The sequence below is a fragment of the Streptomyces sp. NPDC088124 genome, from assembly GCF_040685895.1.
In the GTDB taxonomy this organism is placed as follows: Bacteria; Actinomycetota; Actinomycetes; order Streptomycetales; family Streptomycetaceae; genus Streptomyces.
In genome coordinates this window covers 1-42,876 of record NZ_JBFBJB010000073.1, presented here as the reverse complement: position 1 = coordinate 42,876, position 42,876 = coordinate 1, and the positions used below count along the sequence as shown (strand labels likewise).

Here is a 42,876-nt window from a genome sequence, read left to right as displayed (position 1 = left end):
CGCAGTCAGGGCCTGGCTCGACCCCTGGACCACCCTCCAACGCTGCTGGCGAGCCTGGACCAACGCACCCCCGCCACCCGAACTCCAAGCCCTGATCAACGCCGTCGGCGCAGGCCACCCACTTGATCTCTACCGCCCGCAGTCAACAAACCACCGCTGGGACAGGAGGGCGGGCACTCCGGCGCGGGTCAGCCAATGCGCCACTCTGCGGGGGTGTCCTGCGGTGGCGAGAGCCGAGTGGAAGTGCTGCCGTTGTGTGGGAACCGTTGTGCCCTGTCCACCGAGAGCTTCGGCCCGTTGCTTCGTGGCGAAGCAACGGACGCACAACTGCTCGCGGAAGATCCTTTCGCTCGTGCCGCAGCACTGGCATGCGTAGGTGAGATCGACTCCGGCGCAGGGTCCGCAGATGCTGGCCCCTGCTTCGGTGGAACCGATGAGTCGAGAAGCCGACGGCGGACGCGCTCGCCGCTCACCTGCACGGCGGGTTGTCCGGCCGCCCCGCCTGAGGGGCCGGGGCCGGTCGGTCGAGCCGCCGACCGGCCCACCCGGCCACCGGAACGGGTCCAAGGAACCGGCCCCGGTGCGGGTGAATCCTCAGGCGACGGGCAGGTCCGCCGGACGCTGGTGGCGCCACGGCCGTACGAGCCCCACGAACGCGGCCAGCGCACCCGCCGCGCACACCAGTTGGACGACGGCCATCGGAACGGCCGTCTCCTCTCCCGCGATCCCCACCAGCGGCGAGGCGACGGCCCCGATCAGGAAGGACGCCGTACCGATGAGGGCGGACGCGGAGCCCGCCGCGTGCGGGGTGCGCATCAGCGCGGAGGCGTTGGTGTTGGGCATCGCCAGGCCCATCGCGGACATCAGGACGAACAGCCCCGCCGCGACCGGGAAGAGACCCACGTCCCCGAAGACCCCGGCGGTCATCAGCAGCAGCGCCAGCGCGGCGCCCACGATGACGAGCAGGCCGACGCCGAGCACCCGGTCCAGGGAGACCCGGCCGACCAGCACCTTGCCGTTGAGCTGGCCGACGGCGATCAGGCCGATGGAGTTGACGCCGAAGAGCAGGCTGAAGGTCTGCGGCGAAGCGCCGTAGATCTCCTGCACGACGAACGGCGAGGCGGCGACGTACGCGAAGAGCGCGGCGAAGGCGAGCCCGCCCGCGAGCATGTAGCCGGTGAAGATCCGGTCGGCGAGCAGGCCCCGCATGGTGCGCAGCGCGTGGCCGACGCCGCCGCTGTGCCGCTGCTCCGGCGGGAGCGTCTCGTGCAGCCACTTCCAGACGACGAGGGTGAGGAGGACGCCGACCACGGTGAGGACGACGAAGATGCCGCGCCAGTCGGTGAGGCGCATCACCTGGCCGCCGATCACGGGGGCGATGACCGGGGCGACGCCGGAGATCAGCATGAGCGTGGAGAAGAAGCGGGCCATCTCCATGCCGTCGTACAGGTCGCGCACGACGGCGCGGGCGATCACGATGCCCGCCGCGCCCGCCAGTCCCTGGAGCAGCCGGAAGCCGACGAGGAGTTCCACGGTGGGCGCGAAGGCGCAGATCGCGGTGGCGACGACGTAGACGACCATGCCGGTCAGCAGCGGTCCGCGCCGCCCCCACTTGTCGCTCATCGGGCCGACGACGATCTGGCCGAGCGCCATGCCGGCGAGGCAGGCGGTCAGGGTGAGCTGGGCGGTCGCTGCGGTCGTGCCCAGGGAGCGGGTGACCTCCGGCAGGGCCGGGAGGTACATGTCCATGGAGAGCGGCGGCAGCGCGGTGAGTCCGCCGAGGACGAGGGTGACGAGCAGCCCGGCACGGCGCGCGGCGACCACCGCCCCCGGTGCGAGTGCCTCGGTGCGGGTATCGGTGCGGGTATCGGTGCGGGTCCCGCTGGGTGCCGAGCGGCGCTGCTCGGGTCGTATGTGTTCGGTACGTCCTTCAGTGGTGCGGCCGCCGTCCGGCATCCATCTCTCCATGTCGTTGAATTACCTGTCTATGCTCTCAGCTCAGCCGGAGTGGTCGGGAACCATTAAGTGGTCGGGAACCATTGAGTCGGGACCCATGAAGCGAGTCGGGACCCATGAAGCAGGCGGCGAGTGAGGCGACGATGACAGCAGGGAAGATTCCGGACGGCCGTGCGGTGCGCTGGGGTGTGCTGGCGACGGGCGGTATCGCGGCGCGGTTCACCTCCGACGTACAGGAGCTGGCGGACGCGGAGATCGTCGCGGTGGCCTCGCGGCGCGAGGCGTCGGCGAAGGAGTTCGCGGGCCGGTTCGGCATCCCGCGCGCGTACGGCGACTGGGCGGCGCTCGTCGCCGACGAGGACGTGGACGTCGTGTACGTCGCGACACCGCACTCGGCGCACCGGGCCGCGGCCGGGCTCGCGCTGGCGGCGGGCAAGCCGGTGCTGTGCGAGAAGGCGTTCACGCTCAACGCCCGGGAGGCCGGGGAGCTGGTGTCCCTCGCCCGCGAGCGCGGCGTCTTCCTGATGGAGGCGATGTGGACGTACTGCAACCCGGTCGTCCTGCGGCTGGCGGAGCTGGTGCGGGACGGGGCGATCGGTGAGATCCGTACCGTCCAGGCGGACTTCGGTATCCAGGGCCCCTTCCCGGCCGGCCACCGGCTGCGGGACCCGGCGCTCGGCGGGGGCGCCGTGCTCGACCTCGGCGTCTATCCGGTCTCCTTCGCGCACCTCCTGCTGGGCGAGCCCGACCGCGTACAGGCCGATGCCCTGCTCTCGCCCGAGGGCGTCGACCTGAACACCGGCATGCTGCTGGGCTGGGAGTCCGGGGCGACGGCGCTGCTGTCGTGCTCGATCGAGGGGCGGACCCCGGCGACCGCCACGGTGACGGGCACCACGGGCCGGATCGACCTGCCGTCCGGCTTCTTCCACGCGGACCGGTTCGTCCTGCACCGGGACGGCGCGGAGCCCGAGGAGATCACGGCGGGGCCGGCGGCGACGCTGCACGGTCTCCAGTACGAGGCGGCCGAGGTGATGCGCTGCCTGCGCGCGGGCGCGACGGAGTCGCCGCTCGTGCCGCTGGACGGCACGCTCGCGGTGATGCGGACGCTCGACGCGGTACGGGAGCGCGTCGGCGTCCGCTACCCCGTGGACCAGGAGCGGTGACGCCTCCGCGGGAAGGCGCCACGCGCTCGGCCGCTTGACGACAGAGCCTGGACGACAGGGCCTGGACGACAGGGCCTACACGGGGCGCAGGCCCGGACTGCCCGCCTCGGTCACGAAGGACGCCGACGTCGTGACCGGGGCACCGGGCACCGTGACCGCGGCGACGGACCGGAAGTCCGCGCGCGCCTGGCGGGCGCCGAGCGCGACGGTCACGTATCCGCGCCGCCCGTTGTAGAACCTCATGTGCGGGTTGGCCGTCGTCAGCCGCTCCCAGTCGGCGGGCCGGTCCGCGCCGTCCTTGCCGCTGGAGATGGACGTCGCCACGACCTCGGTGCCCAGGGTGCGTGACGCGGGGTCGTCCCAGTCCTTCTTCAGGTCGTAGGCGTAGGCGGTGTGCACATCGCCGGTCAGCACCATGAAGTTGGCGAGCCCGGCCGCCTCGACGCCGTCCAGCAGCCGCTGCCGGGAGGCCGGGTAGCCGTCCCAGGCGTCCATGGAGAGCTTGAAGTCGGCGGTCGTACGGTCGCGGCGCCGCGCGAAGGTCACCTGCTGCGGCACGACGTTCCAGGTGGCGTCCGAGGTGCGCCAGCCGTCGAGCAGCCACCGCTCCTGGGCGGCGCCGGTCATGGTGCGCGCGGGGTCCTCGGACTCCGGTCCCGGTACCCGCCAGCCGTCGCCGTAGGCCTGGTCGGAGCGGTACTGGCGGGTGTCGAGGATGTCGAACTGCGCGAGCCGGCCGAAGTGCAGCCGCCGGTAGAGCCGCATGTCGGGGCCGGTGGGGCGCTGCGGGGCGCGCAGCGGCTGGTTCTCCCAGTAGGCGCGGTACGCGGAGGCGCGGCGCAGCAGGAACTCCTCGGGCGGCACGTCGTTCTCGGGGATGTCGTCCGCGTAGTTGTTCTCGGTCTCGTGGTCGTCCCAGGTGACGACGAAGGGGTGCGCGGCGTGCGCGGCCCGCAGATCGGGGTCGGACTTGTAGAGGCCGTAGCGCAGCCGGTAGTCCTCCAGTGTGACCGTCTCGTGGTTGTAGTGCGCGGGCAGCACGCGGTCGGTGTAGTCGCGGGCGCCGCCCGCGGAGTTGACCGCGTACTCGTAGAGGTAGTCGCCGAGGTGGAAGACGACATCGAGGTCCTCGTCGGCGAGGTGGCGGTAGGCGGTGAAGTAGCCGTCGTGGTACGCCTGGCAGGAGATCGCCGCGAGTTTCAGTTCGCCGGTACGAACGTGGCGGGCGGGCGCGGTGCGGGTGCGGCCGACGGGGCTGAGCCACGTACCGGCGCGGAAGCGGTAGTAGTACACCCGGTCGGGGGCGAGCCCGGGGACGTCGACGCGCACGCTGTGGTCGAACTCGGGGTGGGCGGTGGCCTCTCCGCGCCGGACGGTCCTGCGGAAGGCGGCGTCGTGGGCCAGCTCCCACCGTACGGTCACGCGGGTACGGGGCAGTCCGCTGCCGGGCTCGTACGGGCGGGGCGCGAGCCGGGTCCAGAGCAGCGCGCTGTCCGGGCGGGGATCGCCGGAGGCGACGCCGAGGGTGAAGGGGTCCTCGGTGAGCCGCCGCGCGTCCAGCTCGGCGGCGCCCGCGACGCCCTCGGCGGGAAGCTGGACGGCGAAGGCGAGCGCGGCGGCGGCAGCGGTGCCGGTGAGGAGGCGGCGCCGGCCGATGTGCGCGGCGGCGGCCCGCAGTTCGGGGGTATGTGCGGCAGGTGTCATGTGGCCCTCCCCTGACGGTGGGTGTCCCTGACAGTGCAGTGGGTGACGGAGACCGCCCGTTGTCGGGTGCACAACAAACACATGTCGGGCGGATGAGATCCGCGTGCCGCTGAACGTTGTACCTCACGTACGCTGCGTGGCCATGGACGCCATGCGGAGGACCGACAGCGGGAACGGCGGCAGCGGGAACGGCGGCAGCGGCGGGAGCGGGGGCCGACGGGGCGTGGCCGTCGTGACCGGGGCGGGCTCGGGCATCGGCCGCGCCGTCGCGGTGGCGCTGAGCGGGGCCGGCTGGTCGGTGGTGCTCGCGGGCCGGCGGACGGCGGCGCTGGAGGAGACCGCCGCCGCGGCGCTGGACGCGGGTCCGGAGGGTGGGGCGGCGGGGCCACGGGGCGAGGTGCTGGCCGTACGGACCGACGTGTCCCAACCGGGCGACGTGGACGCGCTGTTCGCGGCGGTGCGCGAGCGGTACGGCCGGCTCGACCTGCTCTTCAACAACGCGGGCACGTTCGGCCCCGGCGGGATCAAGGTGGAGGACCTGCCGCTGTCCGCCTGGCAGAAGGTCGTCGACACCAATCTGACCGGTACGTTCCTCTGCGCGCAGGCGGCGTTCCGGCTGATGAAGGCGCAGGACCCGCAGGGCGGCCGGATCATCAACAACGGCTCGGTCTCGGCGCACGCGCCGCGCCCCGACTCGGTCGCGTACACCGCGACGAAGCACGGCATGACCGGCCTCACCAAGTCGCTGTCGCTGGACGGCCGCCCGTACCGGATCGCCTGCGGGCAGATCGACATCGGCAACGCGGCGACCGACATGACGGAGCGGATGCGGCGGGGCGTGCCGCAGGCCAACGGCGAACTGGCGGTGGAGCCGGTCATGGACGTGACGGATGTGGCGCGGACGGTGCTGCACATGGCGGAGCTGCCGCTGGAGGCGAACGTCCAGTTCGCGACGGTGCTGGCGACGTCGATGCCGTTCGTGGGCCGGGGCTGACGGCTTCCGGGTGAGGCCGTCGGTCCGAGGCGCGGGTCAGGAGGCGCGCCGGGTGCCCGGGCCGTGGGTGACGCGGATCTTGGACTGGCCGTGCGGGAGTTCCTCCCAGTCGGCCATGAAGCGGGCCGACAGGCCGTACTTCTCGGCCAGGGCGATGAGCGTCTCCGTACGGTAGTAGAAGTCCTCCCGCAGCACCTGGTGCTCCGTGCCCTCCGTACGGTCGAAGGTGAAGTCGAACCAGCCGCCGGGGGCGAGCACCCGGCCGACGTTGGCCAGGCACTCCTCGATGACCGGGAGCGGGGAGTGCGAGAAGACGCTGTGCGCGTGCACGACGTCGAACCGGGCGTCGGGCAGGAAGGCCAGCTTCAGGTCGCGGACCGGGGTCAGGGTGGGGAGCCGGTCCTGAAGTCCCCTGTCCACCAGGGTGTTCTGGGCCGCGGCGAGGATGTCGGGCGAGATGTCGATGCCGTAGTAGTGCGCGGGCTCCAGGTGGCTGATGAAGCGCCAGCCCGCCCGCAGATTGCCGCAGCCGATCTCCAGCATCCGGTGCTCGGGGCGGAGCCCGTGGCCGATGAGGTAGTCGAACTGCATCGTCCCCAGGGCCAGCCACCGCTCATGGCTGGCGCTGCCGACCGCCAGGTCCGGGTCGGCGCGGGTGTCGGAGCGCATCACGGCGCGGTAGTACGCGATGTGGTCGGGCCAGCGGTAACGCAGCCAGGTGTCCCTCGCCGCGCGGGCCAGGAAGCGCGGCGCCCGTCCGGGGTGGCGCAGGGCGTAGCCGACACGGTGCCCGAGGGAGGCGCGGTTGACGGTGAGATTCTTGGCAGGCATGTGGATTCCCCTGTGTGCCGGCGCCGCGGCCGGTGCCTCGGCGGGTGCTGGTACCAGCTTCCCCACGGGAACGGGGAGCGGGGTTCGGCGGACCGGCTCCCGTTCGCGGGCGGCGCGGGGGACGTCCGTATCGACCGATCGGTTGATGCGGCGCGGCGGAGCGGACGTGAGGACTGCTGAGGGAGAAGGAGTCGGGCGGGACGATGCGGAGGTCTGCGGTGGTACGACACGGCGAGCCGGAGGGCCGCGCGGGGACCGGTCCCGGTGTACGCGCCGAACGGGACGCGCGGACCGATGACGGCGCACGCGCCGAACGGGACGCGCGGACCGGTGACGGTGTACGAGGCGACCCCGACGGGCGGTGGCTGCCCGTCGTCATGCATGCCGCGTTCTTCCTGCTGCTGGGCTCCTCGCTCGTCCGCCATCTGCTCCTGCACGGCGGCGAGCCGGGGGCCGGCTGGATCGTCGCCCTCTTCGTCGTCTTCGGGGTGCTGTACGCGCTCGGCCGGGTCCTCGCGCCGGCGCCGCGCCCCGGTGCCCGCCCCGCCGTCCGGTACGCGCTCTGGCTGGGGGCGGTGCTGGCGGTCTGGGTCGTCCTCCTCGTCGTCGCGCCGAGCGCCGCGTGGTGCGCCATGCCGCTCTTCTTCACCGGGCTGCACACCCTGCCCACCCGGACGGCGGTGGCGCTGGCGTCCGTACTGACACTGCTGGTGGTGGCCTCCAAACTGCGGTTCGCGGAGGGCGTGTTCGACCCCAACGCGGTGATCGTCCCGCCCGCCGTCGCCGCCGTCGGCACCGCCGTCCTGATCACCCTCCAGCGCCAGGCGGCCCGGCAGCGCGGCCTGATCGAGGACCTGGTCCGCACCCGCCGCGACCTGGCCGCCACCGAGCGGCGCGCGGGGATCCTCGCCGAGCGGCAGCGGCTGTCCACGGAGATCCACGACACCCTCGCGCAGGGCCTGTCCAGTCAGCAGATGATGCTCCAGGCGGCCGACCGGCTCTGGCGGGCCGACCCCGGCGCGGCCCGGGGACATCTGCGGGAGGCGGCCGAGATCGGGGCCCGGGGGCTCACCGAGGCCCGCCGGTTCGTCCAGGACCTGGCCCCCGCCGACCTCGCGGAACGCACCCTCGTCCAGGCGCTGGGCGCGCTCGCCGACCGGGAGAGCGGCCCGGGGTTGCGGGTGGAGCTGCGCGTCGACGGCACCCCGGGGCCGCTGGCCGAGCGGACCGAGGCGGCGCTGCTGCGCATCGCGCAGGGCGCGCTGGCCAATGTGCGCGAGCACGCCGGGGCGACCCGGGCCGCGCTGACCCTGACCTGGCTGGGCGACCAGGTCTCCCTCGACGTCGCCGACGACGGGCGTGGCTTCGACCCGGATGCCGGGCCCGCCCCCGGCGCGGGCTCGGGGCGCGGGCACGGGCTGCCGGCCATGCGGGTCCGGGCCCTCGGCTCGGGTGGCACACTCACCGTCGAGTCCGAACCGGGCGGCGGCACCGTCGTGACCGCCGCCCTGCCTCTCACCATCCCCGACCTCCTCGAAAAGGCCGCCCCATGAGCCCGACCGACGCCGCCCCGCCCGATGCCGCGCCCGCCGACGGCGCCCCGACCGTGCGGCTGCTCCTGTGCGACGACCACGCCGTCGTACGGGCCGGGCTGCGCGCGCTGCTGTCCAGCACCGACGGCATCGAGGTGGTCGGCGAGGCGGGCAGCGGCGAGGAGGCCCTGGCCGTGGCCGCGCGGGTCCGGCCCGATGTCGTCCTGATGGATCTCCAGCTCGGCGACGGCATGGACGGGGTCACGGCCACCCGCCGGCTGGTTTCCGGCGCCGTGCCGGGTGCGGCGGCGCCGCGCGTGCTGGTGCTCACCATGTTCGACACCGACGCCGACATCACCCGCGCCATCGAGGCGGGCGCCACCGGCTATCTGCTCAAGGCGGAGCAGCCGGAGGAGCTGTTCGCCGCGATCCGGGACGCGGCGTCCGGGCGTACGGCGCTGTCGGCGCCGGTCGCCGACCGGGTGCTGGCCCAGATGCGCAGCCCGCGCCCCGCGCTCTCCGGGCGGGAGCGCGACATCCTCCAGCAGTTGGCGCGCGGCCTGGGCAACCGGGACATCGCCCGCGCCCTGTTCATCAGCGAGGCCACGGTGAAGACCCATCTCGGCCGGATCTACGGGAAGTTGGGGGTGGACACCCGGTCGGGCGCGGTGGCGGTCGCCAACGAGCGGCGGCTGCTGTCGTGACGCGGTGACCGGAAGCCGGAGGGTCGGGGAGCCGGAATAGGGTGCCAATCCGTGCGGTTGGGCAGTGGCATGACCACTCACGACGCACCCGCCCCGGAGTCCCCCGCCGTGCTCCGGTACACCGCCTTCTCGACCGACCCCCTGGGCGGAAACCCCGCCGGTGTCGTCCTGGACGCGCGGGGGCTCGACGACGCCGGCATGCTCGCGGTCGCGGCGGAACTGGGGTACAGCGAGACCGCGTTCCTGACCGGTCTTCCGAAGGACGGCGCGGCGGGCGGCGCGGCGGGCGGTGACGGCCGGGTGTTCACCATCCGCTACTTCAGCCCCAAGGCCGAGGTCCCCTTCTGCGGACACGCCACCGTCGCGACCGCCGTCGCCCTCGCCGAGCGGACCGGCCCGGGGGACCTGGTCTTCGAGACCCGCGCCGGTACGGTGCCGGTGACCGTCACCGAGGAGAACGGGACCCTGCGGGCCACGCTCACCAGCGTCGAGCCGGACGTCACCGGCGTGGCGGAGGACGACGTACGGGAGGCCCTGGGCGCCCTCGGCTGGCCGACCGCCGATCTGGACCCGGCCCTGCCGCCCCGTATCGCCTTCGCGGGCGCCCGCCATCTCGTGCTGGCCGCCGCGAGCCGTGCCAGGCTCGCGGATCTCGCGTACGACTTCGACCGGCTCGAAGCGCTGATGCGCCGGCTGGACCTGACCACGGTGCAGCTCGTGTGGCGGGAGTCCGCCGACGTCTTCCACGTCCGCGACCCGTTCCCGGTGGGCGGTGTGGTCGAGGACCCCGCGACCGGCGCCGCCGCGCTGGCGTTCGGGGCGTATCTGCGCGCGCTGGGCGCCGTGGCCGGGAGCGCCGTCCTCACCCTGCACCAGGGCGAGGACATGGGCCGCCCCGGCGTGCTGACCGTGGAGCTGCGGGAGGGTGACCCGCGCGTCCGGGTGAGCGGCGCGGGCGCGCGCATCCCGGACGGCGGCTGACCGGCACCGGCGGCCGACCGGCACCGGCGGCTACCGGGCGAGGAGCGTGGCGATCTCCTTCATCTCGCCCTCGCCGAGCGGCCCGTACCGCAGCGCCCCGGCGTTCTCCTCGGCCTGGGCGACCGAGCGGATGCCCGGGATCGGCACCGTGTGCGGGCTGCGGGCCCAGAGCCAGGCGAGCGCCCCCTGGGCCAGGGTGCGGCCGCCGGACGTGAGGATGTCCCGTACGGCGGCGACCCGCGCCGCCTGCTCCGGTACCGGCAGCCCGCCCTCGCCGAACCAGTGCAGCCACGCGGGCGGTACGGTCCGGATGTCACCGGAGCCGAGCGCCCAGCCGGTGTCCGCGTTCCCCCCTGCACCGGGGTCCCGTGCGAGCAGGCCCATCGCGAGCGGGCTGCGGACCACGCTCGCGATCCCGTGCTCCGCGCACAGCTCCAGCATCTCCGGCGCGTCCTGGAGCACATTGCACCCGTGCTGCACGGCCGCGCAGTGCTCCCCCGGCGCGAACACCGCCGCACGCTCCGGGTCGTCGGTGCTCCAGGCGTACGCGCGGATCAGCCCCTCCCGTACCAACTCCTCGCAGGTTTCGCGGAGTTCGGCGGCGGCGTCGAGCGGCGCGTCGGAGATGTGGAGCTGGTAGAGATCCACGTGATCCGTGCCGAGGCGGCGCAGTGACGCGGTCAGCGCCCGCCGGGCGTGGCCGGGTGTGGCGTCGTGACCGTCGGCGGTGCGGGTCGCCTCGTCGAAGAGGTTGCCCCACTTCGTGGCGATGACGACCTCGTCGCGGTGGCCCCGCAGCGCCCGGCCGAGGATCTTCTCGCTGTGGCCGGTCCCGTACACGTCGGCCGTGTCGAAGAACGTGATCCCGAGGTCGAGCGCCCGGCGGAGCGCGGCGACGGACTCGTCGTCGTCGACGGCGCCCCAGCCGAGCGGGTCCCCGTCGGGCCGCTGCCATTCGCCGCCGATCGCCCAGCACCCGAAGCCGAGTGCGCCGACGGCGATTCCACTGTGTCCCAGGGTCCTGCCCTGCATGGCATCCATGGGCGGCAGATTAGGAGTTGGAGCGCACACGAAGGCAAGGACGACAGCGCGACCGAATCGTCAACCTCGGGTTGACGCTCCCCGATCGTCAACCTAAGGTTGACGACATGGAGAACCCCGAGAACCCCACCCAGAAGCCCGTGCGGATCAACAGCCCCGTCCGCCTCGACGAACTGATCGAAGGCATCAAGAAGGTCCACTCCGACACGCTCGACCAGCTCTCCAGCGCGGTCGTCGCCGCCGATCACCTCGGCGAGGTGGCGGACCACCTCATCGGCCACTTCGTGGACCAGGCCCGGCGCTCCGGCGCCTCCTGGACCGACATCGGCCGCAGCATGGGCGTCACCAAGCAGGCCGCCCAGAAGCGCTTCGTACCGAAGTCCCTCGCCGAGCCGTCGGCCCTCGATCCGAACGAGGGGTTCGGCCGGTTCACCCCGGGCGCGCGGGGCGCCGTGGTCGCGGCGCAGAACGAGGCGCAGGCCGCCGGGAACGACGAGATCCGCACCGCGCACCTCGTGCTCGGGGTGATCAGCCAGCCCGGGACCCTCGGCGCGCGGGCGATCGTCGCCCAGGGCGTGCCGCTCGACACCGTCCGGCAGCACGCGACGGCGGCACTGCCGGCGAAGGCCGCGGCGGTGCCCGCCCTGGTGCCGTTCGACGCGGGGGGCAAGAAGGTGCTGGAGTTGACGTTCCGGGAGGCCCTGCGGCTGGGCCACAACTACATCGGCACCGAGCACATCCTGCTGGCGCTGCTGGAGTTCGAGGACGGTACGGGCGTGCTCCACGACGCGGGCGTCGACAAGGCCGCCTCGGAGGCCGACATCCTCGCGTCGCTCGCGGAGATCACCGCGGGCCTGGGCCGGCAGCCCGGGCAGCCCGGGCAGCCCGAGAAGTAGCCCGCGGGGCGGCGGGACACGCGGGGCGGCGGGAAAGGAAACCGCGGGACCCCGAGGAAACCGCGGATGACCGCGGATGCCCCGGGAACCGCAGGTGAGGAGCGGCCTGCCCGGGGGTCGTCGCACCGCCGGAACTTTCCCCGCCCGAGCCGGCAACCTTTCCCGCACGGGCGGCGACCAGAGAGCACAGGGGCCCCAACCCCCACCCCCTCTGGAGGATTCCGTGCGGTTCAGACCCCCACCCCCGGGCCGTTCCCACCCGCGCGCCCGCGGCCTGCACCTGCTCGGCGTGCTCGCTCCGGCCGGCGCGGTCGTCGCCGCCCTGATGTCCCCCGTGGCGAGCCCCGCGCAGGCCGCCGACGCGCCGCCACAGGCCCAGCTCGCCGCCGCACGCATGGAGCGGCTCGACCGCGGTCCGGTGAGCGTGCACACCGGCAACGACAACCTGGTGAGCTGGCGCTGGCTGGCGACCGACGCCGACAACGTCACGTTCAACCTCTACCGCGGCTCGCTCAAGGTCAACACCGAACCCATCACCACCACGAACTACCTGCACAAGGACGCGCCCAACTCGGCCGACTACACCGTGCGGGCCATCGTGAACGGGACGGAGCAGGCCGCCTCGCCCAGCGCCATCCAGTTCCGGCCGGGCTATCTCGACGTGCCCATCTCGGTGCCGCCGGGCGGCTCCGACTACACGTACGAGGCGAACGACGCCTCCGTCGGCGACCTCGACGGCGACGGCGACCTCGACATCGTCCTGAAGTGGCAGCCCACCAACGCCAAGGACAACTCGCAGTCCGGGGTCACCGGCAACACCATCGTCGACGGCTACACCCTCCAGGGGCAGCGGCTGTGGCGGATCGACCTCGGCCGCAACATCCGCTCCGGCGCGCACTACACGCAGTTCCAGGTCTTCGACTACGACGGCGACGGCAGGGCCGAGGTCGCCATGAAGACCGCCGACGGCACGGTCGACGGCACCGGCAGGGTCATCGGCAGCGCCTCCGCCGACCACCGCAACTCCTCCGGCTACGTCCTGGCCGGACCCGAGTACCTGACCGTGTTCAACGGGCAGACGGGCGCGGTCCGTTCGACCGTCGACTACGTGCCGCCGCGCGGCACCGTCTCCTCGTGGGGCGACTCGTACGGCAACCGCGTGGACCGCTTCCTGGCCGGCACCGCCTATCTGGACGGGGCCACGCCCTCCCTGATCATGGCCCGCGGCTACTACACCCGTACCGTCATCAGCGCCTGGAACTTCACCGGCGGGCAGCTCACCCGCAAGTGGACGTTCGACACCAACAGCTCCACCAACACCGGCAAGGGGTACGACGGCCAGGGCAACCACGCCCTGACCATCGGTGACGTGGACGGCGACGGCCGCGACGAGATCGTCTACGGCTCGATGGCCGTCGACGACAACGGCGCGGGGCTGTGGACGAACAGGAACGGCCACGGCGACGCGGCCCACCTCGGCGACCTCGACCCGTCCCGCCCGGGGCTGGAGTACTTCAAGGTGGACGAGGACGGCTCGAAGCCGTCGTCGTACTTCGCGGACGCCAGGACCGGACAGGTCCTGTGGTCGACCCCGGCCTCCGGCGACAACGGCCGCGGCGTCTCCGGCGACATCTGGGCGGGCAGCCCCGGCGCCGAGTCCTGGTCGTCGGCCGACGGCTCGCTGCGCTCCACGAGCGGCGCCGCCGTGGGCCGCAAGCCGTCCTCGACCAACTTCCTGGCCTGGTGGGACGGCGACCCGGTGCGCGAACTGCTCGACGGGACGCGCATCGACAAGTACGGCACGTCGGGCGACACCCGGCTGCTGACGGCCTCCAACGTGCACTCCAACAACGGTACGAAGGCGACCCCTTCGCTCTCCGGCGACATCCTCGGCGACTGGCGCGAGGAGGTCATCTGGCCCACCGCCGACAACACGGCGCTGCGCATCTACTCCACACCGCACCTGACCGACCGGAAGATCACCACCCTGCTCCACGACCGGACCTACCGGACGGCGCTGGCCTGGCAGAACACGGCGTACAACCAGCCGCCGCACCCCGGTTTCTTCATCGGCAACAACATGCCGACGCCCCCGCGTCCGGTCATCACCACCCCGTGAAACCCACCCCGTGAAACCCACACAAGGACACCCACCCCACTCACACCCCCACTGAAGGAGCCGTCTCACCATGAGTGACCAGCAGCACGGCAAGCAGCTCAGTACCAGGTCCGGTACCAGGAGGCGCCGGTTCGTCGCCGGCGGCCTCGGCGCCGTCGCCCTCACCGTCGGCGCGCTCACCTCCGGACTGACCCTGCCGTCCGCGATGGCCGCCACCTGGCCGTCGGCCAACGGCAGCGAAGGCGTGGGCGCGACCAAGCCGGTCAGCGGCACCGTCGACGGCGGCATGAAGCGCTACTACGGCACCGGCGACCTCGGCAGCGGCGGCCAGAACGAGGACCAGGACCCGCTGTTCCAGCTCGCCGACGGCGCGACGCTGAAGAACGTCATCCTCGGCGCCCCGGCCGCCGACGGCATCCACTGCTCCGGCAGCTGCACGCTGCAGAACGTCTGGTGGGAGGATGTCGGCGAGGACGCGGCGACCTTCCGGGGCACCGGCAAGACGTTCAACGTCGTCGGCGGCGGCGCCCGCAAGGCCGCCGACAAGATCTTCCAGTTCAACGGCGGCGGGACGCTGAACATCTCCAACTTCGCGGGGCAGGACTTCAAGACGTTCGTCCGCTCCTGCGGGAACTGCTCCTCCCAGTACAAGCGCACGATCAACGTCACCAACACGGAGATCACCGCGCCCGGCGGGGTCATCGGCGGGATCAACACCAACTACGGTGACTCGCTGACCCTGCGCGGCATCACCATCGTCGGGGACAGCAGCAAGAAGATCGTGCCGTGCCAGAAGTACATCGGCAACAACACGGGCGCCGAGCCCTCGAAGAACGGCACGGGCCCGGACAGCACCTACTGCAAGTACTCCGCGTCGGACCTCACGTACCGGTAGCCCCGGGGCGGCACCTCAGGGTCCGTAGACGTCTTCTCCGGTGCTGGTTCCGGTACCCGAACCGTTACCGGTGCCGGAGGAGGCGTACCCCTTGCCCTCCTCGACCGTGCCGCCGAGCTCGCCCTGGACGGCCTCCAGGTTCGGCCCCTTGTTCGTGCCGATCGCCCACCGGTTGCCGACCAGGTACCAACCGCCGTACATCTTCGCGTAGTCGACCCAGTCACGCTGGTTCTGTTCCGTGGTGAAGGTGATGAGCGTGTACGGGAGCTCGCCCTTCTTGCAGACCCCTTGGCGGTAGTCCTGCACCTTCATCCTGATCTGGGCCTCACAGCCGACGGCCTCGGCGAGCTGCTCCACCGTGGCCGGTTTCGCGGCCTTCACCGGCTCGACGGAGGGCGCGGCGGAGGCTGCGCGCCGCTCCGGCTCCGCCGAGTCCTTGTCCGTGTCGCCGCCCCCGCACCCGGCGAGGAACAGCACCCCCACGGCCATCAGCCCCGCCGTCGCAGAACGGGGTCCCGGGCGTCGCGGCCTGTGCCGCCGGTGTGCGAGAAGGCGTATCACGCCCCCGTATACGTACGCGGCGGCTCGTGTGTTCAACGGCGGCGCGACGCGTTCCCCGCCGCCGTGCCGGACCGTGTCACGCGGCTCCGTCGATGGCCTCCCGCCAGGTCGCGCGGGTCGCGACGGCCTGCCGCCAGGGGCGGATCGCCTTCGGCGGCATCCCGACCGCGAGGGCCCCGGCGAGGCGGTCGCCGGTGCGGTAGGCGACCACGCAGCGGCGTTCGCCGAGGTCGCCCGCGACGACGGCGATCTCCTCGTGACCGCGCAGATGACCGAACGCCTGGATCTTCATGTCGTACTGGTCCGACCACCTCGTCGGCCTCGACGACGCCGCCGTCGGCGAGCCGGGCGCCGTCGCCCGTCACCTCGGTGACAGTCACGCCGGTGACACGGATCCTGTCCGTGGTCCGCACCGGGCGGGCGGAGTCCCTCACGACCTGGCCATATGGGTGTGGCCGGAGGCGACGGGGAGGCCCTGGACCATCTCGCTGGTGGAACAGGGGCCCCGCACGCCGACACCACACCCGGCGTCCCAAGTCGCATCACCGACGCTACTCCGTCGCCCCTGCGACGCCCCTACGACGCCCCTACGACGCCCCTACGACGCCGCAAGCCAATCCCACGATCAACACTCAAACGAGCTAATACGTCCTTATACCCGTCCGTCGGCGAACAGTTGCCACCCCTCCCGGCGCAGCGTCTCGACGGCGGCGAGTCCGGCCGCCGAGCCGCCGACGACCACGATCCGCGTGCTCTGTGTCATGTCTCCGTCTCGGTCTCTGTCCTCGGTGGGCAGGGGTCGCTCCGCACGGAGCGGAGGGGTGGGTCTCCATGGAAGCGGAACGGGCTGACGCCTTCCGGTCGGTTACCTGACAAGAAGCTGACATGAGGCAGGTCACAGGCGGGGCGCGTGCGGCGCGGGGCCGGACCGGGCCGCCCCCGGGCGTGGGCGTCAGTGGCCCAGCCAGTAGCCGAAGCCCTTACGGGTGTGGATCAGGGGCGGGCCCTCCTGGTCGACCTTGCGTCGCAGCCGGGAGACCAGCTTCTCGATCGCGTTGTCGGCGCGGCCCTCGCCCCACACATGCCGGCAGATCTGCTCCTTCGAGAGGACCTGTTCCGCGTGGACGAGCAGGTGGCGCAGGAGCCGGTACTCGGCGGGGGTGAGGTCGAGCGTGCGCCGGCCGCGCCGGGCCCGGCAGGTGGCGTCGTCCAGGGTGAGGTCGTCGTAGCGCGGCGTCCCGGTCCGCCCCTCGGCGCTCCGGGTGCGCAGCAGCGTCTCGGCCCGGGCGAGGACCTCGGCGATGCGGAACGGTTTGGTCACGTAGTCGGCGCTGCCCGTGACGAGTCCGGAGGCCAGGGATTCGAGGGAGTCCAGGGCGGCGAGGAAGAGCAGCGGCGGGCGGTCCGCGACGGGGAGCCGGGGGAATTTGGCGAAGCGCTTCATCCCGGGCATGGTCATGTCGAGGACGACCAGATCGGCCGGCTGCTCCACGAGCCGCGACACCGCCTCCCGCGCGGTGCTCGCCGTTCCGGTCCGGTAGCCCGCGAGTCCCATGGTGGTGGTGAGCAGTTCCACGGTTGCGGGATCGTCCCCGACGATCAGGACCCGCCGCCCGTTCCCCCTGGTCGGATAGGGTTTCTCACCGAGGTTCGGATACTCGGATACCCGGACGGACCGTTCGTATAAGGCTCGTGGGCCACGGCGGGGCACCTCCCGGGCGCTCACGCGGTGCCCGGGGACCCGGCGTCGTCGTCCTCGACGGAATGGCTGAGGAAGTTGTCGACCATCCGGTGGAAGAGGGTGGCGAGCTGGTGGAGGTCCTGCGGCGACCAGTCCCCCAGGGCCATCTCCATGCCCCGGCGGCTCGCGTCGCGGATCCGGTCGATGGCGTCCCGGCCGACCGGCGTGAGCTGGACGCGCTGCGCCCGGCGGTCGTCGGGGTCCGGGACGCGCGTCACGTAACCGGACTTCTGCAGCTGCTGCACCTGGCGGGTGATGTGCGACGCCTCGACGCCGAGGCGGACCGCCAGTTCGCCGGGGCGCAGGGCGTCGGAGTCGGCCATCGCCCGCAGGATGGCGACGGCGGCCCGGTCCAGCGAGACACCGGCCAGCGCCATGAGGCGCTCGTGCTGACGGACCCGGTTGGTCAGGTACGAGATGTGGGTGAGGGCCCGCTCGATCTCGATGATGTCGGGGGAGACGGGGACGGCGGTGTGCGGCGGTGTGGGCATGTGCACCACTTTATCATCTGCTTGCTTGACTCAAGTAACTCAAACGTGCTTGCCTGACGCGACGAACCCGGACCACAGGGAAAGCAGGCACATGATGAGCAGCACCGGCCTCGAAGGACGCAGTGTCGTCGTCACCGGCGCGGGATCGGGGATCGGCCGCGCCGCGGCCCTCCACTTCGCCCGGGAGGGCGCCCGGGTCCTGGTCGCCGACCTGAACCAGGAGGGCGCCGACGGCACCGTCGCCGCGATAGCGGAGGCGGGCGGCACGGCCCGCGCGGTCGTCGGCGACCTGAGCGACCGGGCCGTGGCGGAGCAGGTCGTCGCCGCGGCCGTGGAGAGCTTCGGCGGGCTGGACGTCCTGGTGAACAACGCGGGTGTCATGGACCGCATGTCGGCGCTCGGCGAGACCGACGACGCCGAGTGGGAGCGGGTCATCGGGATCAATCTGACGGCGCCGTTCGTCCTGACCCGCGCCGCCCTGCCGCACCTGCTGGCGACGGGCAACGGCGCGATCGTCTTCACCGCGTCGGAGGCCGCTCTGCGCGGCAGCGCGGCCGGCGCCGCGTACACCGCGGCCAAGCACGGCGTGGTCGGGCTGACGAAGTCGCTCGCCGTGATGTACCGGACGCGGGGGGTCCGTACCAACGCGATCGCGCCCGGCGGCACCGCGACCCACATCCAGGTCGACGCCAGGCCCGACGCCGAGGGTCCCGCCGCGCTCGGCCCCTACCTCGGTCTCGTGGGCAAGGTGTCCGAGCCCGAGGAGCAGGCCGCGGCGATCGTCTTCCTCGCCTCGGACGCGGCGAGCAACATCAACGGCGCGGTGCTGCCGGTGGACAACGGCTGGTCGGCCGTCTGAGCCAGGGGCTTTCCCGCCGGAAGCCACCGGGGCGGAGACGTTCCGCGTCGAACGTCTCCGCCCCTGGCCTCTCCGCGCGCGGAGACCGCGCGTGGTCTCCCCGGCTCAGCCTCCCCTGCTCAGTCTTCCCGGCTCACTCGTCCTCGGTCACCGAGATCGCGGCGGCCGGGCAGACGGTGGCGGCCTCCCGGACGGTCGGCCACAGCTTCTCGTCCGGGGCGGGGTCGAGGAGCACCACGATCCCGTCCTCGTCCCGCTGGTCGAAGACCGCGGGCTCCAGCAGTACGCAGGTGCCGGCGCCGCAGCACTTGTCCTGGTCGACGGTCACTTTCACGGTCGTGCCTCCCTTGTTCACGGGCGTGTTCACGGGCGATGGGTCGTGGGTGCCAGCCACATTCCCACGAGGGCGTCCACCATGCCGGTGGCCGCGTCGTGCCAGCAGGAGTGGACGGTGCCCGCGCCCTCGGCCAGCGCGCGCTCCCGCTCCGCGCACATGTGCACCATCAGGTGGCGTGCCATCAGTCCGCGCTCCGCGTGCACCTCGGCCGACAGATCGGGCAGGGTGCGGTTCAGGCCCTCCACGATCCCCCGGAGCGCGGGGGACGTCATCGACTCCTCGATCATGGTGGCGCGCAGCGCCGGGTCGGTCATCGCCTGCGCGCAGAACCGCGCGTACCAGGTGGGTCTGCCCAGTGCCTCCAGATGCTCCGTCAGCGGGTAGACCAGGCAGGTCACCCAGACCCGTACATCGGTGGAGTCACCGGCGCCGGCCAGCCGCTCCGCCCTGATCCGTTCGATCTGCGCGGCGTGCTTGCGGGCGATCGCCCGCACCAGGTCCGCCTTGGTCCCGAAGTGGTAGCCGACCGCGGCGTTGTTCCCCTGTCCCGCGGCCTCACTGACCTGCCGGTTGGAGACCGCGTACACGCCGCGCTCGGCGAACAGCCGCTCCGCGGCGGTCAGTATCGACTCCCGTGTCGCGCTGACCTGTTCGGCCCGTACGGTCCTGCCTGCCATGTTCACCATCTCACCGGTACTTCACGCAGCCCTCCGACCATCAGGCCTTCGAGCTTGGGGAGTTCTTCCACGGTGACAGCGAGGCGCAGCGTGGGCAGCCGGCGCAGCAGCACGTCCAGTACGGCCTGCAGCTCGGTGCGGGCCAGCGCCTGGCCCAGGCACGAGTGCGCCCCGGTGCCGAACGCCAGGTGGACGTTGGGGGTGCGGCCGAGCTCCATCTCCTCGGCGTTCTCGAAGACCCGCTCGTCCCGGTTGGCCGCGCTCATGTTGCACATCATGGTGGTGCCGCGCGGCACCAGCGCCCCGCCGATCTCGGTGTCCTCGGTAATGTACCGCGGCAGGCCGAGCCCCCCGCTGGCGTCCAGCCGCAGCGCCTCCTCCACCGCGGAGCGCACCAGCGACCGGTCGGCGAGCAGCTGCTCCCAGAGCCGCCGGTCGCCGAGCAGCATGGCGACCATCTTGCCGATCTGGTTGGCGGTCGTCTCGTGGCCGGCGAGCAGCAGCCCGCGCCCGGTGGCGACCAGTTCCGCGTCGGACATCCGGTAGCCGTCGGCGCCGGTGGCCACGATCAGTTCGCTGAGCAGGTCGTCGGTCGGCGCGGCCCGTTTGGCGTCGATGTGTACCGCCATGTAGTCGGTGAAGGCGCGGTGCGCCGCCGCGACCTCCTCCTCCGTGTAGCGGGTGAGGTTGAGCAGCGAGTCGGACCAGTGGGAGAACTCCTCCCGGTCCGACTCGGGCACCCCGAGCAGATCGCAGATCACCCACACCGGCAGCGGGAAGCCGAGCGCGGCCTTGAGGTCGGCCGGCTGGCCGCTCGCCACCATCTCGTCGATGAGCCGGTCGGCCATGGCCTCGATGCCGGGGCGGAGCGAGGCCATGCGCTTGGCCGTGAACCACTTCCCGACCAGCCGCCGCCACAGCTGATGCTCCTCGCCGGTGTCGGGGATCGCGGACGACATCGAGCTGTTGAAGAGCCCGCCGGATTTGGTGGCGGAGATCCGGGCCGCGTCGGCGGCGTCGAGCCGGCGGGGGAACCGGGGGTCGGACAGCACCTGCTTGACGTCGTCGTACCGCGTCACGACCGACGCCTCGTCGCCGCTGGGCAGCTTCACCCTGGCGACCGGGCACTGCTGCCGGAGCCGCTCCCACTCGGCGGGCGGCTCCAGGGGCGCGTCGTTGGGGATGGGGTAGGTGAGGACCTGCTCGTCGTCGTTGCGGCTCATCGTGTCTCCTCGGTCAGGGAAGAACGGTCGGGGGAAGAGCTGTTGAGTGCGGAGCTGTTGAGTGGAGAGAGGTCGGCAGCGGCGGTCACCAGGCCACCGGCAGTTCGTACACGCCGTAGACGGATCCGTCGTGCTTGAACGGGATGTCCTCCGTCGCGGCGGCCTGCCGCAGCCCGGGAACGCGCCGGTAGAGGGTGCTGTACGCGACCCGGAGTTCCATCCGGGCCAGCGTCTGGCCCAGGCACTGGTGGACACCGAAGCCGAAGGCCAGGTGGCGGCGGGCGTCGCGGCGGATGTCGAGCCGGTCGGGGTCCTCGAACATGTCGGGGTCGCGGTTGCCGATGTCGTTGGGCACGATGATCCCCTCGCCCGCGCGGATCACCTCCCCGGCGATCTCGATGTCCTCCAGGGCCACCCGGCGGCGCCCGTTGTGCGTGATGTTGAGGTAGCGCAGCAGCTCGTCCACCGCCGAGGCGACCAGCGCCGGGTCGTCCGTGTCCCGGAGCAGGGCGAGCTGGTCGGGGTTCTCCAGCAGGGCGAGCGTGCCGAGCGCGATCATGTTCGCGGTGGTCTCGTGCCCGGCGAGCAGCAGGAGGACGCCCATCTGGGCCGCCTCGGAACGGGTCAGCTCACCGGCCTCGATCCGTGCGACCAGCCCGGAGAGCAGGTCGTCGGCGGGGCGGGCGATCTTCTCGCCCATCAGCCCGTCGAGATAGCCGGCCAGCGCCGCCGAGGCCGCGGCCCGCTCCTCCGGGGCCGCCGCGCGGTTGATGAGGGTCTTGCTGTTCTCCTGGAAGAACTCGTGGTCGCCGTAGGGCACTCCGAGCAGTTCCGAGATCACCAGCGAGGGCAGCGGCAGCGCGAACGCCTGGACGAGGTCGACCGGTACGGGGCCGGCCAGCATGGCGTCGATCAGCTGGTCCGTGATCTTCTGCACGGCGGGCCGCATCGCCTCCACCCGCCGGACGGCGAACGGCGCCGTCACCATCCGCCGCAACCGGGAGTGCTCGGGGTCGTCCATCAGGATGAACCCGATGGACCCCGCGCCGGAGACCGGCACATCGCTCGGATAGCCGGGCCGGGTGATGTCGGAGCTGAGCCGCGGGTCACCGAGCAGGGTGCGCTGGTCCGCGTAACGGGTCACCAGCCACGGCGTGCTGCCGTCCCACAGCCGCACCTTCGCGAGCGGCCCCTCCCGCTGCTTGTCCCGCAGCCCGGGGGGCGGGTCGAACGGGCAGCGCGCCGCCCGTTGCATCGGAAATCCCGGTACGGCGGCGTGCTGGGGGTCCGCCGCGTTCAGTGTGCCGGCCATCGCTCGCTCAACTCCCTCGACTGCGCTCGGAACTGTTCCTTCCGGTGCGGTCAGGCAATCTCACCCCGTAATCTAAGTCAAGCACGTGACTTAAAAACGCGCGCGCCGTCCACGGAACCAGCCACCTGCGTGGCCCCCGTTCCCGCCCGGAACAGCCGGCAGGTCTCGGCGACAAGGCCGAGCCTTCCGATCACTTCCCCCTCGATGTGACTTTCCGCGGTCGCCAGGAGGTCAAGTGGTGGGTGCTGATCCCCAAAGCGGTGCGCAGGCCGTCGAACTCCCGTTGGAAGGCTTCTGCGTGATCGAGGTCCGCGCCTGGCCCTGCCAGGGCCTGCCATTGGCGAATCCATGGGATCAGTTCCTGAATACCGGCGAGCAGGGGGGCGATCTGGTGAACGCTCGGGTGAGACTGCTGCCGGAGCACGCCGACGAGATCCAGCAGCACATGAACGCGGTCCGTATCGCTCCAGCCGGACCAGCCGATCAGCAGGCCGTCTCCGTCGGCAACGGCGCCGGGATAGGAGACGAAGCGTTCCCGGGGAATGTCGAGGCTGCCTCGAAGCGACCAGTAGGAGGCATACCGGAAGTCGGCGGCGCTGAACTTCGGCGGGACGGGGATACCCAGCGCCTCACCCGTCCTGTCCTCGCTGCGCTGGAGCTCCCACACCTGCTCCCACTGGGCGCGTTTACGCAGTCCCGACTCCTTGTACCTCAGCGCCGACACGTAGGGGACGTGCTCGTCGGCCAGAATCGCCGCCAGCACATCACGCAGTGCCGCGTCCCGCCTCCCAAGATGGTCGGTCGCATAGAGCGCGGCCACGGAACGGACTGCGGCATCGACGCCGAGAGCTTCTGCGAGTTGGTCAATCGTCCGGGGACGCGGGTACTTGCTCCCGTTCCTGTGCTCGAACCAGAGTCGTTCGTCCTCGCAACGGCCGAGCAACCAGATACGCAGCGCTTGCGCCTCGCGCCGCTCCCACGGCTCCGACGACCACCGTCGCTTGTACTCCGGGCGCTCGACGACGGAGATCGCCCGGTGGGACTCGATGGCATCGATTCTGGCCCGCACGACCTCCTTGTAGGCAGCCGGCCAGTGCTGCGGAATCTCGGTGATCGGCGTCGTGCTGCGCCTCTCGGGCCAGGGATTCTTCACGAACCACGACTCCGAAGCCTCACCGGCGGCGATTTTGCGTGCCAGCACGATGTCGGAAGCACGCTCGCCCAGCCGCAGCGGAGGCGGTGGAACATCAGGGGAGGTGGTCAGGCGAGCCTGCTCGTCGTCGGACAGCAGTCCGTAGGAGGCGTAGACCTCCCAGTCCAGTTCCTCCTGGAGGGCGATCATCTGACGACGCGTCTCATCATGAGCGGTCCTCGCCACGTCCAAAGCGCTTCGGCTGGGCGGATGGCCCTGCGCACAGACGGCGCTCGGCTCATGGACGTCAAGCAGCCGGGCCAGGGCATGCAGTTCCCGCGCGCGGACAGATGGAGCGGCATTCGGCAGCGGAGTCCGTGAGAGAGACCCCGTGGCGAAACGGTAGGCCCGCGCCCATTCCTCACCGGGCGAAGAGGCGCCCAAGCCGTCGAACCCGGTGGCGGAACCGGTCCGCTTGAGCCAGAAGCAGACCGTCGAAGAGTTGAGCACTCCCAGCAGCGCGATGTACTCGTCCTCGGTCTCGGCGGGGGAGAGTCGCAGTACGGGCGCGGTCCTGCTGAACACTCGTCCGCCGTACTCCAGAGCGAAGCTGTTGTGCGTGGCGACGGACGCGAAAGTGATCACCGGGCCCCGAGGGGCGTCGCGGGACCAGTACCTCCAGGTCCACCATGGCGCGGCCCCGGTTCTGGATGATTCCCGGGCCCCGGGAGCCGTCCGGAGCGTCTGCCGCATCGTCCAGAGGTGGCGTGCCCATGAGGTGCCGAGGTCCAGGTGGAGCGGTGAGCCGTCCCCGTCGTAGGGGGCCAGCACCTCCGTCGATACTTCCGCACGCCAGTCCCGTACGGTCTCACCGGTGATCATGCCGAGGCCCAGCGCGGCCGAGTCCGGATGCCGGACGAACCAGGGCTGTCCGAGAGCGAAGACCTCTCGCTGACCCGGATCCGCGACGACGCCGACCGAGCCGGAGAGGATGTCGGCCAACCGTCGAGGGACCCGCGAAAGCATGTCCATGAGGTCCACGGCCCCACCACCCGTCAACGCCCATGGGAAGCGCGAGAAGCGCCGCCTGGGTTCGTCCTGGACACTCACCCATTCCGAGGTGCTGCCGGGCCGGTCGATCTGGTCGAGGATCGACTTCCACACGATCCCCTCTGCCGGATCCGCCGGCCGCTTCGGTTCACCGTGCACACCAAGAACCGAGCGCACGCGGGTATCCGGCATGGTCGGATCGTTCCGACCGATCAGGATCAGGGTCGGGATCATGTGGCCCGGCAGGTAGACACCAGAGGTGTCGATGACATGTGTCAGCGCGACGCCCGGAAAGAACTCGTCGATCAGCTTCTCGCCGAAGTCACGCGTAGCGAAAGTACTGGATGTGTACTGACCGACGTAACCGCCGGAGGTCCTGCTGTTTTTCCGCACAGCCAGCTGGAACATGAGCTCCGTGAAAAGGACCGAGAGCGGGAATTTCCCGGAGGCCACAGCATACGCCGCCCGATATGTGGCGTTTTTCAACCTGTCGCGCACGGAAGTAAAAGGAGGCTCCGAGATCACGACATGGTAAGAGTTCCGGCCCAGGAGATCGCACGCCCCGGAGAACTCGTCGACGTCCTCGATCGTTCCGGCACTGTCACCCTCCTCCCCCGCGAGGGGCAACAGCGACACTCCCCCAGGGGCGCCGCGCCCGTCCAGCAGGGCGTCGCCCACCGCCACGTTGATCACATGTCCCGGCAGCCCACTCAGCGCCCCGCGCCCGCCGGCCCGCGCAGCGGCCATCAGCAGCCTGAACCGCGTGATGCTCACGGCGAACGGATTCGCGTCGCAGCCGTGGACGGAGTCCAGGGTCCGACGGATCAACTCGTGATCCGGGGTTCCGGGCTCCACCGCCCGCCAGGCAGCCAGAAGCCGATCGAAGAGCCCCAGCGGAAACGTTCCCGATCCGCAGGCCGGATCGATCCCGCGGAATCCACCGGGCCCAAATTCCGCGACGGCCGGATCGACGGTGAGATCCAGGACGAATTCCGCGATGAAATCAGGAGTCCGGACCAACGCGTAGGAATTTCTCGACGCCTCACTGATGTCCTGATACAAGTCCCCCAGGAAGTCGGTATCAAGTTCCGGAGAAGTGAAGTCGATACGAAGAGACCCGTCCTCGCCTCGCCGCCTCCAGAACGCAATCAATTCAGCCGCCGCTTGCGGAGAAGGCGAAAATTCCCACAGGGGATTGCTCGCCCGGTCAAAGATGCGGGCCATCGCCATGTGGGACCGCGCCAGGTGCGTGAACGCCTCCGCCAGCCAGTCCCGGTCGTTGGTCCCGGGACGCTCGGCGCGATAGGCGGCCTGCCGTTCCTCCGCCTCGGCCAGCCGCCGCCCCGGCCCCGCGACAAAGGGCCGGTCGATGAGTCCGTTGTCCTCGCAGAAGCGCACGAACACCGTGCCCAGCATCCAAGCCACCGCGGCCTGAGTGATGCGCTCGTCCCGCCAGGCACCGTACGTGGCGGCTGTGCGACCGGAAGCCCGTGCGTGCTCGTACGCGGCCCGCAGCCTGTCGCGGTACCGGTCGACGTCGTCACTGCGCTCACGGAGGTCCGCCTCCAGCGCCCGAACCTGCTTGCGCACACTCGCGACAAACGCTGCCCTGTCCAGTGAGGGCGCCCCCGTATCAGCTCCGCCAGTCGGAGGCACAGCCGCGACCTCTCCTCCATACGTCGTCGACGCCCACGATCCCCTGTCTCGTCGAATACATCCTGGCAACGAGGGACGGAATGAGGGGGAGGAGGGCGTCCGTCACCAAGTAGTCCCTGCCTGCCGCGAGTGACTCCGCGACATACGCGCGAGTGGACTCCAGGAGGGTCTCAGGCCGGACGCCGGCGGCACCGCCGGCGAACTCTTCGGCCACGGGTCTGAAGGCCGACCGTGTGAGAATGTCGGCTTCCTCGAAGTGGTCGACCGATGCGCCGGTGTCGGCCAGCCACTCGGCTACAGCACGTCACAGGGTGGATTTGCCAACACCAGGACTGCTCCCGATGACGGAAATGAGGTGCGCGGTCATGGTGACACTCTTGCACCCGTGCGATGCCGTCGGCAGCCGGTCGGCCAGGGGGCGGTGCCTCGATGGCTGGTATGGCCGGCTCCTGTCATTCCCGGGCTCGCTCAGGAGGGGCGCGCGCCGGGTGACGTGGGGGATGCCGGCCGGGGGCGGCGGCGCGCGATGCGCAGCCACAGCAGCTGGGAGAAGAGCCAGCGCCGCATCGCGCCGAGATGGGCGGGCGATCCGTGTACGTCGTCGAATGTCCTGAACCGGATGTCGTCGAGCGTCCGGCGCAGCAGCGCCTGCTCCGTGGGCGGGATGATCTCGTCGCGGCCGCTGGCGACGTACCGGACGGGTATCCGCACCCGCCGGAGCTGCTCCGGTGTGAGGGCGAACCGCGGCAGCAGCAGCCGGAGTGCGGTGAGGTCCTCGGCGCCGGTGAGGCGGCGCAGGGTCTCGGTCGTGATGCCGGGCACCCGGGGCCACCAGGTCTCGTCGGTGAAGAAGCCGTCGACGGGTGCGCCCACGGTGAGCACGCGGCGGATCCGCGGGTCCTCGGCGGCGGCGCGCAGGGCGAGATGGCCGCTGAAGCTGAGGGCGAGCAGCGAGGTGTCGGAGACCCGGGCACGGTCGGCGAGCCGGTCGAGCAGGAAGCCGAGGGTGCGCCAGGAGTCCGGGCCGTAGGGGACGGTGTTCTCGCCGACGCCCGGCAGTTCGGTGACGACGGCGGCGAAGCCGAGTCCGCGCAGCAGGGGCAGGAGCGGCGCCCACTGTTCCTTGACGCTGACGATGCCGCCCATGACGATCAGCAGCGGGCGGGAGCGGTCGAGTCCGGCGGCCCAGCAGGCGACGGTGCCGTCGGTGTGGGTGAACTCCAGGCGCTCGACACCGCCCTGGTCACGGCTCCACCGGTCGAAGGTGTCGACGCAGAGCCGCTGGGCGCCCAGGCGGTCGGCGTCACCGTGGTACGGGAAACGGGCGAGCGCGTAGTGCCGGCACGCGTCGAGGAGGTCGCCGCGGTCGGCGGCGGCCCGGCCCTCGGCGGTCCACACCGCGGCCCAGGAGTCCGGGTCCCCCGTGGTGTCGTTGGTGATACGGGCGAGGACCCGTGTGGCGTGCTCGGCCGTCATGCCCTGGCCCCGGGCGTGCAGGCGGGCGAAGTCCTTGAGTTCTTCGAGGTGGTCCATGGTTCTCGGGTCCCGTCCCCGTTCGGTGGGCGGCGCCTTCGGAGGGGCGCCAGGGCGTGTCGCGGAGGTTCCGGCCGGTGTCGTACGGCCGGTGTTGTACGGCCGGTGTCGCACGGCCGGTGTCGCACGGCCGGTGGGCCCGCGCCGGGAGGGCGACAGGGCCGTACGACACCGGTGGGGCCACCCGCGACACGGATCCGCGGCGCGGCGGCGGTGCTCGGCTCGGTTCAGCTCAGCCGGGCCAGGTACGACTCGACGGCGTCGGCCCCGACGGCCGGGCCGTTGACGGACCGCATGCGCTCCCCCATGGCCCGCACTCGTTCGGTCAGGGACGCGTCGCCCGTGACCTGGGCCGCGACCTCGCGCAGGCTCCCCACCGTGACGTCCTCCTTGGCGAGGACACGGCCCAGGCCCAGCTCTTCCACGCGCAGGGCGTTCGCCCGCTGCTCGTTCGTCTGCGGCACGGCCACCATGGGCACGCCGTTGTCGAGCGACTCCATGATGCTGTTCATGCCGCCGTGCTGGATGAACAGCCGGGCGTGGCGGAGCACGTCGAGCTGCGGCGCCCACCGTCGTACGTCGACGTTCGCGGGCAGCGGTCCGAGGTCGGCCGGGTCGGTGTGGTCTCCGACGGTGATGAGCACGTCCCACTCGGAGTCACCGAAGGCCTCGATGGCCATGGTGAAGAACTCCGGCCAGTTCCTGGCCGAGGTGCCGAGCGAGATCAGCAGCACGGGCCGGTCCGCCGAAGCGGGCTCCCAGGTGCCCTGGTAGGGGCGTTCGGCGATGCAGGGGCCGGTGAAGACGAACCGTTCGTCGAAGGTCTCGCCGGCGTACTGGAAGTCGCGCGGGAGGAAGATGATGCCGAGCTTCTCGATCGCCGTGATGAAGCCCATCGGGTCGGCCGGCAGACCGAACCGGGGCAGCACGCCCGCGAGTTTCCGCACCGCCTCCATCATCCGCGGGTCGGTCAGCTCCGCCAGCGGGAACTTCTCCCGGATCGAGAAGTGCTCGTTCGCGCCGAACACCGGATAGGTGCGGATCAGCGGAATGTCATGGCCGGCCGCGTAGAAACGCGCGCCCCACGCCATGAAGTCGTGGACGATCACATCGGGGCGGTTCTCCTCGTAGAACGGCCCGACCTGCTCCACGAGGGAGAGCGCCTCGTCCAGGCAGCGCAGCCCCTCGCCCGCGTTCTCCTCGGGGGTGAGCGGGACGCGGTAGAAGTCGCCGAAGACCGAGTCGTACCGGACCGGTTCGGCGCCGGCGGCCTTCACGATGGGGGCGAAGTGGTCCGTCACGGTGCAGGTGACGCGGTGGCCGCGTTTCACCAGTTCCTCGACCATGCCGATCGTGGGATTGACATGGCCTACGGCCGGAAAGTTGAAGAAAGCGATGTGGCGTCGCACAGGTGTCTCCTTTCATGGGCCGGCGGTGTCCTTCGGCGGGTCGTCGCCGAGGGCCCGGTCAGCGGCCGCTCATCCAGTGGTGACGGGTGCTCCGCGCGAGGCGGAGCGGTGTGTCTCGTCGAGGAGTTCCGCCTGCCGCAGGGTGGTGTGGGTGTCCGGGAGGGCTCCGGCGCGCACCGCGGCCGCGAAGGCGGCGACGGTGGCCGCCACCTGGTCGTGCGGTGCGAGCCGGATCTCCTCGGTCCTCCCGCCGCGGTGCAGGCCGATGACGGGGGCGTGGTCGGCGGGCGGGGTGAACGCCCGGTCGACGGTGATGCCGCCCTCGCTGCCCCACAGTTCGTACGAGGAGCGGTAGGCGTGCTCCATGCCGAAGGTGATCTGGGCGGTGACGGCGCCGGGAGTGCTCAGCAGCGCGGCGCCGGAGGTCTCGACGCGCCGCCCCGCGCCCCGGTCGAGGCGGGCGCCGACGACGTCGAGTCCCGGGCCGAGGAAGTGCAGCGCGGCCCGCAGGGGGTAGACCCCGACGTCCGCCAGTGCTCCGCCGCCGAGTCCGGGGTCGTACCGGATATCGCCGTCCGGGAGCGGCGGGATGGTGAACACCGCCTGGAACGCGCGGAGTTCGCCTATCGCCCCGTCGGCGATCAGCTCCCGTACGGCGCGGTGCCGGTGGTGATGGACGAACATGACGTTCTCCATGAGCACCAGGCCGCGGGCGCCGGCGAGTGCGAGCAGTTCCGCGGTCCGGTGGCGGTCCGTGGTCAGGGGCTTCTCGGCGAGGACGTGCCGGCCCGTGTTCAGTGCCGCCTCGGTCCACCGGGCGTGCAGCGCCGCGGGCAGCGGTACGTAGACGGCCTCGATGTCGTCGCGTTCGAGGAGCGCGCCGTATCCGTGCACGGGACGGCAGCCGAAGCGCTCCGCGACCTGCCGCGCCTTGGCCGGGTCCCGGCTGGCCACGGCCGCGATCTCGATGCCGGGGCAGGCCGCGAAGGCGGGGAGCATGCGGCGCAGCGCGATGCCCGCGCATCCGAGCACCCCCACCCGCAGGGGTCCGGTCACCGGGTGCTCAGCGCCGTCGCGTGGAGGCAGGCGAGCATGGTGCGGGCCTGGACGTTGAGGTAGTGGCCGTGCCGGACCAGGAAGGTGAGCTGCTCGCGGGTGACCCAGGCGTAGCCGGGCGGCGGGTCGAGCGGGGCGTCGGCCTCGTCCGCGTCGACGATGAGGAAGCGGCTCTCGGCGTTGAGGAAGCGCCCGCCCTCCTCGGAGTGCACGACTTCGTACCGGATGCGGTCCGCGCCGGCCCGCAGCACGGTGTCCAGGAACCGGGGGCGTTCCCTCTCGGGCAGGTGGGCGTAGTTGTCGGGGGTGCACTGCACGGTCGGTCCCAGCTCGACGGTGTCGAGGAAGCCCGCCTCGACCCGGGCGTGCACCAGCACATGCGGGACGCCGCCGAACTCGCGGGTGAGGAAGGCGGTGACACCCAGGCCGACCGGCTCGAACAGGGGCTGGGTCCACCCCGTCACCTCACGGTTCCCCGCCTGTACGGAGACGGCCACGACGTTGAAGTAGCGGCCCTCCTCGTGCTCGATCGCGCTCTCGCCGCGCTTCCAGCCGGGAATGGAGTCCAGGGGGACGCGCTCGGTCCGTACGGAGTGGCGGGTGCGCTCGCCCGTGATCCAGGAGAGCAGTTCGGTCTCGGAGTGCAGGGCACCGTCCGAGGTGTCCTCGAAGGGCAGGCAGGACAGCACCGTACGGGAGTCCATGTTGACCACGTTGTCCCGGCGCAGCAGTGCGTGGATCTGTCCGAGGGTGAGCCAGCAGAAGTCGTCCAGCAGCGGCACGTCGCCCACCGCCTCCACGACCATGTTGCGGTTGGACTTGCGGTAGAACCACGAGCCGTGCTCGGACTGGAGCACGTCCGCGATGATCCGGCCGCGCTTCGGCCCGACGAAGTATTCGAGGTACTTGACGTCCGCGCCCTGGTGGGCCTTGGTGTAGTTGCTGCGGGTCGCCTGGACCGTGGGCGAGAGCTGGAGGAGGTTCGGGTTGCCCGGCTCCATCTTCGCCTGCATCAGGAAGTGCAGCACCCCGTCGAACTCCTTGACGAGGATGCCGAGGATGCCCACCTCGGGCTGTTTGATGATGGGCTGGTACCAGTCGGCGTAGGGGCCGTCGCCGTGCGGCTCGGCGTCCTCCGTGATGTGCAGGCCCTCGACGGTGAAGAACCGGCCGCTGCGGTGCACCAGGTTCCCGGTGGACTCCTGGAACGACCAGCCGTCCAGCTCCGCGAACGGTATCCGCTCCACCCGGAAGGCGTTGGCCCTGCCCCGTTCGGCCAGCCAGTCGCCGAAGTCCTCGGTACGCAGGTGCGCGCCCCGGGCGGCGGCCGACAGGGCGATGCGGGCGGGCAGGCTCGGGTGCTCCGCTGTCTGGTTCTCAGGTATCTGGATGAGTGGGGACGGCATCGGAGGGACTTCCCGCCTTTCTCGTGACGCGTACGCGGCCGGGTCAGGCATGTTCGGCCGCGAGGAAGTGGTTGAGGACCAGCTGGTAGTAGTCGGGGCCGAAGCCCATGTCGGCCACGTGGGGGACCAGGGCGCGGAGCTTCCGGGTGGAGATGGCGTACGGGACGCCGGTGGCCACGTACTCCGTGCGCGGTTCCAGCCCCAGCGCGCCGGCGAGATGGCCGACGATGTCTTCCACCGGGACGGCGAATCCGGAGGCCACGTTGACCGTGTCGGCCCGCGGGCCCGTGGCGAGCAGCCGGTCGATGACGGTGATCGCGTCGCTGACCCGGATCAGGTCACGGGTGGCGCCCCGGTGCAGGGTGACCACGCCCTCGCGTACCTGCCGCACGAGCGTGGGGACGAGCTGGTGGTACCGCCCGTGCGGTCCCACCAGGTGCGCGAGCCGGAGGATGAGGTGGTCGGCCCCGGAGTCGCGCAGCTGCTGTTCCAGGGCGAGTTTGTGTGCGCCGTACGGGGTGCAGGGGGTCACCGGGACGTCCTCGCTGCCCGGTCCCTCGGCGCCCCCGTACATTCCGGTCGCGGCCGTGGAGAAGAACAGCAGCCGCTGCCCGTCGGCCGCGCACCGCTTGGTGACATCGCGGAGCAGTGCGGCCTCCCGTGCGAAGTCCGCGTCGGAGGCGCCGCTCGTTCTGGATTCCCCCGCGGCGAGGGCCACGGTGTCCGGATGCAGGCCGGCCAGCGGACGCAGACACCGTGCCAGGAATCCGGTTCCCACTATCTCCATCGTCGTCTTCCTGATCTCTGGGGAGGCGATGGGTCCGGGCTCAGCCGCGCTGCGCCACGAACTCCTTGATCGTGGCGGTCACGTAGTCGAGCATTTCGTCGGTGAGGCCCGGGTAGACGCCGACCCAGAAGGTGTGCTCGGTGATGATGTCGCTGTTGGTGAGGTCGCCGACGACACGGTGGGGCTGGTCGATGTAGGCGGGCTGGCGGGTGAGGTTGCCGGCGAACAGCCGCCGGGTGCCGATCTTCCGTTCCTCCAGGTGGGCGACGAGTTCGGCGCGGGTGAAGCGGGCCTCGGGGTCGACGGTGATGACGAAACCGAACCAGCTCGGCTCCGAGCGCGGGGTGGGCTCGGGGAGCAGCAGGCCCGGAACCCCGTCGAGCCCCTCGCGCAGTCGGCGCCAGTTGCGCCGCCGCGCCTCGATGAAGCCGTCGAGCCGGTCGAGCTGGGTGAGGCCCAGCGCGGCCTGGATGTCGGTGCCCTTCAGGTTGTAACCGACGTGGGAGAAGATGTACTTGTGGTCGTATCCGGCGGGCAGGTTGCCCATCTGGTACTCGAACCGCTTGAAGCAGGTGTTGTTCTTGCCGGGTTCGCACCAGCAGTCCCGCCCCCAGTCGCGCAGTGACTCCACGATGCGGGCCAGGCCGAGGTCGGAGGTGAGGACGCAGCCGCCCTCGCCCATGGTGAGGTGGTGCGCGGGGTAGAAGCTGACCGTGGTGAGGGCGCCGAAGGTGCCGGTGATCCGGCCGTCGTAGGTGGAGCCGACCGCGTCGCAGTTGTCCTCGATGAGGAAGAGGCCGTGCTCCTCGGCGAGCTGGGCCACCTCGGCGACCTCGAAGGGGTTGCCGAGCGCGTGGGCGATGATGATCGCCCGGGTCTTGGGGCCGATGGCCGCCGCCACCCGGTCGGCCGTGGTGTTGTACGTGGCCAGGTCCACGTCGACGAAGACCGGCAGGAGCCCGTTCTGCAGGATCGGGTTGACGGTGGTGGGGAACCCCGCCGCGACGGTGATCACCTCGTCGCCCGGCTTCAGCCGCCGGTCACCGAGCTGGTGGGAGGTGAGGGCCGAGACGGCGAGGAGGTTCGCCGACGAACCGGAGTTGGTCAGATGGGCCTTGCGCCGCTTCAGGCGCTTGGCGAAGGCGGACTCGAACTTCCTGGAGCTGGGCCCGGCGGCGATCCGCAGGGTCAGCGCGGCCTCGACGATCGCGACCCGGTCCGCTTCGTCCAGGACCGCCCCGGACGGCCAGATCTCGGTCACACCGGGCACGAACTCCCGGTCGGGCGCGGTCTCCCGGTGGTACCTGCGGACCTCGTCGAGCACCCGTTCCTTGGTGTCGGCGGTATCGGCGTTAACGGCGGTATCGCTCATCGTCATTCCTTTTCGTTGGCTGGCGTCGGCACCGCGGCCGCGAGCAGGTCGCACAGCGAGTCGAGCAGCGAGTCGTCAAGGGAGCGCCGCGGCTGCCATCGCAGGAGCCGCAGCGCCCGGGACACGTCCAGTTGCAGCCACTCCGCGTCCGTGCGCGCGGGCCGGCCGGCGTCGGCCTCGGTGACCGGGAGGTCCACGCCGCTGAGTTCGACCATGCGGTGGATCAGCGCACGCATCGGGACGGCCTCGCCGCGGCCGATGTTGATCACTTGGCCGCCGAGCTCCCCCGCCGGTGCGACGGCGGCGGCCCGTACGGCGTCGACGGCGTCCCGCGCGTCCACGATGTCGCGGTGGGCGCGCAGCGGCGGGAGCCTGAGCTCGTCCGGTGTCCTGCCCAGGGACCGGGCGCGGGCGGCGGCGCCGAGGTGCGCGGCGACCATGCCGAAGAGGCTGCCGGCCGGCACCCCGGCGCCGATCACGTTGGCGAGGCGGAGCACCACACCGTCGAGGCCGTGGTCCGCCGCGGCCCGCAGCACGATCCGGGTGCCGAGGAGTTTGGTGCGCCCGTACGGGGTGACGGGGGCGGGCTCCTGCTCCTCGGGGGTGCCGGCCCCCGGTGTGCCGGCGCCGTACTCGTGGACGGTGCCGAGCTGGATGAACCGGGGCGGGCGCGGCAGGCCGGCGAGTGACTCCGTGACCCGGGCCACCAGGTCCGCGTTGCCCGCGGCCATCTCGGCCTCGCCGGACCGCCAGACCCGGCCGGCCGCGTTGACCACCACGTCGGGCCGTACCGAGCCGAAGAACCCGGTGAGTTCGCGCGGGCCCGCCGCCAGCAGGTCCATGCGGACGGTACGCGGGTCCGCCGGGCCGCCCCGCGCCGGGCTCCGGGACACCAGGTGCACCAGGGCGCCGTCGGCGGTGAAGGCCTCGCCGAGGCGGCGGCCCAGGTAGCCGGTGCCGCCGAGCACCACGACACGGAGCCCGGCGGCTCCGCCGGTGTCAGCCGTCGGCATGTCCGGCCTCGTACATGACGGTCTTCCACCAGTCGGTGTGGTCGCGGTACCAGGCCACCGTGGCGGCCAGGCCCTCCTCGAATCCGGTCAGCGGCGCATAGCCCAGCTCGTCCCGGATCTTGGACTCGTCGATGGAGTACCGCAGGTCGTGCGCCTTGCGGTCGGCGACGGGGCGGATCATCTCCGGTCCCGAGCCGGTCAGTTCGAGGAGCCGCTCGGTGATTTCGCGGTTGGTCCGCTCGTTGCCGCCGCCGATGTTGTAGATCTCACCGGCCCGGCCGCCCTGGAGCACGAGGTGGATGCCCCGGCAATGGTCGTCCACGTGCAGCCATTCGCGGACGTTGCGTCCGTCGCCGTACAGCGGCACCTGCTTCCCCTGCAGCAGGTTGGTGACGAACCGCGGGATGAGCTTCTCGGGGTGCTGGTACGGCCCGTAGTTGTTGGAGCAGCGTGTGACGGAGAGGTCCACCCCGTGGGTGCGCCAGTAGGTGCGGGCGACCAGGTCGGAACAGGCCTTGGAGGCCGCGTAGGGGGTGTTGGGCAGCAGCGGCAGGTCCTCGGTCCAGGAACCCTCGTCGATCGAGCCGTACACCTCGTCGGTGGAGACGTGCACGACCCGCTCGACACCGCTGTCCAGCACGGCGTCGAGCAGTGTCTGGGTGCCCAGGACATTGGTACGGAAGAACTCCCCCGCACCCTGGAGCGAGCGGTCCACGTGGGACTCCGCGGCGAAGTGCACCACGGCGTCGTGTCCGGGCAGCAGTTCGCGCAGCAGGCCCGGGTCGCAGATGTCGCCGCGGACGAACTCCAGGCGCGGGTGCGAGGCCGGCAGGTTGTCGCGGTTGCCCGCGTAGGTCAGCTTGTCCAGCGCGGTGACCCCGGCGTCCTCCCACCCCGCGTAGGTGTTCGCGAGGAGGTTGCGGACGAAGTGGGAGCCGATGAAACCGGCCGCTCCGGTGACGAGGATCCTCATGCCGCGACTTCCACTCGGGTGTGGTCTCCGACGACCAGGCGGTAACGGTCCGTGCTCTCCAGCGTGGTGCCGACGGAGGCGGAGCGGCCGATGAGGGAGTTGCGCAGGCCCTGGACGCCGGTGACCGACGCCCCGTCCAGGGCGATGGAGTACTCCAGCCGGCTTCCGGTGACCGCGCAGCCGCGTCCGATGGACGTGTGCGGGCCGATGTGGCTGTCCTCCACGACCGTGCCGGCACCGATGATCGCCGGCCCCTCGACGCGGGAGCGCACGACGCGCGCCCCCTCTTCCACGACGACCGGTCCCGCCAGCACGCTGGCGCCGTCGACCTCGCCGGCCACGGAGGGCCGCAGGCTCTCCAGGATGCGCTGGTTGCACTCCAGGACGTCCTCGACGTTCCCGGTGTCCTTCCAGTAGCCCTCGTACTGGCCGGCCCGTACCTCCGCGCCCGACGACACCAGCCACTGGATCGCGTCGGTGATCTCCAGTTCGCCGCGGGCGCTGGGCTCGATGGCCCGGACCGCCTCGTGGATGGCGGGGGTGAAGAAGTACACGCCGATCAGGGCCAGGTCGCTGCGCGGCTGCCGCGGCTTCTCCACCAGGCGCAGCACGGTGCCGTCGGGGCCCAGTTCGGCCACGCCGAAGGCCCGCGGGTCCGGGACCTTGTGGACGACGACATGGGCGGCCGGGCGGTGTGCGGCGAACTCCTCGGCGATGCCGGCGATCCCGTCGGGCAGCATGTTGTCGCCGAGGTACATCACGAAGTCGTCGTCACCGAGGAAGTCCCGGGCGATGGCGACGGTGTGGGCGAGGCCGAGCGGGGCCTCCTGCCGGATGTAGGTCAGCCGTGCCCCGAACCGCGATCCGTCCCCGAGGGCCTGGTGGATCTCGGGGGCGCGGTCGCCGACGATGACGCCGATCTCGGTGACGCCCAGGTCCAGGATGTTCCTCAGGACGTATTCCAGGACCGGTGTGTTCGCGATGGGGATGAGCTGTTTGGGCATGGAGTAGCTGAAGGGCCGTAGACGGGTTCCCGATCCGCCGGCCAACACCAGAGCCTTCATGGCTGGTCCTCTCGAATCATGTGGTGGTGCCTCTTCGGTCCGGTGCGCGGTGTGCGCGGCCGCTCGGACGTGCCGTTCTCGGTGTGCCGGCGGGCGGCGGGACAGTGGTGCCGCCGCGTCAGGCGGCGTGGAAGTCGGGCAGTGTGCCCGCTGCGAGGGCCTCGGCCAGGGAGGGCGCACGCGCGTCCTTGTCCGAGATCAGTGGCTCCCCGGCGCAGTTCCAGGGCAGGTCCAGGTCGGGGTCGAGCGGGTTGATGTCGATCTGTGTGCCGGGGACGTACGTGCTGGAGACGACGTAGCAGATGCAGCTGTCGTCGGTGAGCGCCAGGAATCCGTGGCCGACGCCTTCCGGGACGTACACGGACCGGCCCGAGGCGGCGTCCAGTTCGTTCACCTGGTGCCTGCCGAAGGTGGGCGAGCCGACCCTGAGGTCGACGACGATGTCGCGCAGCACGCCCCGGACACAGGTGACGAACTTGGCCTGCCCCGGGGGGATGCTCACGCTGTGGATGCCGCGCAGGGTGTGGCGCCTGGAGACCGAGTAGTTGATCTGACGGGGCCGGAAGGTGATCCCCGCGGACCGCTCCAGTTCGTCGGTCCGCATCGACTCGTAGAACACCCCCCGGTCGTCGGAGAGTTGGTCCGGCTCGATCAGAAACGTGCCGGGGATGGTGGTTTCCTCGATGCGCACGGTTCGCTCACCCTTTCGTCCTGGACTCGACTCGTGTGGTGCGGGCGGAGGCCGGGTTCGCTAGCCGCGGTGTTCCGCGGTCAGCCGCTCCAGGACCGGGACCACGTCCTTCGGCGCCGGGGCGGCCAGCATGTCCGCGTGGAGACCGCGGGCCCCGAGCTGGAAGGAGGGCTCCTCGATCAGCCGGAGGAGGTCCTTGCGTACGGTGTCGGCGTCGAGCGCCGCCGGGTCGGCGGCCAGTCCCGCGCCCCGGCGGGCGACGTACCGCGCCGTGACCATCTCGTCCCACATCGGGAGCGGCACGACGAGCTGCGGCACCGTGAACGCGACGGCCGCGGCGAACGTCCCGCCGCCACCGTGGTGGATGATCGCCGAGCTGGTGGGCAGCACCTGGTTGAGCGGTACGTACTCGATCGCGCGGACGTTGTCCGGGAGGGTGCCCACGGCGGTGAGCTGCTCGCTGTTCAGCGTCGCCACCAGCTCCAGCTCCAGGCCGGACACGGAGTCGAAGAACTCCCGCATCGGGAAGCCGCTGTGCCGGCCGGCGAGCAGCCGGCGGCTCACCCCCAGGGTGAGCACCGCGCGGGGCCGCTCGGGCCGGGAGTGCAGCCACGGGGGAAGTGTGGCGGCGCCGTTGTACGGGACCCGGCGGACCGGGACGTACGTCAGGTCCAGCGGATCACGCATCCGGGACTGGGTCAGGTCGAGGGTCCACTGGCCGACCAGGGTCTCCTCGGCGAAGTCGAGGCCGTAGCGCTCCAGCACCGGGCCCAGCCAGGACATCCACGGGTCCTCGGTCACACCCGAGGACGGATCGGCCAGCTCCTGCCGCGTCCTGGAACGGATCAGACCGATGTTGTCCATACCGAACAGGAGACGCGCGTGGGCGGCGCCGCAGGCACGCGCGGCCACCGCCCCGGTCGGCGCCAGCGGATCCCACAGCACCAGGTCGGGGCGCCAGTCGCGGGCGAACTCCACCAGCGTGTCGAGGACCGGCCGACGCCCGCCGTCCGCCGGCTCCGGCGGGTAGTACGCGTGGAACATGCCCGCCAGTACGGCCCTGGCCTGACGCCAGGCGTTCTCGTCGGCGGGATCGAGCGCCAGGGTGGGCCTGTTGGGGCCCGCGCCGGCCATGAGGGGCGCCAGCGAGGCGGTGAGTTCCTCCTTGCCGCCCAGCGACACCGCGGTGAGGCCGGCCGAGGTGATGTTCTCGATCACCTTCGGGTCGACCACCCCCTCGGGGCTCGCCACCACGACCTCGTGACCGGCACTCTGCAGCGCCCATGCCAGCGGGATGGCTGGGTAGAGATGTGCCGATGTCGGAAAGATGGTGAAAAGAACGCGCATCGCTGACCTCTCCGAGACTGCCGGCCCGACGCCGACGGCGTGCTGTTCGCTCGAATCCTGCGAGGGGGCTCTAAAGAGCCGCTTGTGCAGAGCGGACAGGGAGCGGCCTCCGGCGACGGCCGGCGCGGCGGTCGGCACGGTGACCGGCACGGTGACCGGCACGGCGGTCGGCACGGTGACCGGCACGGTGACCGGCACGGCGGTCGGCGCGGTAACCGGCACGGCGGCCTCCGCGGCGACCTCCGCGGCGGGCAGGCCTCAGGTCCCGCGCGGGCGTTCGAATGTCGCGGCGCCGGACGACCGACGCCAGGGCCGGTCGCTCACAGCCCGGTTCCGGGCTCGCCGGTCACCCCGGAGCCGCCCCGCGCCGGGGACATACCCGCACTCATCACCCTTTTAATGATCCATCCATCACGCACCCACCGGAACACCCACCCGCCGCACCCCATACTGGGCGCCTGACCAGCAGGAACAGCGAAACACCGCAGAGGCATGACGATCGATCGGTTCCATAAACTTGTGCCCACGAGACCCTGATCGCCGCACAGTCTTCACTGAGTTGACTTATCCTCCCCGCAGGATGACGCACATGTTGCGGGGGACAGTGCAGATGATGGACAGTCATGAACGTTCCGGCCGTGCGGACGAGTCGAGGGGGAGCAGACCCGAGGCGGTGGCCCCGCCCAGTCCCAGCATCGGCCTTCCCGTTTCCCGGCCGGCCCGCGCCCTCCTCGTCGCCACGCTGCTCGGCTACGCGCTCCTCACCACCGCGGGCATCCTGAGCGCCGGAATGCCGCAGCCGGCCGAGGCCGTCAGCCTGCTCCTCCTCCTGCCGCTCCTCGCCCTGCAACTCCTCCACTCCGCACCGGGCGGGAGCCGGGCTCCCCTGCCCCGGAGATGCCTGACCCTCACCCTCCAGGCGCTCCTGACCTACTTCCCCGTCGTCGTCTTCGGGACCTACTGGGAAACCATGGCCGGCTACCTGGCCGGCTCACTGCTGCTCCTGCTGCCACCCCGGGCGGCCTGGCCGCTCTACGCCACCGTGGGCCTCAGCATGCTCGTCCCGCCGCTCCTCGACGCCCGCACCCTCATCGAGAGCGCCGCCTTCTCCCACACCACGCTCCTGCCGGGACTCGTCCTCTACGGGCTCACCCGGCTGACGGAGCTGACCACACACCTCCACACCACCCGCGCCGAACTCGCCCGCCGAGCCGTCACCGGCGAACGGCTCCGCTTCGCCCGCGACCTGCACGACCTCCTCGGTTTCAGCCTCTCCTCCATCACCCTCAAGAGCGAACTCATCCACCACCTCATCCCCACCCAGCCGCAGCGCGCCATGGAAGAGGTCGGCGAGGTCCTGACCATCGCCGGCCAGTCCCTCGCCGATGTCCGCAGAGCCGCCAGCGGTTACCGCACCCTGTCGCTCCGTCAGGAGATCAGAACCGCGCGGGCGATGCTCGACGCCGCGGGCATCGACGTACGGGTGCAGGTCGAAGTCGCCGCACTCTCCCCCCACGTCGAGACCGAATTCGCCACCACGCTGCGCGAAGCCGTCACCAATCTCCTGCGGCACAGCAAAGCCGCACACTGCCGCATCAAAGCCGTCCAACAGGACGGCCTGGTCCGCCTCGTGGTCGAGAACGACGGCGCGGACCCCGCCCACCACAACCCCGGATCCCACACGGGCAATGGACTCGGCAACCTCCACGCACGCATGACCGCACTGGGCGGACGCCTCGAATCGGGCCCCGGGGAGGACGGCACCTTCCGTCTCCTCGCCGAAGCACCCGCCAGGAGAACACCGGACCCTTCCGCGGAACTCAGGGAGATCACCTTCCCGCCCAACGGATCAGCCGCATGACCACGCGCCCCCGCGGCAACGGCACGGACCGCGCCGCCTCGCCACGATCCGGGCCCTCACGGACCACAGACGGGAGCTCATTGACATCCTCCCCCAGCTGAAGCAGGGGGATTCCTGGCTCAGGCTGCCTGGGGGAGCGGCGCTCCCCCAGGTCTTCCGCCATCGGCACCAGCCGGGTTGAGACCAGCCCGGACGAGCATCACGCGGGCGGAGTTCTTGTCCCTGGGGGACACGGCTCCGCACGCGGTGCACGCGTAGGTTCGTTCGGAGAGGGGGAGTGCGTGCTTGGTTCTCGCACCGCACTGGGAACAGTCCATCGTCGTATGGGCCGGGTGCACCAGGTGCACGGTGCGGCCGTGCTTGCGGGCCATCGCGGTCAGCGCGGTCTTCGTCGCCCCGATCGCGGCGTCGGCGGCCTTGCGGGCCATCGTGGACTTCGCGAGGAATTTCGGTTTGAAGTCCTCGACGGCGATGTGGTCGAAGTCGCGGACAACAGTCTTGGCCCATTTGCGGGCGGTGTCCTGGCGCTGCCGGGCAGTCTTCTTGTGGACCTTCGCCGCCGCGCGGGACGCCCTCCGGTAACCCTTCGACGCCGGCTTCCCGCGCGCGGGCTTCCGCCTGGCCATCTGCTTCTGGTACCGGGCCAGCCTGGCGGCTGCCGCGCGGCCGTGCTGCGGGTGCGGGAGGTCGTGGGCGTCGCTGGTGGTGGTCGCGGTCTCCTTGACCCCCCAGTCGATGCCGATCACCGTACCGGTGGCGGGCAGCGGCTCGTTGAGCGTTTCCACGACGAACGAGGCGTACCAGTGGCCGAGGCTGTCCCGGTACACCCGCACGCTCGACGGGGCGGCCGGGAGCTCACGCGACCAGACCACCGTCACCGTGATGCCACCGGCGAGGTGCAGGCGTCCATCCTTGAGGCGGAACCCGCGCCGCGTGTAGTTCAGGGACGGCTCGGCGCCGTGCTTCCTCTTGTACCGGGGCATCCCCGCCCGCCGCGCAATCGGGACGCGTGCCGTGAAGTCCTTCAGTGCCTTGGCGCGGGATTTCGCGAAGTCCCGGATCAGCTGCTGCTGCGGGACCGAGGATCCTCCGCGAAGCCAGGCGTTCGCGGCGCGCGCCTCGGTCAGCATCCTGTCGAGGCGGGCCGGGCCGCATTTCTCATCCTCGGCGCGGGCCTTGCGGGACCGGGCGACGGACTCGTTCCAGATCCACCGGCAGCGCGACCACTCGGCCTCAAGGCGGGCGGTCGCGGTCGACGACACGCGGAGACGGTAGGCGTACCGGGCGCACCCGGTCTTACCTGTCTCCTGAATTGTCGTCATGACGTCAGTCTAGCACTACAGTTGAGGCATAAATGATGAAAAGCGCACCATCCTCCGCCTTCCTGAAGACCTTCACCAGTGGCTCGCCGACCAGGCCCGCGCGGCTCACCGGTCGGTCAACGCCGAGATCGTCCACCGCCTGGAGGGCGAGCGCGCCGCCGTGGCAAACGCCGAATCGCCCTGAGGGCGAAAACTCTGCTACCCCTGCCCTGCTTCGCAGGAGTCCGATTCCTCCCCGGCCTGAAGGCCGGGGCATCCTCGGAGGACTTCGGTGATACGCATACTGATCGCCGAGGACATGAACATGGTCCGCGGCGCCTTGGTCGCCCTGCTGAATCTCCACGACGATCTCGAAGTGGTCTGTGAGGTCGAACGCGGCGACGAGATCGTCGACATGGCGCTCAAGTACCGGCCCGAGGTCGCCGTCATCGACATCGATCTGCCCGGTGTCGACGGTCTGTCGGCCGCGACGCAGCTACGCGAACGGCTCCCGCAGTGCGGCGCCCTCATCCTCACCAGCCTCGGCCGGCCCGGCACCCTGCGCCGGGCCCTGGAGGCCCGGGTCTCCGGCTATCTCCTCAAGGACGCCCCCTCCTCCGAACTCGCCACCGCCGTACGACGGGTGGCCGCGGGACAGCGGGCCTTCGACCTGGAACTGGCGCTGGCGGCATGGGGAGAGTTCGAGAATCCCCTCACCGACCGGGAGGCCCAGATACTGCGGCTCACGGCGGAGGGCGAGGAGGCACGGGAGATCGCCTCTGTGCTGCGGCTGTCGGTGGGGACCGTACGCAACTATCTGACCACCATCGTCAGCAAGCTCAACGCGCGTAACCGGATCGACGCGATCCGCATCGCCCGGAACGCCGACTGGCTGCCGTGACGGCGTCCGCCGGTCGCGGTCACGCGGCTTTGGCCGATCACAAGGGTCGCTCAATACCGTGCGCCGGCGGACAGTTCGCCGCGTCGACGGGAAGGAGCGGCCGGTGGCCGTTGACACGACTCAGACGAGTGACCCGGGGCCCTCCGGGGACCACCCGGACGGAACGGCCCGTCCGGCTCGGGCCCATGTGATCCGTGGTCCGGAGAAGGCGATCCGTCGTCTGGAGCGGGTGATCATTCGTTTCGCGGGTGACTCCGGTGACGGGATGCAGCTCACGGGTGACCGGTTCACCTCGGAGACCGCGTCC

General features: G+C 71.3%; 37 protein-coding genes and 2 pseudogenes. 13 read left to right on the top strand and 26 right to left on the bottom strand.

Annotation, left to right across the window (positions count from 1 at the left end; all coding sequences use genetic code 11):
* Positions 1 to 594: 594 nt before the first annotated feature.
* Positions 595 to 1,968: a multidrug effflux MFS transporter gene (locus tag AB0P17_RS38060; RefSeq protein WP_365818690.1), complete on the bottom strand. Its 1,374-nt coding sequence runs from the start codon at positions 1,966 to 1,968 to the stop codon at positions 595 to 597.
* Positions 1,969 to 2,099: 131 nt separating this feature from the next.
* Here AB0P17_RS38060 and AB0P17_RS38055 point away from each other — a divergent pair, with 131 nt between their 5' ends.
* Positions 2,100 to 3,119: a Gfo/Idh/MocA family oxidoreductase gene (locus tag AB0P17_RS38055; protein ID WP_365818688.1), complete on the top strand. Its 1,020-nt coding sequence runs from the start codon at positions 2,100 to 2,102 to the stop codon at positions 3,117 to 3,119.
* 75 nt (positions 3,120 to 3,194) lie between these two features.
* Here AB0P17_RS38055 and AB0P17_RS38050 read toward each other — a convergent pair whose 3' ends face one another.
* Complete coding sequence (locus AB0P17_RS38050; protein ID WP_365818686.1) at positions 3,195 to 4,823, bottom strand: alkaline phosphatase D family protein; 1,629 nt, start codon at positions 4,821 to 4,823, stop codon at positions 3,195 to 3,197.
* A 151-nt stretch (positions 4,824 to 4,974) separates the two neighbouring features.
* Between AB0P17_RS38050 and AB0P17_RS38045 the strand changes: the two genes are divergently transcribed.
* Positions 4,975 to 5,817, top strand: coding sequence for an SDR family oxidoreductase (locus tag AB0P17_RS38045; protein ID WP_365818700.1), 843 nt, complete (start codon positions 4,975 to 4,977; stop codon positions 5,815 to 5,817).
* A 36-nt stretch (positions 5,818 to 5,853) separates the two neighbouring features.
* Here AB0P17_RS38045 and AB0P17_RS38040 read toward each other — a convergent pair whose 3' ends face one another.
* Positions 5,854 to 6,648, bottom strand: coding sequence for a methyltransferase (locus AB0P17_RS38040; protein WP_365818684.1), 795 nt, complete (start codon positions 6,646 to 6,648; stop codon positions 5,854 to 5,856).
* Between the two features lie 377 nt (positions 6,649 to 7,025).
* On the opposite strand from AB0P17_RS38040, the gene AB0P17_RS38035 reads away from it, so the two are divergent.
* The 3 genes from AB0P17_RS38035 (at position 7,026) to AB0P17_RS38025 (ending at position 9,865) form a co-directional block, all read left to right on the top strand.
* The gene (locus AB0P17_RS38035; RefSeq protein WP_365818698.1) at positions 7,026 to 8,201 is read left to right on the top strand and encodes a sensor histidine kinase; all 1,176 of its coding nucleotides are present in this window, start codon (positions 7,026 to 7,028) and stop codon (positions 8,199 to 8,201) included.
* Positions 8,198 to 8,884, top strand: a complete 687-nt coding sequence (locus tag AB0P17_RS38030) for a response regulator transcription factor (RefSeq protein WP_365818682.1) — start codon at positions 8,198 to 8,200, stop codon at positions 8,882 to 8,884. Before AB0P17_RS38035 ends, AB0P17_RS38030 begins: the two co-directional genes overlap by 4 nt.
* A 69-nt stretch (positions 8,885 to 8,953) precedes the next feature.
* A complete protein-coding gene (locus AB0P17_RS38025) occupies positions 8,954 to 9,865 on the top strand; it encodes a PhzF family phenazine biosynthesis isomerase (protein WP_365818680.1) in 912 nt (303 codons plus the stop codon).
* Positions 9,866 to 9,895: 30 nt separating this feature from the next.
* Here AB0P17_RS38025 and AB0P17_RS38020 read toward each other — a convergent pair whose 3' ends face one another.
* Positions 9,896 to 10,906: an aldo/keto reductase gene (locus AB0P17_RS38020; RefSeq protein ID WP_365818678.1), complete on the bottom strand. Its 1,011-nt coding sequence runs from the start codon at positions 10,904 to 10,906 to the stop codon at positions 9,896 to 9,898.
* A 107-nt stretch (positions 10,907 to 11,013) separates the two neighbouring features.
* Between AB0P17_RS38020 and AB0P17_RS38015 the strand changes: the two genes are divergently transcribed.
* The 3 genes from AB0P17_RS38015 to AB0P17_RS38005 all read left to right on the top strand — a co-directional run bounded on the left by AB0P17_RS38015 (position 11,014) and on the right by AB0P17_RS38005 (position 14,816).
* Positions 11,014 to 11,802, top strand: a complete 789-nt coding sequence (locus AB0P17_RS38015; protein WP_365818676.1) for a Clp protease N-terminal domain-containing protein — start codon at positions 11,014 to 11,016, stop codon at positions 11,800 to 11,802.
* 325 nt (positions 11,803 to 12,127) lie between these two features.
* Positions 12,128 to 13,921, top strand: coding sequence for a rhamnogalacturonan lyase (locus AB0P17_RS38010; protein WP_365818696.1), 1,794 nt, complete (start codon positions 12,128 to 12,130; stop codon positions 13,919 to 13,921).
* A gap of 70 nt (positions 13,922 to 13,991) precedes the next feature.
* Positions 13,992 to 14,816 (top strand): pectate lyase, encoded by an 825-nt coding sequence (locus AB0P17_RS38005; RefSeq protein WP_365818674.1) that lies wholly within the window; start codon positions 13,992 to 13,994, stop codon positions 14,814 to 14,816.
* Between the two features lie 15 nt (positions 14,817 to 14,831).
* On the opposite strand, the gene AB0P17_RS38000 is transcribed toward AB0P17_RS38005, so the two are convergent.
* The 4 genes and pseudogenes from AB0P17_RS38000 to AB0P17_RS37985 form a co-directional block, all read right to left on the bottom strand.
* Positions 14,832 to 15,305 (bottom strand): hypothetical protein, encoded by a 474-nt coding sequence (locus AB0P17_RS38000; protein ID WP_365818672.1) that lies wholly within the window; start codon positions 15,303 to 15,305, stop codon positions 14,832 to 14,834.
* Positions 15,306 to 15,453: 148 nt separating this feature from the next.
* Positions 15,454 to 15,687: pseudogene (locus AB0P17_RS37995) on the bottom strand (oxidoreductase C-terminal domain-containing protein); the annotation flags it as partial.
* A 642-nt stretch (positions 15,688 to 16,329) separates the two neighbouring features.
* On the bottom strand, positions 16,330 to 16,980 hold the full coding sequence (locus AB0P17_RS37990; protein WP_365818694.1) for a response regulator transcription factor: 651 nt from the start codon (positions 16,978 to 16,980) through the stop codon (positions 16,330 to 16,332).
* A 119-nt stretch (positions 16,981 to 17,099) separates the two neighbouring features.
* The gene (locus tag AB0P17_RS37985) at positions 17,100 to 17,609 is read right to left on the bottom strand and encodes a MarR family transcriptional regulator (RefSeq protein WP_365818670.1); all 510 of its coding nucleotides are present in this window, start codon (positions 17,607 to 17,609) and stop codon (positions 17,100 to 17,102) included.
* A 91-nt stretch (positions 17,610 to 17,700) separates the two neighbouring features.
* On the opposite strand from AB0P17_RS37985, the gene AB0P17_RS37980 reads away from it, so the two are divergent.
* A complete protein-coding gene (locus tag AB0P17_RS37980; protein WP_365818668.1) occupies positions 17,701 to 18,468 on the top strand; it encodes an SDR family NAD(P)-dependent oxidoreductase in 768 nt (255 codons plus the stop codon).
* Between the two features lie 133 nt (positions 18,469 to 18,601).
* Here the strand turns inward: AB0P17_RS37980 and AB0P17_RS37975 are convergent, their stop codons facing one another.
* The 17 genes and pseudogenes from AB0P17_RS37975 to AB0P17_RS37895 form a co-directional block, all read right to left on the bottom strand.
* Entirely contained in the window at positions 18,602 to 18,802 is a 201-nt protein-coding gene (locus AB0P17_RS37975; RefSeq protein ID WP_365818666.1) for a ferredoxin, read from the bottom strand.
* A 29-nt stretch (positions 18,803 to 18,831) separates the two neighbouring features.
* Entirely contained in the window at positions 18,832 to 19,482 is a 651-nt protein-coding gene (locus AB0P17_RS37970) for a TetR family transcriptional regulator (RefSeq protein WP_365818664.1), read from the bottom strand.
* 2 nt (positions 19,483 to 19,484) lie between these two features.
* Positions 19,485 to 20,705, bottom strand: coding sequence for a cytochrome P450 (locus tag AB0P17_RS37965; RefSeq protein WP_365818662.1), 1,221 nt, complete (start codon positions 20,703 to 20,705; stop codon positions 19,485 to 19,487).
* Positions 20,706 to 20,790: 85 nt separating this feature from the next.
* Complete coding sequence (locus AB0P17_RS37960; protein WP_365818660.1) at positions 20,791 to 22,017, bottom strand: cytochrome P450; 1,227 nt, start codon at positions 22,015 to 22,017, stop codon at positions 20,791 to 20,793.
* A gap of 190 nt (positions 22,018 to 22,207) precedes the next feature.
* A complete protein-coding gene (pglX, locus tag AB0P17_RS37955; RefSeq protein WP_365818658.1) occupies positions 22,208 to 25,789 on the bottom strand; it encodes a BREX-2 system adenine-specific DNA-methyltransferase PglX in 3,582 nt (1,193 codons plus the stop codon).
* Between the two features lie 130 nt (positions 25,790 to 25,919).
* Positions 25,920 to 26,222: pseudogene (locus AB0P17_RS37950) on the bottom strand (hypothetical protein); the annotation flags it as partial.
* 101 nt (positions 26,223 to 26,323) lie between these two features.
* On the bottom strand, positions 26,324 to 27,388 hold the full coding sequence (locus AB0P17_RS37945) for an alpha/beta hydrolase (RefSeq protein ID WP_365818656.1): 1,065 nt from the start codon (positions 27,386 to 27,388) through the stop codon (positions 26,324 to 26,326).
* A 227-nt stretch (positions 27,389 to 27,615) separates the two neighbouring features.
* Positions 27,616 to 28,797: a macrolide family glycosyltransferase gene (locus tag AB0P17_RS37940; RefSeq protein WP_365818654.1), complete on the bottom strand. Its 1,182-nt coding sequence runs from the start codon at positions 28,795 to 28,797 to the stop codon at positions 27,616 to 27,618.
* Positions 28,798 to 28,866: 69 nt separating this feature from the next.
* Positions 28,867 to 29,853, bottom strand: a complete 987-nt coding sequence (locus AB0P17_RS37935) for a Gfo/Idh/MocA family oxidoreductase (protein WP_365818652.1) — start codon at positions 29,851 to 29,853, stop codon at positions 28,867 to 28,869.
* Positions 29,850 to 31,259, bottom strand: coding sequence for an NDP-hexose 2,3-dehydratase family protein (locus tag AB0P17_RS37930; RefSeq protein WP_365818650.1), 1,410 nt, complete (start codon positions 31,257 to 31,259; stop codon positions 29,850 to 29,852). Before AB0P17_RS37930 ends, AB0P17_RS37935 begins: the two co-directional genes overlap by 4 nt.
* Before the next feature lie 43 nt (positions 31,260 to 31,302).
* Entirely contained in the window at positions 31,303 to 32,046 is a 744-nt protein-coding gene (locus AB0P17_RS37925; protein ID WP_365818648.1) for an NAD-dependent epimerase/dehydratase family protein, read from the bottom strand.
* Between the two features lie 40 nt (positions 32,047 to 32,086).
* Complete coding sequence (gene rfbH, locus AB0P17_RS37920; protein ID WP_365818646.1) at positions 32,087 to 33,418, bottom strand: lipopolysaccharide biosynthesis protein RfbH; 1,332 nt, start codon at positions 33,416 to 33,418, stop codon at positions 32,087 to 32,089.
* 2 nt (positions 33,419 to 33,420) lie between these two features.
* On the bottom strand, positions 33,421 to 34,431 hold the full coding sequence (locus AB0P17_RS37915; protein ID WP_365818644.1) for an NAD-dependent epimerase/dehydratase: 1,011 nt from the start codon (positions 34,429 to 34,431) through the stop codon (positions 33,421 to 33,423).
* Positions 34,418 to 35,404: a dTDP-glucose 4,6-dehydratase gene (gene rfbB / locus AB0P17_RS37910; protein ID WP_365818642.1), complete on the bottom strand. Its 987-nt coding sequence runs from the start codon at positions 35,402 to 35,404 to the stop codon at positions 34,418 to 34,420. Before rfbB ends, AB0P17_RS37915 begins: the two co-directional genes overlap by 14 nt.
* Positions 35,401 to 36,468, bottom strand: a complete 1,068-nt coding sequence (locus AB0P17_RS37905) for a glucose-1-phosphate thymidylyltransferase (protein ID WP_365818640.1) — start codon at positions 36,466 to 36,468, stop codon at positions 35,401 to 35,403. The genes rfbB and AB0P17_RS37905 overlap by 4 nt, the downstream gene beginning before the upstream one ends.
* Before the next feature lie 118 nt (positions 36,469 to 36,586).
* Entirely contained in the window at positions 36,587 to 37,159 is a 573-nt protein-coding gene (gene rfbC, locus AB0P17_RS37900) for a dTDP-4-dehydrorhamnose 3,5-epimerase (protein ID WP_365818638.1), read from the bottom strand.
* A 60-nt stretch (positions 37,160 to 37,219) separates the two neighbouring features.
* The gene (locus tag AB0P17_RS37895; RefSeq protein WP_365818636.1) at positions 37,220 to 38,728 is read right to left on the bottom strand and encodes an activator-dependent family glycosyltransferase; all 1,509 of its coding nucleotides are present in this window, start codon (positions 38,726 to 38,728) and stop codon (positions 37,220 to 37,222) included.
* Positions 38,729 to 39,179: 451 nt separating this feature from the next.
* On the opposite strand from AB0P17_RS37895, the gene AB0P17_RS37890 reads away from it, so the two are divergent.
* Complete coding sequence (locus AB0P17_RS37890) at positions 39,180 to 40,367, top strand: histidine kinase (protein WP_365818634.1); 1,188 nt, start codon at positions 39,180 to 39,182, stop codon at positions 40,365 to 40,367.
* Positions 40,368 to 40,486: 119 nt separating this feature from the next.
* Here the strand turns inward: AB0P17_RS37890 and AB0P17_RS37885 are convergent, their stop codons facing one another.
* Positions 40,487 to 41,689, bottom strand: coding sequence for a transposase (locus tag AB0P17_RS37885; RefSeq protein ID WP_365818632.1), 1,203 nt, complete (start codon positions 41,687 to 41,689; stop codon positions 40,487 to 40,489).
* Between the two features lie 28 nt (positions 41,690 to 41,717).
* On the opposite strand from AB0P17_RS37885, the gene AB0P17_RS37880 reads away from it, so the two are divergent.
* The 3 genes from AB0P17_RS37880 to AB0P17_RS37870 all read left to right on the top strand — a co-directional run.
* Positions 41,718 to 41,873, top strand: coding sequence for an Arc family DNA-binding protein (locus AB0P17_RS37880; RefSeq protein ID WP_365818692.1), 156 nt, complete (start codon positions 41,718 to 41,720; stop codon positions 41,871 to 41,873).
* Positions 41,874 to 41,960: 87 nt separating this feature from the next.
* Positions 41,961 to 42,569 (top strand): response regulator transcription factor, encoded by a 609-nt coding sequence (locus AB0P17_RS37875; protein WP_365818630.1) that lies wholly within the window; start codon positions 41,961 to 41,963, stop codon positions 42,567 to 42,569.
* Between the two features lie 103 nt (positions 42,570 to 42,672).
* Positions 42,673 to 42,876, top strand: a 204-nt coding sequence (locus tag AB0P17_RS37870; protein ID WP_365818628.1) for a hypothetical protein, incomplete at its 3' end; no start/stop codon positions are given.

Excerpts from the sequence above, each read along its gene's own strand:
- AB0P17_RS38025 (WP_365818680.1), top strand. The coding sequence starts at position 8,954 with ATGACCACTCACGACGCACCCGCCCCGGAGTCCCCCGCCGTGCTCCGG.
- AB0P17_RS37915 (WP_365818644.1), bottom strand. The coding sequence starts at position 34,431 with ATGCCGACGGCTGACACCGGCGGAGCCGCCGGGCTCCGTGTCGTGGTG.
- AB0P17_RS38040 (WP_365818684.1), bottom strand. The coding sequence starts at position 6,648 with ATGCCTGCCAAGAATCTCACCGTCAACCGCGCCTCCCTCGGGCACCGT.
- AB0P17_RS38020 (WP_365818678.1), bottom strand. The coding sequence starts at position 10,906 with ATGGATGCCATGCAGGGCAGGACCCTGGGACACAGTGGAATCGCCGTC.
- AB0P17_RS37960 (WP_365818660.1), bottom strand. The coding sequence starts at position 22,017 with ATGGCCGGCACACTGAACGCGGCGGACCCCCAGCACGCCGCCGTACCG.
- AB0P17_RS38030 (WP_365818682.1), top strand. The coding sequence starts at position 8,198 with ATGAGCCCGACCGACGCCGCCCCGCCCGATGCCGCGCCCGCCGACGGC.
- AB0P17_RS38050 (WP_365818686.1), bottom strand. The coding sequence starts at position 4,823 with ATGACACCTGCCGCACATACCCCCGAACTGCGGGCCGCCGCCGCGCAC.
- AB0P17_RS38010 (WP_365818696.1), top strand. The coding sequence starts at position 12,128 with ATGTCCCCCGTGGCGAGCCCCGCGCAGGCCGCCGACGCGCCGCCACAG.
- AB0P17_RS37980 (WP_365818668.1), top strand. The coding sequence starts at position 17,701 with ATGATGAGCAGCACCGGCCTCGAAGGACGCAGTGTCGTCGTCACCGGC.
- AB0P17_RS37905 (WP_365818640.1), bottom strand. The coding sequence starts at position 36,468 with ATGAAGGCTCTGGTGTTGGCCGGCGGATCGGGAACCCGTCTACGGCCC.
- AB0P17_RS38045 (WP_365818700.1), top strand. The coding sequence starts at position 4,975 with ATGCGGAGGACCGACAGCGGGAACGGCGGCAGCGGGAACGGCGGCAGC.
- AB0P17_RS37925 (WP_365818648.1), bottom strand. The coding sequence starts at position 32,046 with ATGGAGATAGTGGGAACCGGATTCCTGGCACGGTGTCTGCGTCCGCTG.
- AB0P17_RS38035 (WP_365818698.1), top strand. The coding sequence starts at position 7,026 with ATGCATGCCGCGTTCTTCCTGCTGCTGGGCTCCTCGCTCGTCCGCCAT.
- AB0P17_RS37970 (WP_365818664.1), bottom strand. The coding sequence starts at position 19,482 with ATGGCAGGCAGGACCGTACGGGCCGAACAGGTCAGCGCGACACGGGAG.
- AB0P17_RS37965 (WP_365818662.1), bottom strand. The coding sequence starts at position 20,705 with ATGAGCCGCAACGACGACGAGCAGGTCCTCACCTACCCCATCCCCAAC.
- rfbB (WP_365818642.1), bottom strand. The coding sequence starts at position 35,404 with ATGAGGATCCTCGTCACCGGAGCGGCCGGTTTCATCGGCTCCCACTTC.
- AB0P17_RS37930 (WP_365818650.1), bottom strand. The coding sequence starts at position 31,259 with ATGCCGTCCCCACTCATCCAGATACCTGAGAACCAGACAGCGGAGCAC.
- AB0P17_RS37985 (WP_365818670.1), bottom strand. The coding sequence starts at position 17,609 with ATGCCCACACCGCCGCACACCGCCGTCCCCGTCTCCCCCGACATCATC.
- AB0P17_RS38055 (WP_365818688.1), top strand. The coding sequence starts at position 2,100 with ATGACAGCAGGGAAGATTCCGGACGGCCGTGCGGTGCGCTGGGGTGTG.
- AB0P17_RS38015 (WP_365818676.1), top strand. The coding sequence starts at position 11,014 with ATGGAGAACCCCGAGAACCCCACCCAGAAGCCCGTGCGGATCAACAGC.
- AB0P17_RS37945 (WP_365818656.1), bottom strand. The coding sequence starts at position 27,388 with ATGGACCACCTCGAAGAACTCAAGGACTTCGCCCGCCTGCACGCCCGG.
- AB0P17_RS37885 (WP_365818632.1), bottom strand. The coding sequence starts at position 41,689 with ATGACGACAATTCAGGAGACAGGTAAGACCGGGTGCGCCCGGTACGCC.
- AB0P17_RS38060 (WP_365818690.1), bottom strand. The coding sequence starts at position 1,968 with ATGGAGAGATGGATGCCGGACGGCGGCCGCACCACTGAAGGACGTACC.
- AB0P17_RS38000 (WP_365818672.1), bottom strand. The coding sequence starts at position 15,305 with ATGGCCGTGGGGGTGCTGTTCCTCGCCGGGTGCGGGGGCGGCGACACG.
- rfbH (WP_365818646.1), bottom strand. The coding sequence starts at position 33,418 with ATGAGCGATACCGCCGTTAACGCCGATACCGCCGACACCAAGGAACGG.
- AB0P17_RS38005 (WP_365818674.1), top strand. The coding sequence starts at position 13,992 with ATGAGTGACCAGCAGCACGGCAAGCAGCTCAGTACCAGGTCCGGTACC.